General features: G+C 62.3%; 55 protein-coding genes and 2 pseudogenes (2 of these 57 cut by a window edge). 27 read left to right on the top strand and 30 right to left on the bottom strand.

Annotation, left to right across the window (positions count from 1 at the left end; genetic code table 11):
- Positions 1 to 222, top strand: the 3' portion of a protein-coding gene (locus tag J6524_RS11405) for a hypothetical protein (RefSeq protein WP_225670513.1). Its footprint begins 21 nt before the window's first position; the window shows 222 of its 243 coding nt (coding positions 22-243); its start codon lies beyond the left edge, outside the window; the stop codon is at positions 220 to 222.
- Positions 223 to 239: 17 nt separating this feature from the next.
- Here J6524_RS11405 and J6524_RS11400 read toward each other — a convergent pair whose 3' ends face one another.
- From J6524_RS11400 to J6524_RS11375, 6 genes are all read right to left on the bottom strand, one after another.
- Entirely contained in the window at positions 240 to 578 is a 339-nt protein-coding gene (locus J6524_RS11400; protein ID WP_225670512.1) for a hypothetical protein, read from the bottom strand.
- Positions 579 to 725: 147 nt separating this feature from the next.
- Positions 726 to 1055 (bottom strand): helix-turn-helix domain-containing protein, encoded by a 330-nt coding sequence (locus J6524_RS11395; RefSeq protein ID WP_225670511.1) that lies wholly within the window; start codon positions 1053 to 1055, stop codon positions 726 to 728.
- A gap of 301 nt (positions 1056 to 1356) precedes the next feature.
- On the bottom strand, positions 1357 to 1902 hold the full coding sequence (locus J6524_RS11390; protein ID WP_225670510.1) for a hypothetical protein: 546 nt from the start codon (positions 1900 to 1902) through the stop codon (positions 1357 to 1359).
- The gene (locus J6524_RS11385) at positions 1899 to 3155 is read right to left on the bottom strand and encodes a tyrosine-type recombinase/integrase (RefSeq protein WP_225670509.1); all 1257 of its coding nucleotides are present in this window, start codon (positions 3153 to 3155) and stop codon (positions 1899 to 1901) included. The genes J6524_RS11390 and J6524_RS11385 overlap by 4 nt, the downstream gene beginning before the upstream one ends.
- A 294-nt stretch (positions 3156 to 3449) precedes the next feature.
- A complete protein-coding gene (locus J6524_RS11380) occupies positions 3450 to 3806 on the bottom strand; it encodes a type II toxin-antitoxin system RelE/ParE family toxin (RefSeq protein ID WP_225670508.1) in 357 nt (118 codons plus the stop codon).
- A gap of 44 nt (positions 3807 to 3850) precedes the next feature.
- Positions 3851 to 4102 carry a type II toxin-antitoxin system ParD family antitoxin gene (locus tag J6524_RS11375; RefSeq protein WP_376712009.1) on the bottom strand — a complete coding sequence of 84 codons (252 nt, stop codon included), beginning with the start codon at positions 4100 to 4102 and terminating at the stop codon, positions 3851 to 3853.
- Between the two features lie 223 nt (positions 4103 to 4325).
- Between J6524_RS11375 and J6524_RS11370 the strand changes: the two genes are divergently transcribed.
- The 3 genes from J6524_RS11370 (at position 4326) to J6524_RS11360 (ending at position 6189) form a co-directional block, all read left to right on the top strand.
- The gene (locus J6524_RS11370) at positions 4326 to 4856 is read left to right on the top strand and encodes a dihydrofolate reductase family protein (protein ID WP_225670507.1); all 531 of its coding nucleotides are present in this window, start codon (positions 4326 to 4328) and stop codon (positions 4854 to 4856) included.
- A 32-nt stretch (positions 4857 to 4888) separates the two neighbouring features.
- On the top strand, positions 4889 to 5596 hold the full coding sequence (locus J6524_RS11365) for an alpha/beta hydrolase (RefSeq protein ID WP_225670505.1): 708 nt from the start codon (positions 4889 to 4891) through the stop codon (positions 5594 to 5596).
- A 119-nt stretch (positions 5597 to 5715) separates the two neighbouring features.
- Positions 5716 to 6189, top strand: coding sequence for a VOC family protein (locus J6524_RS11360; protein ID WP_225670503.1), 474 nt, complete (start codon positions 5716 to 5718; stop codon positions 6187 to 6189).
- A 10-nt stretch (positions 6190 to 6199) separates the two neighbouring features.
- Here the strand turns inward: J6524_RS11360 and J6524_RS11355 are convergent, their stop codons facing one another.
- From J6524_RS11355 to J6524_RS11340, 4 genes are all read right to left on the bottom strand, one after another.
- Positions 6200 to 7111: a hypothetical protein gene (locus J6524_RS11355; RefSeq protein WP_225670501.1), complete on the bottom strand. Its 912-nt coding sequence runs from the start codon at positions 7109 to 7111 to the stop codon at positions 6200 to 6202.
- Positions 7112 to 7125: 14 nt separating this feature from the next.
- Positions 7126 to 8454: an HlyD family type I secretion periplasmic adaptor subunit gene (locus J6524_RS11350; protein ID WP_225670499.1), complete on the bottom strand. Its 1329-nt coding sequence runs from the start codon at positions 8452 to 8454 to the stop codon at positions 7126 to 7128.
- Positions 8451 to 10184, bottom strand: coding sequence for a type I secretion system permease/ATPase (locus J6524_RS11345; protein WP_225670496.1), 1734 nt, complete (start codon positions 10182 to 10184; stop codon positions 8451 to 8453). The genes J6524_RS11350 and J6524_RS11345 overlap by 4 nt, the downstream gene beginning before the upstream one ends.
- Positions 10185 to 10309: 125 nt before the next feature.
- Positions 10310 to 10600 carry a hypothetical protein gene (locus J6524_RS11340; protein WP_225670494.1) on the bottom strand — a complete coding sequence of 97 codons (291 nt, stop codon included), beginning with the start codon at positions 10598 to 10600 and terminating at the stop codon, positions 10310 to 10312.
- A gap of 454 nt (positions 10601 to 11054) precedes the next feature.
- On the opposite strand from J6524_RS11340, the gene J6524_RS11335 reads away from it, so the two are divergent.
- From J6524_RS11335 to J6524_RS11305, 7 genes are all read left to right on the top strand, one after another.
- The gene (locus J6524_RS11335; protein ID WP_225670492.1) at positions 11055 to 12152 is read left to right on the top strand and encodes a sensor histidine kinase; all 1098 of its coding nucleotides are present in this window, start codon (positions 11055 to 11057) and stop codon (positions 12150 to 12152) included.
- A 166-nt stretch (positions 12153 to 12318) separates the two neighbouring features.
- Positions 12319 to 13563 carry an NAD(P)/FAD-dependent oxidoreductase gene (locus J6524_RS11330; RefSeq protein WP_225670491.1) on the top strand — a complete coding sequence of 415 codons (1245 nt, stop codon included), beginning with the start codon at positions 12319 to 12321 and terminating at the stop codon, positions 13561 to 13563.
- 335 nt (positions 13564 to 13898) lie between these two features.
- On the top strand, positions 13899 to 14816 hold the full coding sequence (locus J6524_RS11325) for an ABC transporter permease (protein ID WP_225670489.1): 918 nt from the start codon (positions 13899 to 13901) through the stop codon (positions 14814 to 14816).
- Entirely contained in the window at positions 14813 to 15694 is an 882-nt protein-coding gene (locus J6524_RS11320) for an ABC transporter permease (protein WP_225670487.1), read from the top strand. The genes J6524_RS11325 and J6524_RS11320 overlap by 4 nt, the downstream gene beginning before the upstream one ends.
- Positions 15691 to 16668 (top strand): ABC transporter ATP-binding protein, encoded by a 978-nt coding sequence (locus J6524_RS11315; RefSeq protein WP_225670485.1) that lies wholly within the window; start codon positions 15691 to 15693, stop codon positions 16666 to 16668. Before J6524_RS11320 ends, J6524_RS11315 begins: the two co-directional genes overlap by 4 nt.
- Positions 16665 to 17615, top strand: a complete 951-nt coding sequence (locus J6524_RS11310) for an ABC transporter ATP-binding protein (protein ID WP_225670483.1) — start codon at positions 16665 to 16667, stop codon at positions 17613 to 17615. The genes J6524_RS11315 and J6524_RS11310 overlap by 4 nt, the downstream gene beginning before the upstream one ends.
- A gap of 45 nt (positions 17616 to 17660) precedes the next feature.
- The gene (locus tag J6524_RS11305; protein WP_225670480.1) at positions 17661 to 19190 is read left to right on the top strand and encodes an ABC transporter substrate-binding protein; all 1530 of its coding nucleotides are present in this window, start codon (positions 17661 to 17663) and stop codon (positions 19188 to 19190) included.
- A 124-nt stretch (positions 19191 to 19314) separates the two neighbouring features.
- On the opposite strand, the gene J6524_RS11300 is transcribed toward J6524_RS11305, so the two are convergent.
- From J6524_RS11300 to J6524_RS11270, 7 genes and pseudogenes are all read right to left on the bottom strand, one after another.
- Positions 19315 to 20718: a DUF7986 domain-containing protein gene (locus tag J6524_RS11300; protein ID WP_225670478.1), complete on the bottom strand. Its 1404-nt coding sequence runs from the start codon at positions 20716 to 20718 to the stop codon at positions 19315 to 19317.
- Positions 20719 to 20808: 90 nt separating this feature from the next.
- Positions 20809 to 21129, bottom strand: a complete 321-nt coding sequence (locus tag J6524_RS11295; protein WP_225670476.1) for a UPF0158 family protein — start codon at positions 21127 to 21129, stop codon at positions 20809 to 20811.
- A 199-nt stretch (positions 21130 to 21328) separates the two neighbouring features.
- Entirely contained in the window at positions 21329 to 22804 is a 1476-nt protein-coding gene (locus J6524_RS11290) for an amidase (RefSeq protein WP_225670474.1), read from the bottom strand.
- 69 nt (positions 22805 to 22873) lie between these two features.
- Positions 22874 to 23839: a VOC family protein gene (locus tag J6524_RS11285; protein WP_225670472.1), complete on the bottom strand. Its 966-nt coding sequence runs from the start codon at positions 23837 to 23839 to the stop codon at positions 22874 to 22876.
- 29 nt (positions 23840 to 23868) lie between these two features.
- A pseudogene (locus J6524_RS11280) lies at positions 23869 to 24260 on the bottom strand (type II toxin-antitoxin system VapC family toxin).
- Between the two features lie 8 nt (positions 24261 to 24268).
- Positions 24269 to 24505 carry an antitoxin gene (locus tag J6524_RS11275; protein WP_225670470.1) on the bottom strand — a complete coding sequence of 79 codons (237 nt, stop codon included), beginning with the start codon at positions 24503 to 24505 and terminating at the stop codon, positions 24269 to 24271.
- Between the two features lie 167 nt (positions 24506 to 24672).
- Positions 24673 to 26391, bottom strand: a complete 1719-nt coding sequence (locus J6524_RS11270) for an ATP-dependent Clp protease adaptor ClpS (protein WP_225670468.1) — start codon at positions 26389 to 26391, stop codon at positions 24673 to 24675.
- Between the two features lie 539 nt (positions 26392 to 26930).
- On the opposite strand from J6524_RS11270, the gene J6524_RS11265 reads away from it, so the two are divergent.
- Both J6524_RS11265 and J6524_RS11260 read left to right on the top strand, forming a co-directional pair.
- Positions 26931 to 27497 (top strand): thiamine pyrophosphate-binding protein, encoded by a 567-nt coding sequence (locus tag J6524_RS11265; RefSeq protein WP_225670466.1) that lies wholly within the window; start codon positions 26931 to 26933, stop codon positions 27495 to 27497.
- On the top strand, positions 27494 to 28093 hold the full coding sequence (locus J6524_RS11260; protein ID WP_225670464.1) for a thiamine pyrophosphate-dependent enzyme: 600 nt from the start codon (positions 27494 to 27496) through the stop codon (positions 28091 to 28093). The genes J6524_RS11265 and J6524_RS11260 overlap by 4 nt, the downstream gene beginning before the upstream one ends.
- A gap of 14 nt (positions 28094 to 28107) precedes the next feature.
- Here the strand turns inward: J6524_RS11260 and J6524_RS11255 are convergent, their stop codons facing one another.
- Complete coding sequence (locus tag J6524_RS11255) at positions 28108 to 29031, bottom strand: LysR family transcriptional regulator (RefSeq protein WP_225670462.1); 924 nt, start codon at positions 29029 to 29031, stop codon at positions 28108 to 28110.
- A 164-nt stretch (positions 29032 to 29195) separates the two neighbouring features.
- Here J6524_RS11255 and J6524_RS11250 point away from each other — a divergent pair, with 164 nt between their 5' ends.
- Positions 29196 to 30428 (top strand): rhodanese-like domain-containing protein, encoded by a 1233-nt coding sequence (locus tag J6524_RS11250; protein WP_225670461.1) that lies wholly within the window; start codon positions 29196 to 29198, stop codon positions 30426 to 30428.
- A gap of 39 nt (positions 30429 to 30467) precedes the next feature.
- Here the strand turns inward: J6524_RS11250 and J6524_RS11245 are convergent, their stop codons facing one another.
- Entirely contained in the window at positions 30468 to 31169 is a 702-nt protein-coding gene (locus J6524_RS11245) for a DNA-3-methyladenine glycosylase I (protein ID WP_225670909.1), read from the bottom strand.
- Positions 31170 to 31413: 244 nt separating this feature from the next.
- On the opposite strand from J6524_RS11245, the gene J6524_RS11240 reads away from it, so the two are divergent.
- From J6524_RS11240 to J6524_RS11220, 5 genes are all read left to right on the top strand, one after another.
- Complete coding sequence (locus tag J6524_RS11240) at positions 31414 to 33150, top strand: DEAD/DEAH box helicase (protein ID WP_225670459.1); 1737 nt, start codon at positions 31414 to 31416, stop codon at positions 33148 to 33150.
- 103 nt (positions 33151 to 33253) lie between these two features.
- Positions 33254 to 33643: a RidA family protein gene (locus tag J6524_RS11235; protein ID WP_225670457.1), complete on the top strand. Its 390-nt coding sequence runs from the start codon at positions 33254 to 33256 to the stop codon at positions 33641 to 33643.
- Between the two features lie 6 nt (positions 33644 to 33649).
- Positions 33650 to 34981, top strand: coding sequence for a heterodisulfide reductase-related iron-sulfur binding cluster (locus J6524_RS11230; RefSeq protein WP_225670455.1), 1332 nt, complete (start codon positions 33650 to 33652; stop codon positions 34979 to 34981).
- The gene (locus J6524_RS11225; protein ID WP_225670453.1) at positions 34965 to 35684 is read left to right on the top strand and encodes a Crp/Fnr family transcriptional regulator; all 720 of its coding nucleotides are present in this window, start codon (positions 34965 to 34967) and stop codon (positions 35682 to 35684) included. The genes J6524_RS11230 and J6524_RS11225 overlap by 17 nt, the downstream gene beginning before the upstream one ends.
- Positions 35685 to 35731: 47 nt before the next feature.
- Entirely contained in the window at positions 35732 to 36022 is a 291-nt protein-coding gene (locus J6524_RS11220; protein ID WP_225670451.1) for a DUF1330 domain-containing protein, read from the top strand.
- A 45-nt stretch (positions 36023 to 36067) separates the two neighbouring features.
- Here the strand turns inward: J6524_RS11220 and J6524_RS11215 are convergent, their stop codons facing one another.
- The gene (locus J6524_RS11215) at positions 36068 to 36250 is read right to left on the bottom strand and encodes a hypothetical protein (protein ID WP_225670449.1); all 183 of its coding nucleotides are present in this window, start codon (positions 36248 to 36250) and stop codon (positions 36068 to 36070) included.
- 14 nt (positions 36251 to 36264) lie between these two features.
- Here J6524_RS11215 and J6524_RS11210 point away from each other — a divergent pair, with 14 nt between their 5' ends.
- Complete coding sequence (locus J6524_RS11210; RefSeq protein ID WP_225670447.1) at positions 36265 to 37521, top strand: aminopeptidase; 1257 nt, start codon at positions 36265 to 36267, stop codon at positions 37519 to 37521.
- Here J6524_RS11210 and J6524_RS11205 read toward each other — a convergent pair whose 3' ends face one another.
- The 3 genes from J6524_RS11205 to J6524_RS11195 all read right to left on the bottom strand — a co-directional run bounded on the left by J6524_RS11205 (position 37522) and on the right by J6524_RS11195 (position 40592).
- Positions 37522 to 38574 (bottom strand): amidohydrolase family protein, encoded by a 1053-nt coding sequence (locus J6524_RS11205; protein ID WP_225670445.1) that lies wholly within the window; start codon positions 38572 to 38574, stop codon positions 37522 to 37524.
- A gap of 149 nt (positions 38575 to 38723) precedes the next feature.
- Entirely contained in the window at positions 38724 to 39725 is a 1002-nt protein-coding gene (locus J6524_RS11200) for an alpha/beta fold hydrolase (RefSeq protein ID WP_225670443.1), read from the bottom strand.
- A 39-nt stretch (positions 39726 to 39764) separates the two neighbouring features.
- A complete protein-coding gene (locus J6524_RS11195) occupies positions 39765 to 40592 on the bottom strand; it encodes an MBL fold metallo-hydrolase (RefSeq protein WP_225670441.1) in 828 nt (275 codons plus the stop codon).
- Positions 40593 to 40743: 151 nt separating this feature from the next.
- Between J6524_RS11195 and J6524_RS11190 the strand changes: the two genes are divergently transcribed.
- Positions 40744 to 41685 (top strand): alpha/beta fold hydrolase, encoded by a 942-nt coding sequence (locus tag J6524_RS11190; RefSeq protein ID WP_225670440.1) that lies wholly within the window; start codon positions 40744 to 40746, stop codon positions 41683 to 41685.
- A 158-nt stretch (positions 41686 to 41843) separates the two neighbouring features.
- Here J6524_RS11190 and J6524_RS11185 read toward each other — a convergent pair whose 3' ends face one another.
- The 6 genes and pseudogenes from J6524_RS11185 to J6524_RS11160 form a co-directional block, all read right to left on the bottom strand.
- Positions 41844 to 42956 carry a hypothetical protein gene (locus J6524_RS11185; RefSeq protein ID WP_225670439.1) on the bottom strand — a complete coding sequence of 371 codons (1113 nt, stop codon included), beginning with the start codon at positions 42954 to 42956 and terminating at the stop codon, positions 41844 to 41846.
- On the bottom strand, positions 42956 to 43609 hold the full coding sequence (locus tag J6524_RS11180) for a 5-bromo-4-chloroindolyl phosphate hydrolysis family protein (RefSeq protein ID WP_225670438.1): 654 nt from the start codon (positions 43607 to 43609) through the stop codon (positions 42956 to 42958). Before J6524_RS11180 ends, J6524_RS11185 begins: the two co-directional genes overlap by 1 nt.
- Positions 43610 to 45184 (bottom strand): substrate-binding domain-containing protein, encoded by a 1575-nt coding sequence (locus J6524_RS11175; RefSeq protein WP_225670437.1) that lies wholly within the window; start codon positions 45182 to 45184, stop codon positions 43610 to 43612.
- Positions 45181 to 46239, bottom strand: a complete 1059-nt coding sequence (locus J6524_RS11170) for a toxic anion resistance protein (protein WP_225670436.1) — start codon at positions 46237 to 46239, stop codon at positions 45181 to 45183. Before J6524_RS11170 ends, J6524_RS11175 begins: the two co-directional genes overlap by 4 nt.
- A 131-nt stretch (positions 46240 to 46370) precedes the next feature.
- Positions 46371 to 47815, bottom strand: a pseudogene (locus tag J6524_RS11165) (permease).
- Positions 47812 to 48567 carry an ABC transporter ATP-binding protein gene (locus tag J6524_RS11160; RefSeq protein WP_225670435.1) on the bottom strand — a complete coding sequence of 252 codons (756 nt, stop codon included), beginning with the start codon at positions 48565 to 48567 and terminating at the stop codon, positions 47812 to 47814. The pseudogene J6524_RS11165 and the gene J6524_RS11160 overlap by 4 nt, the downstream one beginning before the upstream one ends.
- A gap of 286 nt (positions 48568 to 48853) precedes the next feature.
- Between J6524_RS11160 and J6524_RS11155 the strand changes: the two genes are divergently transcribed.
- The 6 genes from J6524_RS11155 (at position 48854) to J6524_RS11130 (ending at position 55737) form a co-directional block, all read left to right on the top strand.
- Positions 48854 to 49729 (top strand): branched-chain amino acid ABC transporter permease, encoded by an 876-nt coding sequence (locus tag J6524_RS11155; RefSeq protein WP_225670432.1) that lies wholly within the window; start codon positions 48854 to 48856, stop codon positions 49727 to 49729.
- Positions 49729 to 50880, top strand: coding sequence for a branched-chain amino acid ABC transporter permease (locus tag J6524_RS11150; protein ID WP_225670430.1), 1152 nt, complete (start codon positions 49729 to 49731; stop codon positions 50878 to 50880). The genes J6524_RS11155 and J6524_RS11150 overlap by 1 nt, the downstream gene beginning before the upstream one ends.
- Entirely contained in the window at positions 50877 to 51635 is a 759-nt protein-coding gene (locus J6524_RS11145) for an ABC transporter ATP-binding protein (RefSeq protein WP_225670428.1), read from the top strand. Before J6524_RS11150 ends, J6524_RS11145 begins: the two co-directional genes overlap by 4 nt.
- A 10-nt stretch (positions 51636 to 51645) precedes the next feature.
- Entirely contained in the window at positions 51646 to 52425 is a 780-nt protein-coding gene (locus J6524_RS11140; RefSeq protein WP_225670426.1) for an ABC transporter ATP-binding protein, read from the top strand.
- A 182-nt stretch (positions 52426 to 52607) separates the two neighbouring features.
- On the top strand, positions 52608 to 54446 hold the full coding sequence (locus tag J6524_RS11135; RefSeq protein ID WP_225670424.1) for an AMP-dependent synthetase/ligase: 1839 nt from the start codon (positions 52608 to 52610) through the stop codon (positions 54444 to 54446).
- Between the two features lie 91 nt (positions 54447 to 54537).
- Positions 54538 to 55737, top strand: coding sequence for an ABC transporter substrate-binding protein (locus J6524_RS11130; RefSeq protein ID WP_225670422.1), 1200 nt, complete (start codon positions 54538 to 54540; stop codon positions 55735 to 55737).
- A gap of 243 nt (positions 55738 to 55980) precedes the next feature.
- On the opposite strand, the gene J6524_RS11125 is transcribed toward J6524_RS11130, so the two are convergent.
- A protein-coding gene (locus J6524_RS11125; RefSeq protein ID WP_225670420.1) for a substrate-binding periplasmic protein crosses the window boundary here: on the bottom strand, positions 55981 to 56412 show its 3' end. Its footprint extends 489 nt past the window's final position; 432 of the gene's 921 nt are visible here — the last part of the coding sequence; its start codon lies off the right edge, out of view; its stop codon occupies positions 55981 to 55983.

Genomic DNA, 56412 nt, shown 5'->3' with positions numbered 1-56412 from the left:
AATGGCAAGTTGATTAGTTCAAATGATAGGGGGGCAGCATTGACGTTAGACGTACCGGTTAACAAGATTGCCATCAAAACCATAAAGCAATCATTAGTAGAAAGTTGCCTTGAGCGTCGATACGGGCATCATATGGAAGAAGTTTCGCTCGACGTGCATTGTCATGGCCGTAATTCTCACGGCCATGATGATGTTAGCACCACTGAAATTCATGGGACATAGACGTTGCTTCGATGAACTCAACGGGCGCTGTTGTGCCACCTCAGGTAGGCGGCGAAGTCAAACGACGCATCGTCGAATAACGCTTCAATCATCGATGGTGGCATGAAGCCCTGTCGTTTGCAGACCCTGCGGAGCAGGACTAATGCATTGGGCTTTGGTGGCCGAAGCTTCGCTGCCTCCCAGATGGTTCTGAACTGCGCTATGTCAGCCGGCGTGATGTAACTCCAGCTCTGTACTGCGCTCAAAAGTAAGCTAAGCGCTTCCGGATTGCCCTCGGTTGCGTCGTGAAGTGCCTTGATGAACGACACTTTTTCTTTCCCCTGAAGGATGTCCGGAAGCACAAGCATGTTGAGCATTACTTCCGCTCTACTGGGATCGAGCAGAGTGCATTTGATGCTGCAAGCCTTAGGCGATCGAAATTGGGGCCAGGGCTTCGTGGTGGATCTCTTGGATTTAGTTGTCATGAGAGTTCCCATTCCAAATGATAAGAGTGATTGACGATTTCAGACAGCCGCGGATGTCTCGTTTGCGTGACGGGCGCTGGTTTCTGTGGGCAGATTGCGGATCCATTCGACGACGACTTGACGCTCATAGCGGACCCACTTGCCCTCGCCCGACCAAGGCGGTCCTTGGCCTCGCGCGCGCATTCCGCACAAATGTTGAGGGGTCACGCCCAGGATCTGGGCGCACTCGCTGCTTCGAATGAAAGGCGAATTGACCGCGTCGGCGCCGAGCTGATCGACAACGGCCTTCGCTATTGTGCGAGCAAGAGCCTCGACCTGTTCCTGCCCATCAAAGGCCGGAAGCGGGAGACTAGTTTTGAACTTCGACATGCGCAGTTCCTTCGGTGTTAACCGAATGGGATGCGCCTGCGTTGTCTAAATGATTGGGAACTGATGAAACAGCGACAGCGACGAGCGCTCCCATTCGAGATGGGTTGCATTCGTCGGATCGCTTGATGGCCTCTGCTATTCCGATGTTCTTCAGCGTACTAGGAGCTCAATGGCTCCGGTAGCTTTACGTCACGGTGCAATTGCTTCCGATATGTTGACCACTGGCCATTAGGATGTGGTCAGCTAACGGAGTAACTTCTTTCCCGGGATCCATCAATGGGAAAATCTGGGTATCGTTAATTTACCGGAAGGAGTTGGGCAGTTCGGCGTGAAACCCTTCGGTCAGCTCGTCGACGATCCGGATCGTTCGCTCCACCCGAAATCCGAAATGACCAGAGGGAAGTTCATCGCCGTTCCGAAGAGCCTTCAGCACCTCAGCTCGCAGCCTCTTGCTGTTCTTCGTCCAGGTCTGGCCGCGTGCAGCCATCCATTCCTCAGCTTGTTTCAGCGAGGTATGAGACGGATTTCCTTTAACTTCGAAAACAATGAAAACGTATCTCCCATCATCCGTAGCGAAGCAGATTTCCCGAAGAGGCGATGGGTTGGCGTCAAGAACCTTTGCAAATTCTTGCGCGGCTTCGCTTCGTGCCTGGAGCTGCGTGCGTCGATGACCAATCCCGGCCGCTAACCGCCGATCGAGTTCATCAATCGCGTCGAGAAGTTTAGAGCAGCTGCGGTTTTGTCGCGACTGCACGACGAGAAACGATTCGAGATTCAAGCGACCGTCTTTCACAACCGGAGTCTGCTTATGCGAAATTTGTGCCTTCGATGCATCCAGGGAGCTCATTGGGTAGTTACCATGTTCTTCGTTATGAAAGCAGAGATCTGCTCCTGAGCGTCACGCAAGGACGCAAACAGCGCAGGCACGTTTGCATAAGCGTCGGTGACATCGTCATCGATGGCATGATTCATCAGGATCTTCAGACGAAGGCGATCGACACCGGCAGCTGCTGCAAGCGTCCGAAATGAGTGCCGCAGCGCATGTCCTGTATGCGACAGCTTCTGCCGGCCCTCTTCCTTGACTTCAGCGACGTGACCTCCAGTCGCCGGGAAGATCCAGATCCTACTCTCCTCGGGGTAGTAGGTCTGGCCGACTACTTTGACCCGCTCCAAGCAGCCTAGCATTGCTGTCGATAGCGGCAGCTCGAACGCTCTCTCCTCGCCGCCTTTTGGGGATGGCAGGCGCAGCGAGGGACGGGCGGCGTCGAAGTTTGCCCAGCGGGCGGTTAAAACGTCGGTGCGACGCAAACCAGAGAGGAGCATAAACAGATGAAGCTCGCGGCGAATGGGATTGGCCAGCGCCTCAAGCTGTTCCCACCACGCCGGCAGCTCGGCAACACCCATACCGGTGCTACGGGCCTTCTCCTTGTGGAACAGCTTTCCTGACCGGAATGGATTGCGCTCCGGAAGGCCCGGCGTCTCGAGTTCGTCCTTGACGTAGTTCCAGACGGCGCGGGCAAAGCGGAGGGTGCCGTTGGCGGCGTACTTGCCGCTTGCGTACTTCTGGCCGGCGCGGGCTTTTCGGGCCCGCTCGGTGATCGCGGCATGCTCCTGGACGACATCCTCGCGCTTGATGCTGGCAAGCGGCTTGTCGTGCCAGTCTTTCAGGTGGCGGTCGAACTTGTCCTGGTAATCGGCAATGGTGCGGATGCTCCGGTCTTGCTTCTCGAGAGCAGCCTTATAGGCGTCCCAGGCGGCCTTGAAGGTGAGGGCTGGGGTAGCGTCCGGGACGGTGGCAAAACCGCGTGGGATCGGCTCGCCGCGGGCGCGGAGCGCCACGATTTCGAGGGCCTTGGCCCGCGCCTCGTCGGCGCTGGCGTGCGGGTGTTCGCCGAGCCATTCCACCTTGGTGGAGCCACGCTGGCCGTCAACCCTGGGGGTTTCGTACTGAAAGCGGTAGGTCTTGGTGGACTTGCCGACCCAGAGATGAAAGCCGGCAATTTTGCTGTCGCGGATGATTTGCGGCTTGGCCGGGGCGAATGGCAGGCCCTTGACGGCCTTGTCAGTCAAAAGAATGCGGGTGGCTTGGGTGGACGGCATGGATCCTCCTGCACGGTTTTGCACGTAGAAAGAGGCCAAGTGCCGCGCATTTTAGTCTGGAGGTCTACGCCGGTTTTGACTAAGCGAGGTTAATTTACGCAGTCAAATCTTACGCTTAGCTCCCGCCCGCCGGTTCTTGCTTAATGACCCTTAACCAGGATTTGGCGCATGGCCAAAACTACGAATCTGGGGGTCAGAGGTTCGAATCCTTTCGGGCGCGCCACTTGCAATTCTACGCCGCAGCACGCTGGCGCATCCAGAGGCGCGCCCGACGCTCCCTGCGATGTTACAGCTCTATTCGATGCTCTTGTCGGAGGCGGATGGGACGTGGCGTTGAAGGTCCATTCTGTCGTGGAGGATGCGCACGATTTCGATCGTGCTGTTCGGCGCGGTCCGGTACATTAGGAAATAATTTCCGCGACGGCCGCGCCGCGCAACGTGGAGCGTGCGACGGCCTGCCATGATCTCGTCCCGGGCCCTGGAGCCCACAACATCGGGACCGTCGGCAAGCTCGCCAATCGCCTGAACAAGGGTGTCCCGATAGACGCGAGATTGTCGCGCGCCAAAATTCTCGATGGTCCATTTGAGGATGTTGGCAAAGTCGACTTCCGCGGCAGCGCCGAGACGAACGCGCCATCTCCGCTCCGCCATGACGGCTCTATTTGGCGGTTCGGGAGATGATCTTCTCCGAGAGGTCATTCAAACAGGTTTGCAGCTCTTCGATGTCTGCGAATGCTTTGAAGTCTCCTCGATCCAATGCCCCCGACACCGGCGCGAGCCGCTGTCCGCAGGGCCTTCAGCTTGCTTGCATCCTCCGCCTCGCGTTGCTCCACGAGCCGCAATCCATCGCGCGACACTTCGCTGGCATTCTGGTAGCGGCCAGACTTGACGCGTGCCTCAAGGAGCTCTTCCTGACGCTCCGTCAGCACGACATTTCTGGTGGGCATTGCATCCTCGATGGTTATTCGAAAGCGAGGTTCCCATTTATGGCATATGGTCATTTGATTGCCTCAACCGAATGTTGGCGCGTACCCTCGGCAACCGCCGCTGCGTTGCGTTCATGCACACTCCAAAAACCAATTGCGAAATAAAATCAGTCGATCTAGCTTTACAACCGCTTGCACAACGCAAGCAGAACCGCGCAGATGTGCCGCGTGAGAAGGAAGTGGTATGGCTAAGCTCGTGTTCGGAATGAATCAGTCCCTGGACGGCTACGTCGACCATATGGCGTTTGCGCCGAGCCCCACGCTCTTCCGCCACTTCATCGAGGAGACCCAGAGGCAGGCGGGCAGTATCTACGGCCGTCAGATGTATGAGATCATGCGTTACTGGGATGACGATCATCCTGAATGGGGTGCGGAGGAACACGCCTTCGCGGCGGCGTGGCGGAACCAGCCGAAATGGATCGTCTCGCGCTCGTTGAGGTCGGTCGGCCCCAACGCCAGGCTTGTTGAGGATGATCTTGAGGGCGCGATCCGCGCGCTGAAGGCCGAGCGCGACGGGGAGATCGAAGTTGCTGGCCCGGACTTGGCGCAAAGCCTCACCGAACTTGGCCTGATCGATGAGTATCGAATCTACCTGCACCCCGTCGTGCTTGGTCGTGGCAAGCCCTATTTCGCCGGACCCCGGCCGCCGCTCCGTCTTATGACTCACGATCGGATTGGCGAGGATGTGATCAGGTTGACCTACGTTCCTGCCTAATCTCGCAACTCGCTGGATGGAAGTCACCGCTGATGTCGCCAGATTTCGTCCTTGTCGCAGGACCGCTGGTCCGCGCATCAAGCTGGGAGCCAACGGCCAAGCATCTGCGCGAAGCCGGATACCGTGTCCAGGTACCTGACATCTTGGCCCATCACGCCTCGCCGCCGGCCTGGCGCGCATGGACTCGAAGTCTTCTCGACCACATCGCGCCCACCAGTCGAATGGTTGTTGTGGGGCATAGTTCGGCAAGCGTGTTGGCTGCTGATCTCGCGATCAAACTACCCGCGTCTGCCGTCATCATCGTGGATGGCGAAGTTCCTCCATCGCAAGGCGAGGCGTCACCCGTCAGGCCCGCGCTTCGCGATCACATCGGAAGCCTTGTCCAAGCCGACGGAAGTCTTCCGGTCTGGTCGAAATGGTTCTCCGGCGATCCGCAGCGCGCTTCTCTCGTCGGCCTTGACATTCTGGCCCGCGATCCTGTGGCTTTCGCGCAGTTCGAAAATGGATTGCCGAAAATGCACGTCGATTGGTTCGACGACACGATCGAACTCGTAAGCTGGGATCACGTCCCGGCCGGTCTCATCCAGACCTCGATCATTTATGATCATGCAGCCGTGGAAGCGCGACGACGCGGCTGGCCGCTGACGAGGCTGCAAGGCACGCATCTCCATCCGACGCTTCGTCCGGCAGAGATGGCGGACGCGATTCTTTCTATGTCGCGTCGGCTCGGGGCGATCTGATCGCTGCAGGATCGGCGCATTTGACCGCAGGCAAAGGACATCTAGGCTGGAGCACCAGGCCTGCCTATTTCGACAGAAGCGGCTGGGGCGCGATACGGTTGAAACTGAAAGGACTCGCAATGGCAAAGAACACGATCTGCCTCTGGTATGATAAGGACGCCGAGCCCGCTGCCCGCTTCTATGCCGAGATATTCCCCGATAGCGCAGTGCATGCCGTCCACCGTGCGCCCAGTGATTATCCAGCCGGCAAGGCGGGCGATGTGCTGACGGTCGAATTCACCGTCGCCGGCGTTCCCTGTCTCGGTCTCAACGGCGGTCCCGCATTTAAACACAACGAAGCCTTTTCGTTCCAGATTGCCACCGACGATCAGGAGGAGACCGACCGTTACTGGAACGCCATCGTCGGCAATGGCGGGCAGGAAAGCGCGTGCGGCTGGTGCAAAGACAAATGGGGGGTCTCCTGGCAAATCACGCCGCGCGTGCTGACGGAGGCGCTGGCCGCCGGCGGTGCTGAAGCAAAGCGCGCATTTGAAGCGATGATGACGATGACGAAGATCGACGTCGCTGCGATCGAGAAGGCCCGGCGCGGCTGACACTGCTGCTTCAGAAATGATGGATGCCCAGCGCCGAGAATGCGCCGTCATGCGGCTCATGGCCGTCCATCGTCGGTTGGCCGAGAAAGCCGAGCTGCAGCGGCATCGGATGTAGCAGCGCCGTCGGGATCGCACCCGCGGTGTCGAGCAGCGCGATGCCGTGCGAGGTGGCGTCCACCGGGCTGGGCGCCGGACCGAGAAGGTCCGCCACCACTGGTTCAAGCACGCCCGTCGACGGTGCGTCATGGCTGGCGCCGGTGATCGTGCCGAGCAGGCCGTCAGTCAGATGGCTCACGCTATCAGATACGGTCGAGGCCAGTTGCGTCACCGTGGCGCTCAGGCTCGCGACTGTGCTCGACACCGTCGCTAGCGTTGTGTCCACGATGCCGGTGACGGTGTCCGTGATCGTGTGAACGGCTGCTCCGAGGTCGAGCGATGTCGAGGCAACGCTGCCAGTGGGCGTGCCGTTCGCACCTGCCGATGTCGAATGGTCTATCGACGCGCTGAAACTCGACGGCGTAGGTGACGGTGTAAGAGCCCCCGTGACGACCACGCCGGCTGATGACGCATTATCGATAGCGACGCTTGCATCCGGCGGCGGGACCACAGCCGTGGCGTCGGCATGGATGGCGGGCGAGAGATCGGCTGTCGGAGCGTCCATCGTGCCGGCATGCTGATCCTCGTGGGCAAGCCCGCCATCGGCGGGGGGCGGCGCAATCGCGGTCTCGGCCGGGTGAACCTGCGGGGCGGCCGGCTCCGCCGCGCGCGCATCGCTTTCGTGCTCGAGGCGATGCAGTACGGCGTCGGAATCGTTGAGCTGGCCGAGCAGCATGGTGGCAAACGCCACCGACTCGGTTGCCGCGAGATGACGGCTGCGTTCGGCGGCGTCGGAGCGGCGGGCGTTCTTGTCGGATTCGGCCATGACCATCTCCTTCTTCAGCGCTCGCGGAACGCGCGGGTGATCTCGTCGCGCAACGGTCCGAGCAGATATTCGAACAGCGTGCGTGGACGCGTCGGCACGATCACTTCGGCCGGCATGCCGGCCTGCAGATCGATGCGCGACTTCTTGACGTCGTTCGGATCAAGCGCGACCTCGACGGCGTAGTATCCCTGGCCCGACTTGTCGTCGATCAGGCGGTCGGCGGAAACGGTGTGCACGGTGCCATAGAGCCGGGGGCGCTCGATATAGTTGATGCCGGTGAGTTGGACCTCGGCGCGGTGACCTACCGCGACATCGTTGATGTCGGATAGTTTCAGCTTCGCGCTAGCGATCAGCGGATTGTCGGTCGGCACGATGTCCATCAGCCGCGCCCCGGGCTGGATCACACCGCCCTCGGTGAAGACGTCGAGGCCGACCACCGAGCCGGTCGCGGGCGCGGTGATGCGGGTGCGCGCCATCACATCCGTGGCGGCGTCGATCTTGGGGGCGAGTTCTGCGAGCTTGTTTTCAGTCGCTCGCAACTGGTCGGTAATCTCGCTCATGCGCGCGCGCTCCACCCGGGCGATTTCGAGATCGTTCTGCGCGATCTGCTGCTGCATCCCGGCGATGCTGGCCTGCTGCGCGCCGATATCGGCCTGCAGTCTGGCGTCCTCGCGTTGCAAAGCGAGGATACGGGTCTTCGGCGTATAACCTTGCGCGAACAGATGCTGCGCGCCGTTCATCTCGTCGATCAGCAGTTCGCGCTGCTTCTCGGTGCCGGCGAGCTGCGCCTGCGTGCCCGCGATCTGCGATTCAAGTTCCTTGATCTTGCCGCGCAGCACCGCCGTCTCGGCCGCGAACTGATGCTTTCGCGCCGCCATCATCGCTGTCTCATTGGCCATCGCCTGTCGCACGGCGGAGAGATCGCTGCGCGCGCGCAGGCTTGCGTCGAAATCCGGCCAATCGCCTTTGTCGCGTTCAGCGACCAGCCGCGCGCGGGCGGCGAGCGCGGCATCGCGGTCGGCGATGAGCACGTCGAGCTTGGCGCGCGGGTCGCTATCGTCGAGCCGGATCAGGAGCTGGCCTTTTTCGACGCGCGCGCCGTCGCGCACGGCGAGCTGGCGCACAACCCCGCCATAAGGATGCTGCACGCTTTGCCGGCGTCCCTCGACCTGGAGATTGCCGCTGGCAATCGCCGCGCCGGAGATCGGCGCCAGCGTTCCCCACATCGTCATCGCCCCCGCGAATGCTGCGACCACGCCGGCACCAAGCAGCGCCGGCCGCGCGGGGCGCGAATAGCGAACACGGTCGCGTAGCGGGGCGTAGCCGTCGTCGATCGCGGTCATGATGCGCGCCCCGCGGCGGCCTGCTGCAAGGCGCGGTAGACCTCACCCGGCGGCCCGAGCATGTCGAGCATGCCGCCCCGCAGCACCATCATGACATCGACGATGTCGAGGATGGTGGTGCGGTGGGTGATCACGATGACGGTCGCGCCTTCGTTCTTGGCCTGCAGCAGCGCGATCTTGAGCGCCTCCTCGCCGGGCGCATCGAGATTGGCGTTGGGCTCGTCGAGCACCAGCAGCGGCGGCCGGCCGAGCAGTGCGCGCGCCAGCGCCAGTCGCTGGCGCTGCCCGCCGGACAGGCCGACGCCGCCGGGACCCAGCCTTGTGTCGTATTGCTTGGGAAGGTCGAGCACCATCTCATGAATGCCGGCGCGCTTGGCGGCGTCGATGATCTCTTCGGTCGAGGCATCGCCGAAGCGGGCGATATTCTCGCGCACGGTGCCGGCGAACAGGCCGACGTCCTGCGGCAGATAGCCGACATGGCGGCCGAACTCGAGCGGATCCCAATGGCTGTAGTCGAGCCCGCCGAAGCGCAGCCGTCCGTCAGCCGGTGCGATCGCCCCAACGAGAAGGCGGGCCAGCGTGCTCTTGCCGGAGCCGCTCGGGCCGACGATGCCGAGCGCCTGGCCGCCGCCAAGCTCGAACGTCAGGTCCTTGATCACCGGCTCCTTGCGCGTCGGCAGCAGGCAGCGCAGGTCACGCACTTCGATCGTATTGCGCGCCCGCGGCACGATGGTGTGCGGCGGCGTCAGGTCGATGGCTGCGAGCAACTCGCGCACCTCCGCATAGGCCTCGCGCGCGCCAATGAACTGCTTCCAGGTGCCGACCGCCTGCTCCACCGGGACCAGCGCCCGGCCCATCACGATGCTAGCGGCGAAGATGGTCGCCGGCGCGATGGCATGGTCGATGGCAAGCCATGCGCCGGTGCCGAGCATCAGCGATTGCAGCAGCAAGCGGAAGAAGCGGATGGAAGAAGTCATCACCGCATTCTTGTCGCTGGCGAGCGCCTGCTGCACCAGCATCGAGGAGCGCTGGCTCTGCCAGTTGCGCTCCACCGCCGGCTGCATGCCCATCGCGCGGATGACATCGGCGTGGCGCAGGATGTTTTCGGTGAACACGTAGGACTGGTTGCCCGAAGCCTCCGCCTGCTTCATCGGCTCGCGGGTCATCATCTCGTTGAGGCCGGCGAGGGCGAGCAGCAGCACCGCGCCGATGGTTGCGACGATGCCGAGCAGCGGATGGATGAAGAACAGCAGCATTAGATAAATCGGTATCCACGGAAAGTCGAACGCGAAATAGATGCCGGGGCCGGTCACGAAAGTGCGGAACTGATCGAGATTGCGTAGTTGCTGCGCTCCGCGCGAGGCGCCGCGCTGCGCCGAGTGCACTACCAGCGCCTCGAATACGCGCGCCGACAATTCCATATCGAGACGGATGCCGCAGCGGATCAGGATGTAGGAGCGTACCGCGTCCAGCGCCGCCATGGTGAGCAGCGCGATTGCGAGGATCAAGGTGAGCAGGACGAGCGTTGAGACGTTCTCGTTGAGCAGTACGCGGTTGTAGACCTGCATCAGATAGAGCGGCGAGCTCAGATAGAGCAGGTTGATGGCGCTGGAGAACAGCCCGGCCCAGAGGAAGTGCGGCCACAGCGCGATCAGCGCCTGGCGAACGTCGTCGATCCGGCGCGCAGGCGCGGCGGAGTCGTCGGAAACGGTCAGCGCGCCCGTAGGCATTCGGCGATCACCGTGGGCAAGATTGACGGGCTTCTGCGCGATCAACTCGTGCAGACGGTCGAGACACGGCGTGGAGATGCGCTCCCCACGCCGCGCACTTTGAAATGTTCTGGACTCAGCTGGAACTAGGCGAGGCCGTGGAGCAGGCCGCCGACTTCGAGATGACCGACATCCGCGCTGGCACCGATCAGGGTCGGTGCGGAAACCGAAGCGTCGACACCGTCGAGCCCGGCGGAGAGATCGATGCTCGGGCTTGTTTCGATGACTGCACCGAGATCGAGGGTGTGCGACAGATCCGCCGTGCCGCTGGCGCTAGCCGAGGCACTGCCGCTGGCACTTGCGCCACCAAGGACACCGGTAGCGGTTCCAAGCAGGCCATCGACGGTGCCAAGCAGGTTTCCGAGAAGAGCAGCCATGTAGTCAACTCCTATGATAGTTGGCTGAAATGCGACGAACGTCGCGCTGCACAAAGCCGCTGGAGTCGGAAAGGTTGCGGACTCACATGCGGCGTTTTGGTGATCATTTGTTGAGAAGGGAACTGGACAAATGCCGCGGCCGATACAGGCCGACGCGGGGCCAGGCCCTCGCCGCTCGTTTTTCGGCGGCTATCGGCCGATCGGCGCAAGGCTCTCAGGGCTGGAGCTGCTTGGGCCGGGACAGTTCCGGACCGAGAGCTGCCTAGACGAAAACTGCCCGGAAAGGGCCGGATAAATTGTCGCGCCGAACAGCTCCAGCCCATGACCTTTCTCCAGTCCCCCAAGGGCTGCGGTCGCGCGGCCGCAGCGGATTTGACTAGCGTGGCTGCGCCAGAGGCTTATCATCTCCTCTTAGCTCAGGGGCGAATCCCGGCTGGCAATCAGGACAGGTAAAATGGGTGACCCAGAACAGGGCTCCGCGTCTGTTTCGCAGCAGGTCAATGATCTATTCGACACGCTCGATATCACACACGCCATCAATTCCCACGAATTCAAGCTGTTCCTCGATCACTTACCGATAGCAGTCGTCATCTCCAAAATCGTCGGCGGAGACCAGCGCATCGTTTTTGCGAATAAATCCTATGAGAGGCTGACGGGACAAACCGCCTCAGAAATCAAGGGAAGAGGCTGGTCGGTTCTGGAGTCATTCACGCTGGAAGGACAGCCCGGTGTCACCTTCACCAAGTCGCTACTCGACTGTGATGATTTTATCGGAACATTTCAACGCGAGCAGCCGACGCATCTCTTGGTAGACGCATTTGCTGGCGTGATCCAAAACGAGGATGGAACGGAGGACTATCGCATTGTCGCGCTGATTGACATCACCGAGCGCGCAAAATCGCAACGTGACGAAATTGAGCGGCAACTGCGCGATAAGGATCTTTTGTTGAAGGAGTTACAGCATCGAGTAAAAAACAATTTGCAATTGATCGCGGCCCTCATTCGTCTCGATATTCGCAATCAAGATAGCGCTGACCGGGCGGCGCTCGATCGTCTGGCCGGACGCATCGAATCGTTGGCCATTCTCTATCGAGAACTCTCCGGCGATGGTCTTGGTCAAACCATCGACCTTGGTCAGTATCTTACACAAATTGCGTCTGCGGTGACGCGTACTCACGGTCTTGATGGCGTCAGACTCGACCTCAAAGCGGACCGAGCTCCGATTTCAATCAATGTGGCGATGCCGGTGGGACTCCTCGTCAATGAACTGCTGACGAACGCATTCAAGTACGCCTTTGATGGGCGAGAATCGGGCAGATTGACTGTCAGATGCCTGCAGGAGCGCGATGATTATTATCGGGTCGAGGTGGCAGACGACGGAAACGGGCTCCCTGAAGGCGCAACGTGGCCTGTGCCTGGAAAGCTTTCAGCGCTGATGCTCAGTACATTGACGGAGAATGCCAAAGCGAATTTCGATGTCGACAGCGCCCCGGGCAAGGGAATGCGCGTGAGCATCGGATTATTCAAAGACCTTGCAAGGACGAAAATGTAAGCTGAACCCCCTCACGCAAACATTGCCGCCTCCCTTGCTCGGGGCGGCCGTTTGATGACATCGTGACGTTGTGACGTTCGCTTCTTGTATGGCAGCGGACCTGAGCACGCGCGGCGCCGGGACGACCATGATGTGAAATCTTCAGGGGCAAGTATCGGGAAAGTGAATGTCGGAAGATAAAGCGGATGTCGTGGTGCTCGGTGCGGGCATTGTCGGCGTGTCGACGGCGTATGCCGCGCGGCTGCGCGGGATGTCGGTCGTTCTGATCGACCGGCGCGAGCCCGGCAGCGAAACCTCATACGGCAATGCCGGCATCATCAGCAGCGGCTCGATCACCCCGCTGAACAACCCCTCGCTGTGGAAGGCGCTGCCGAAGTATCTGACCAATCGCCATGCGGCATTGCGATGGAATCCGCTCTGGGCGATGCGGAACGCAGGCTGGGTCGCACGCTTTCTGGCCGACTCGTCTGCATCGCGTTTCAAGCCACGCGCGACGGCTCTGCACGGATTGATCGGCGCGTCGGCAAAACTGCATCGGGAATGGATCGTGAAGGCGGAAGCGGGCCATCGCATCCGCGAGACCGGCTGGCTGAAGGCGTGGCGCGGCGATGCGCTCGCGTCGGCGAAAGCGGAGCAGGCGCTGCTCGCCGAATATGGCATTGCGAGCGAACTGCTCGACCGCCAGGCCATCTCTGCGCTCGAGCCTGACATCCTACCTGTCTATAAAGTGGGCTTGCTGCACACCGAGACCGCCTCGGTCGACTCGCCGGGCGCAGTGGTCAAGGCCTATGCACGGATGTTCGCTGGCGCTGGCGGCGATGTCAGGCAGGCCGACGTCAAGGCGATCGAGCCTGACGGTGAGGGTTGGCGCGTCGTGCTGGCGAGTGGCGAGATATCGGCGCGCCATGTCGTAGTCGCGCTTGGGCCATGGTCGGCGGAAATCTTGCGTCCGCTCGGCTATCGCGTGCCGCTTGCCTTTGAGCGCGGCTACCACCGCGAATTCAGGTCGAACCCGGCGCGGTCGTTGCGGCGTCCGATCTATGACATCGACGGTGGTTTCATCATGACTCCGATGGAGCAGGGCATCCGCGTCACCTCGGGTGTCGAACTGACGGATCGCGACGCGCCTTCCTCGTTCGCCCAACTCGATCAGGTGGTTCCGCTCGCGCGCGGCGTGATGGAGTTCGGCGATGCCGTCGGAGACCCCTGGCGCGGCTCGCGTCCGACGCTGCCCGACAGCCTGCCGATGATCGGTCCGGCGTCTCGGCACGCCGGCCTGTGGCTTGCGTTCGGCAACCAGCACATCGGCTTCACGACCGGGCCCGCGACCGGCGCCGCGATCGCCGCCATGATCGACGGTGCGCCGCCGCCATATGACGTGACGCCGTTCGCGCCAAGCCGTTACGTTTGAGCTGATCGGAATCCGAACAGGCGCATCCCTTGCCCATAGAGCCGCAAAAACAGGCGCAGGCTTCAAGACTGTGGACAGCGATCGTTGAACGCGGTCCGCGACTGCCGCTATCATCGAGCAAAGCTGTTGAATTCGCTGGAATTTTTCTTGTCGCGAAAGCGTCGCCGCAGCTGGCGGCGGTGGCACGCGCATTGCAACCATCGCAGCCTGCGATTGTCACAGTGCGTAGTCGTTGCAATCGTCAACTCGCTCTTGCATGGGACGATAGTTTGATGACACCGTTGCGCGTGCTTCGCCGACCACGACGCGGGTGCGTCGGCTCTGGAGTTTTGTAGATGTTGCGTCTGATTGCCAGGCGTCTTGCTCTCGGGGTGCTGGTCGCGCTGACGGTCATGACGCTTGCGTTCCTGCTGACACGGCTGTCGGGCGACCTTGCCGTGTCAATCGCAGGCCCGCAGGCGACACAGGCCGACGTCGAAATTGTGCGCAAGGCCTATGGGCTCGATCGCCCGCTCTATGTCCAATTCTTCGCCTGGACAGGTCGCGCCATGGTGGGCGATTTCGGTCAGAGCTATTTCTTCAAGGATAGCGTTGCGAACCTGATCCAGAAGCGCCTGCCGGTCACGCTCACGCTCGGCCTGGTAGGATTAAGCCTTGCCCTGATCGTCTCGTTGCCGCTTGGCATCCTGGCGGCACTCCGCGAGAACAGCTGGATCGATCGCGGCGTCACGCTGTTCACCATGGTGGGGCAGGCGGTTCCGAGTTTCTGGCTGGCCTTGATCCTGATGATCGTGCTCGGCCTGCAGCTCGGCATCCTGCCGATTTCAGGCACCGGCACCTGGCAGCATTTCGTAATGCCCGGCATCGTGCTCGCCTTCACGGCGATCCCGGCGCTGACGCGGCTGACGCGCTCCGGCATGATCGAGGCGATGGCCTCCGATTACATCCGCACCGCGCGCGCCAAAGGGCTGTCTCGCGCCCGCATCATCTTCAAGCACGCGCTGCGTAACGCCGCGATTCCGGTTGTTTCGATCGCGGCGGTCCAGCTCGGGTTCATGCTCGGCGGCTCGATCGTCATCGAGACGGTGTTTGCACTTCACGGTGTTGGCTATCTCGGCTGGGAGAGCATTGCCAAGAACGATTTCCCAGTGGTGCAGGCGGTGGTGCTGGTGCTGGCGGTGTTCTATATCGGCCTCACTTTGCTCGCCGACATCCTCAATGCGCTGCTTGACCCGAGGCTGCGAACGGGATGAGCGAACCGATAGCCATTCAGGCCCCGCAGCCTTCGGGTATCGCCACGTCGCGGATCGGCACGACCGGCTTTGCGATCGGCATCGCCATTGTCGCACTGGTGCTGGCCGCCGCGCTCGTCGGCAATTGGCTGGTGCCGGCGGACCCGTTCACCCAGGATCTCGGCAACCGTCTCAAGCCGCCGTTCTGGATGGAGGGCAGCCAGGCCGGCCACCTCCTCGGCACCGATCAGCTTGGGCGGGACTATCTGGCGCGGCTGGTCTATGGCGCGCGCATCTCGCTCCTGATCGGCATCATGACGGTGATCACGTCGGGTGTGATCGGCACCACGCTCGGCGTGCTCGGTGGTTTCTTCGGCGGCCGCGTCGACGACGTCGTGCTGTTTGCGATCACGACGCGATTGTCGATCCCCGTCGTGCTGGTTGCGCTTGCCGTTGTCGGGCTGATGGGGTCGGGCCTCGGGCTTGTCGTCGCGACGCTAGGGCTGCTGCTGTGGGATCGCTTCGCCGTCGTAGCGCGCGCCACCACCATGCAGGTCCGCAACCACGACTATGTCAGCGCCGCCTGGTGCGCCGGCGCGTCTATGCCGCATATCCTGATCAAGGAAATTTTGCCGAACATTGCGAGCCATCTCGCGGTCGTGGCCACGCTGGAGATGGCGCTCGCGATCCTGCTCGAGGCAGCCCTGTCGTTCCTCGGCCTCGGCGTTCCGCCGCCACTGCCGTCCTGGGGGCTGATGATCGCCGAGGGCAAGGACTACATGTTCTTTTCGCCCTGGGTGATCATGATCCCCGGCGTAGCGCTAGCCGTCCTGGTGCTCGGCATCAATCTGGTCGGCGATGGATTGCGCAACCTCCTCGGCGCGGAGCGGCTGCGATGAGTGCGCTGTTGGAAGTGGAGGAGCTCCAGGTCTCGTTCGGCCGCACCGCGGCAGTGCGCGGCGCCTCGTTCCGGGTGGCGAAGGGCGAGACCCATTGCCTGGTCGGCGAATCCGGCTGCGGCAAGTCGGTCTCGGCGCTGGCGGTCATGAACCTGCTTGCGCGCGGCGGTCAGCGTTCGGCGAAACGCATGAGCTTTGCCGGCACGGACCTCACGTCGCTGTCGGATCGCGAGATGGCGCGGCTGCGCGGCAACCGCATGGCGATGATCTTTCAGGAGCCGATGACGAGCCTCAACCCCGCCTTCACGATCGGCTCGCAGATGGCCGAGGTGCTGACGCGCCACAAGGGAGGCTCGCGTGCAGCGGCGCTCGACCGTGCCGCCGAACTGATGGGCCGCGTCGGCATCACCGCGCCCGGCATGCGGCTCGGCCAATTTCCGCACCAGCTCTCGGGAGGCCTGCGCCAGCGCGTCATGATCGCGATGGCGCTGATGTGCGACCCCGAATTGTTGATCGCCGACGAGCCGACCACTGCGCTCGATGTTACCGTGCAGGCGCAGATCCTGCGGCTGCTCGCGAGCCTCAAGCGCGAGTTCGGCCTCTCGATCCTCTTAATCACCCACGACCTCGGCATCGTGGCGCGCGTCGCCGACCATGTCTCGGTGATGTATGCCGGCGAGGTGGTGGAGCGCGCGCCGACCGCGGAACTGTTCCGCGCGCCGCAGCATCCCTATACGCGTGGGCTTCTGTCCTGCGTGCCGGTGCCGGGCCGCGTGCAGCGCGACAAGCCGCTCGGCTCGATCCCGGGCATCGTGCCGGCGATCGGCGCCGGTTTTGCCGGCTGTGCCTTTCGCTCGCGCTGTGCCCATGCAAACGAGACCTGCACGCGCGCGATTCCGCGGCGGCCGATGGGCGACGCGCACGATTACCTGTGCCGGCTCGAGCCGGGCTGGGCGGAGCTGCAACCTGCATGACCGCTGCGATCGAGGTAAAGAACCTACGATGTGAATTCCGCGTCCGCACCGGACTGATGGCGGCGGAAAAGCGCGTGATTGCGGTCGACGACGTGACCTTCAGCGTGCCCGCCGGCAGCGTGCTCGGCGTGGTCGGCGAGTCCGGCTGCGGCAAGTCCACGCTCGCGCGGATGATCCTGGGGCTGCTCAAGCCAACCGCAGGGACCGTGCTGGTCGACGGCAAACGCCTGTTCGACCTCGATCGCAAGGCGCGCGCCCGGCTGATCCAGCCGGTGTTCCAGGATCCTTTTGCCTCGCTTAACCCGCGCCGGCGCATCAAGGACATCGTGGCGCTGCCGCTGGAAGCCCAGGGCGCATTCTCGCGCGCCGAGATCGATCGTCGGGTCGGCGGCATTCTCGAACGCGTCGGCCTCTCGGCCGCGATGGGCGAGCGCATGCCGGCGCAACTCTCCGGCGGGCAACGGCAGCGCGCGGCGATCGCGCGGGCGCTGGTGCTGGAGCCGCGGATCGTGATCTGCGACGAGCCGACCAGCGCGCTCGACGTCTCGGTACAGGCGCAGATCCTCAATCTGCTCGCCGATCTGCGCCGCGACCTCGGGCTGACCTATCTCTTCATCAGCCACAATCTCGCTGTCGTCGAGCACGTGGCGAGCGAAGTCGCCGTGATGTATCTCGGCCGGATCGTCGAGCGCAATGAGACCGACGCGCTGTTTCGCGCGCCTGCGCATCCCTACACCCAGGCGCTTTTGGAAAGCGTGCTGACGCCGGAACCGGGCCGTGGGGTGCCCGACATCGGGCTTGGCGACATCATGCCGGACCCCTCCAATATTCCGCCGGGCTGCCGGTTCAACCCGCGCTGTCGCATCGCGGTCGAGCGCTGCCGCCATGAGGCACCAGCGCGCATGGTCCGGCCACCCCAGGGAATGGTAGAATGTCATCTGGCATAGGGCGTGCTTCACGCGGTCTGTAATAGAACAATAATGGAGAGCGATATGCGCATGCAAAAGAGGCTCGGCGTTGCAGTTCTGGCAATGGTTCTATCGGGCGCCGGTGCACTGCCGGCAGTCGCGCAAAAATCCGCTGACACGTTGCGCATCGTGATGCGCGACGCGCTGCCCAACATCGATCCCTTCTACAACAACCTGCGCACCGGCGTGGTCATGCATCACCAGGGCTGGGACGGGCTGGTCTACCGCAATCCCGATACGTTCAAGTTGGAGCCGCTGCTCGCCACCGAGTGGAAGCTGCCGGATCCGACCACGATCGAGTTCACGTTGCGCCCCGGCGTCAAGTTCCATGACGGCAGCGAGCTTACCGCCGCTGATGTAGTTTACACGATCAACCTCGTGGCCGATCCGGCGAGCCGGGTGTCGACGCCGGCGAACTACAACTGGATCGACAAGGCCGAGAAGATCGGCGATCTGTCGGTGCGCGTCACGCTGAAGCGGCCGAATCCGGCTGCGCTGGAATATTTCGCGCTGGTGCTGCCGATCTATCCCAAGGCGTATCGCGAGAAGGTCGGTGCGGAAGGCTACGCCAAGGCGCCGGTCGGCGCAGGTCCCTACAAGATCACCAAGGTCGAGCCTGGTGTTTCCATCGACTTCGAGCGTTTCGACGATTACTGGGCCGGCAGTCCCAAGGGCAAGCCTGCGATCAAGAAGATGAGCGTGCGCTTCGTGCCTGATGCCGCGACCGAGATGACCGAATTGCTCGCCGGCCGCGCCGACTGGATCTGGAATATGAATCCGGACCAGCTCGAGTCCGTGAACCGGATGCCGCATCTGCAGGCGGTGCGCAAGGAATCGATGCGGATTGGCTATCTCTCGCTCGACGCCGCCGGCCGCACCGGGGCCGACAATCCCCTGACCAAGCAGAAGGTGCGTCAGGCGATCTGGCATGCGATCGACCGCAAGGCGATCGCCGACAAGCTCGTCACCGGTGGCAGCCGCGTTCCCGCCGCGCCCTGCTTCCCGTCACAGTTCGGCTGCGATGCCGAGGCCGCGGTGGCCTACGACTACAATCCGGCAAAGGCCAAGCAGCTGCTCGCCGAGGCAGGCTATCCCGACGGCTTTGATGTGGAGCTTGCAAGCTACGTGCTGCCGCAATGGGGATCATCCGTTCAGAACTACCTGCATGCGGTCGGCATCCGCGCCAAGCTCAACCAGCTGCAGGTGGCGGCCTTGATCCAGCGCGCCAAGGCAGGCGAACTGCGCGCCTATCTCGGAAGCTGGGGCAGCTACTCTATCAATGACGTCTCGGCCATCATGCCGAATTTCTTCGATGGCGGCGCGGACGACTATGCGCGCGATCCCGAGGTGCAGAAGTTGCTGTTGCAGGGCGGATCAACCATCAATCCGGAGGCACGCAAGGAGGCTTATTCGGCGGCGATCAAGAAGATCACCGAGCAGGCCTACTGGGCGCCGCTGCACACCTATGTGACGACCTACGGCCATTCCAAGCAGCTCGACTTTACGCCATACCCGGACGAACTGCCGCGCTTCTATCTGGCGAAGTGGAAGTAGGCGACAGAGCGAACGGCAGCCGCTCAAACGAGCAGGGGCGCACTGGGAGGTGAGAAGGTGGCTTTGGCCTTCCACTCCCCTGGCGTCGTGGGCTGCCAATGCAACAGCATGGCGCACGACATGACTATCGTCTCAATTCGGCAACGCCCAATTCCACCCATATCCAGTCGAAGCTGTAGCTCGCCATCGCAGGATTGGATTCGCCGGCTTTGGCGGTACGGTTTTCCATCATCTTGAGCCAGTCGACGACCTTGGCGCGCCCGCTTTTGGTTTTGACTGCAGCGCGCGGCGACTTGTTGCCGAGCGCCGGGACTGGCTCATCGAGCGTCTCGCGATAATGCCGGTCCATGGTTTGGTGGATGATGGCGCGGTGCTCCTCCTCCGAAAGATCGAGTTCTTGAGGTGCATGGGCATCGCGCGACGCGAGCATTTGCTCGACGGTTTTGGTCTCGACCGAGGGTTGCCCGAGCCGCTCGCCCAGCATCGCCGAAAGCATTGCGCATCCGCGTTCCGCGCGCTGCCGGGAATTGACCGATAGCACCAGCGTTCTGCCGTCCAACTCAAGATGGCCGAGCGAGAGCGCGCCATCATCGAGCGTCGTCTCCACGGTCAGGGCTTCCGATGACTGGGCCCGAGCGGCCGACGTCTTAGTGTTCTTGCCGACCCAGTTCCACTGCGTCACGGTGCGCGGCCGCAGATCGGCACATGAATCCAGCACCGTCCGGATGTCGTCCTCCGTCGTGCCCGCTGCGAGCGGATAGCAGACCGTGCACATGACAAGTTCATCGCCGTCGAAGTTCCGCAAATCGGGAAGGTCCCGCTCGGCCTGGTCGATCGCGTCAAGGAGCCAGATGTTCGTGAACGTCGGGCTGCTCGCACGCAGCCGTTCGGTCTCCGAAAGCCTGGCAATAACGGCCGCGTCGAACTCCTCTCCGATCGTCTTGGCAAGCGCCTGCTTATCCTTCCTGCTGAGTTTCCCCAATCTGCGAAAACCGTCGATGATATCTTCCGACGACTGATGCTCATACGGCAACAGGGCCCCGCTGATCTGCGTCCGCCCTTCCACCTGCAACACGCGTCCGGCGAAGCGGTCCCATTGTTTGAGGAAGCGGGTTGCCAACCGTTCGCTGATCAGGACCGGCTCCCCGCCGCGCACGAGGTCGCGCGCACGAAACGATTTGTCGAGGACGACATCGCTCACTTCATAGAGGCTCATCGCGGAATCTCGCAAGGCGGCGATATAGGCGCGAACGGATGCTGTTTCCTTCGATCCCCGGTGCGCCAGATAGTCGTCGACGATGTTGCTGCCGTCTTCGAACGTCCGCGTCAGCATATCCTCGAACGCGCAAGCCCAGACCGTGCGCATGAAGTAATCTTCGCCGAGCGTTGAGACGATCTCATCGGGCTCGAGGCCGGTCTCGTCGCAGGTTGGCAACACATGGTCATCGAGGACCTCTTCAAACCGGTCGCGCCATTCCTCGCGCCTTGTCCATTCCATCAGTCCGTCGAGCAAATGCTTGCGCGCCATGTTCCGGCTCCACCACGCTTTTGGTCCGGGGCGTACTCTAGCGTTCCGAAGGCAAGCTGCAATCGCTTGCAGCGAAATCAACAGGTGAGATCAACGCTGGGCCGATTTCTGTTTCGGCGCCGGTGGATCGCTTTCCCGGATTGTCAGCCCATTAGCTTCACACCATTCCCTCAGGGCTTTTTCGGTCGCGTTGTTTTCGAACTCATACCATCGGTCGAGCGCGCTTTTTCGTAGCAGCAGGTCCTTGAAACGCGCATAGGCACGCTTCTTACTGAATATCCGCTGGATTTCACCGTATTCGTCCGGAAGAAATTGCCTGACGAACTCGAAGACCAGCGCCGTGCCGAGATCGAGTTGGTTCTTGTGAGGGATCTGGAGATATCTCTCCCTGTCGTCAGCATCGTCCGCCACTCATCCAGGTTGTCGCCAAATTCGGAATGCAATAGAATTTGCCGGATTCTCGGCAAAGGATTGCCTCGTTTATACCCGGTTGGCCGGAGCTGACGAACTCGAACGCAAGCTCTAAATCATACCAATCGACACGCATCGGTATCGCCTCCGGCGGCATTCCCTCGTCTGTGTCCTAAAGGGCACCTTTGATCCTTGCCCTTCACTCCGCCGTCACATGCACGCGTGGCTTCTGCCCCGCGTTCCACTTGCCGTCGATCGCGCGCTCGATCTGTGCGGCGAGCTGCAGCAGGAGCCCATCATTGGCTTGCTTGGCGATGGCCTGGATGCCGAGCGGCAGGCCGTGCTCGTGGGTGGCGAGCGGCAGCGAGATCGCGGGGATGCCGCAGAGATTGGCGAGCGGCGTAAAGGCGAAATTGCGCCAGAGATTGCCGAACCAGTCGAGCACATCAGGGTTGTCGCTGATCGTGAGAAACTCGGTCGTGCCGACTTTCGGTGTCGGCAGCGCCGTGATTGGCGTCAGGATGATGTCCCAATCCTCGAAGAACGCGCCGAAGCCGCGCGAGGTCGTGTTGAACACCGCCTGCATCCGCGCCCGGTCGGCGTAGCTCGTGTTCCGACCGTGCTGCCAGATCCGGATATTGATCGGCTCGATCAGACCTTCCGGTGGCTGCTCTAACCCGCGCGCCGCCAGCATGTTGCCAATCACGACGGCAAAATTGCTGATGTAGCAGGTGGTCTGCGCCGCGAAGGCTTCGCGATAATCGATATCGGGCAGGGCGTAGTCGACGTGATGGCCGAGACCTTCGAGGAAGCGTCCGGCCTTCTGCAGTTCGGCTGCGATGTGCGGCGTTGCCCGGTAATCGCCCCATTGGTACGATAGCGCGATTTTCAATCGTCCCGGATCGCGCGCGATCATCCGCGTATAGGGCTCCGGCGAACTCCAGAACGGCATGAACTCCCCGGGCGCCGGGCCGCGGCAGGCATCGACGAAGGCTGCGGTATCGCGCACGGTGCGCGACTGACAGCCCTGAATCGAGACCAGCCCGCTGAGATCGGAGAGAAGCGGCGACAACGAGAACACGCCGCGCGAAACCTTCAGCCCAATATTGCCGTTGACGCCGGCAGGAATCCGGATCGAGCCGCCGCCGTCGGTCGCATGCGCGATCGGAACTGCGCCGGCCGCGACCATCGCCGCGCTACCGGCCGACGATCCGCAGGTGGTGTAGTCGGTGTGCCATGGGTTGCGCGTGACATAGACGGCGGGATTTTCCGCTGAGCTGCAGACGCCGAACTCCGGCGTGGTGGTGCGACCGATCAGATTGAGCCCGGCCGCGCGCATCTTCTTGGTCAGGAACGTGTCGGCGGTTGCGCGATTGCCGCGCATATAGAGCGAGCCCATTTCCTGGAGGCGGCCCTTCAAGGTTGGGCCGAGATCCTTCATCAGGAAGGGAAGGCCGGCAAATGGACCGTCGAGCGCGGTGCCGTCGGTCGCGGGGTCGGCGACCGCATCCTCGAATATCTCGACGACGGCCGAAAGCGGCGGATCGACCTTGGCGATCGCGGCAGCGGCCTGCGCCGCCAATTCGGCAGCCGTCAGCTCACCCTTCGCGACACGCGTGGCCAGCGCAACGCCGTCATGTTGCGCCCATTCGTCCCAGCTCATCGGCAAGTTCATTCGATCATCCTCTCGGCACAGCTTTGACCCCGGCGCGGGAGATGCTGTCGCTCATTCGTTGCCGCGCCGTCAAACCTTGATGAGCCGCACCTTGGTGCCCCAGGGGTCAGATGTCTCGATGCCGTTATTGATCGCTGCGGCCGGCGCGCCGGCCTGCAGCAGGCGCTGCTCCTGGGCCTGCACAATGTCCTGCGATGCGATTTCCAGCGAGAACCAGGCGAGGCCGGTGGCTGCATCGTCCCGCCGGCTGGCGCCCGCGCTCTGCCAGACATTGATGCCGAGATGGTGGTGATAGCGGCCGGAGGAGAGGAACGCGGCGCCGGTCCGCTTGCGCGTCGGGTCGAAGCCGATGACGCCGCCATAGAAGCGGCTGGCCTGTTCGAGATCGCCGACGCGCAAATGCATGTGGCCGATGCGAAGGCCCTCAGGCGCTCCGGCATAGTTGGAGATGCGCGGATTCGTCAGCGCCAGCAGATTGTCGAAATCGAGCGGGTCGGTCGCCATCGCCACCGTGCCGCCATCCCATTTCCAGCTTTCCGGCGCGCGGTCGGCATAGACCTCGATGCCATTGCCTTCGGGGTCGTCGAGATAGACGGACTCGCTGACAAGGTGGTCGGCAAAACCGGAGAGCGGCACTTTGTTCGTCGCGGCATGCACCAGCCAGCGCGCGAGATCCTTGCGCGTCGGCATCAGGAAGGCGGTGTGGTAAAGGCCCGCGGCGTTCCGCGCTTCGGCCGCGGCGCCGGCGCGCAAGGTGAGATCGAGCAGCGGCACGCCGCCCGCACCGAGACGGGCACCCGTTGCCGTGCGCTGCATGACGATGAGCCCGATGGTATCGCGATAATAGTCGGCGACGAGATCGAGGTTGCGCACTCGTAAGGTCACCATGCCGACCCGCATCGGCGTTTGGTTGGCGAAGGTCGGCCCCCCGCTGCCCGACGCGCCCTCGGCCCGCGCTGCTGCGGCGGCCGCGGCTGACAGTGAGGAGGCACCGGCGAGGTGAAGCAGGGTGCGGCGGGTCAAGTCGATGGTCATCCGAGTTTCTCTCTTATCGCTCTTCGCTCTTACTCAAGCCAATTCTCTACCTTCAATCCGCGAATGCGTTTGAACTCATCGATGTTGGCAGTCACGATCGTGGCGCCGATCGCACATGCATGTGCGGCGATCAGCAAATCATTTCCCCCAACGGGTTTGCCGGCCACTTCGAGCTCGGCGCGGATCCCCGCCGTATTCAGCGTCCGCCGCCTCGTCGAACGGAAGCACATCGATTTCGCCGAGCAGATCTTCAACTACTTTGAGCAACCGATCTGAACCGCTCTTTGCGCATCCATAGCGCAGCTCTGCTGCGACAATGATGCTTGTACATACGTTGTTCTCTCCTACTTTGACGATCTGTTTTGCTGCTTTGCCTTGCGGATTTTCTGATCAGGTCGGAGAGTATATTTGTATCCAGCATGTAGCGGGTCAAAATACCTTCTCCGGCTTAACCAACGGATCGTCGATCTCGGGGATGCCAGGTTCGATCGGCTTCATTGTCTTGAGTAGGGCGACAAGGCCGCGCTTGCGTAGCGGCTCGATCACCAGCCGATCGCCGTCGCGATGCATGATCGCCTCATTACCCGGAAGTTCGAATTCGACGGGAATGCGGACGGCCTGGTTCCGGCCGTTGCGAAACAGTCTGACATGCCGCTGCTCGGTCATCTGGTACATCTCACTAGATTGGCATATGCTATAGACATCTGCCAAGAAGCCGCCGTCTACAAGGGGGCGCCTGCGACGCCCTCCTTCCGGGCCTGCATTCCAGGCCGAAGTAGCGGCAGCAACTTGACCCGGTCAGGACCGACGCCTCAGCCCCATTCATCCATCGATCATACCTTTCCTCCAAGCAGTTTGACGTTGAGCTTGCCGCTCGCGAAAAGCATGTCATCGAGTGCTTCGCCGAGATCGATGGGCCGGATCGTTGTCCCGCCATCCCGGTCGATACTCGCCTGTGCGGTGCGTCGCATCAATTCCTTGATGAAGGCGGCGCTGACGCCCTTGGTGCGATGCGTTGCCTCGCTGACAAGAGTTTCATCGAGGGCTAGCCCCTTGCCGTAGAGCTGGATCAGCTTCCTGCGGCCGACCTCGTCGGGGAGCGGGATCTCGATTGCCTGGTCGATCCGGCCCGGTCGATTGGCCAGCGCGCCCTCGAGTTGTTCGGGCCGATTGGTGGTGAGGACAAAGAGGATATCGGCATCCTCCTTGAGGCCGTCCATTTCGTTGAGCAGCCTGTTCAGCAAGGTCTCCTCGCAGGGTCCCATCGTCTCGCGATTGCGCGCAATGAGATCCGCGTCTTCGATCACGACCATTGTCGGCTGCAGCAGACGAGCAAGGTTCATGTAGGCTCCGAGCAAGCCGATCTGACCCGCCGTGATGATCAATGTCGTGTGGCCGGCCAAGTTGCTGGCGAGGTAACGGATGGTATGCGTCTTACCGGTGCCGGGCGGCCCATACAGCAAGATGCCTTTGCGGGTGGACTGTCCGAGCCGGCGTAGTTGTGCGCGGCCTTCCACAAAGTTAAGGACGTTGCGGTCAAGCAGCTTCAAGGTCGCCTCCGGCAGGATCACGCTTGCGCGTTCAATGCGCGGCAGCTTGTGGACCATGAGGCCTCGCGATCTTCCGCGGTAACTAGCGTCGGCGTCAAATGAGAGAACCTTGCCGCGATAGCAACGCGCGGTGTCGACCGCTTTCTCGATCTCGGAAAACGAGCGCTTCACAAGCTCGGCGCTTGCCGGTCCGGCAGGAGCGAGGATTTCGATGCGAACGCCTGTTTCTTCTCCGTGCTCGCGATGAGCCGACAGCAGTACCGCGTAGTGCAAATCGCCATCGGTGGCACACAGCCATAATCCATTTTCGAGGCACTTCACTGGCTTGGCCTCGCCGATCTCCACCTCCTGATATTGCGCCGGCGCGATAGCATGCGCCGTTTCACCAAACCTGTTCAGGGACGCGAATGTAAGCGTCTCGTAGCGGTAGCGCTCGTGAATGCCAAAGAAACGGATCGGTGAGGCCGAAAACAGCTTGTCCACCGCAGCTTGAACTTCCGGGCGCATATGCCCGGGAAACTGCCGCGACGTTGCGATCAACTGGTCCCGAGGAATGCCGGCGAAGTGCCACTCGAGGGCCGCACTGGCAAAATTGAACTGCTTTGTTCGCGTGAGTTCACCTATATTGTTCGCAACGGCCAATGTGCAATCGTCACAGATCGGCGCCACGTTGCTCAGCAGGCAGATTTGGTCACCCGCAAAACTCCCGCACAATCTGCATCGGTCAGGTTCTCCGTCCTCGCTAACCTCGGCCGTCATCACCAGCCGGTGGCCCGCTGCCTGAATACGTTCCTGCGAGGCCTGCAAGAGCGCATCAGCAACGGCGCGCGGATACGTTCCGCAAACCGCTTTACCGGTCATTTCAATTGTCGCCATCAGCTCGATCGCATCGCTCAGCGATTGACTGAAGACAGTGCGGAGAAGACTGATGACAAAATCCTGGGGCGTATCCTTATCGTCGTGAATGACAAGCCGAGCATAGCCAATCTGAATGCTGTTCATCGAAAACCTCTGACATTTGACACGAGGTAATCTGCTTGGCGATCTCGAACAAATCAAGAACAAAATTTCGATACTCGCTGAAATTGTGCCAATGCCTATCGGTGACACCGCTCAAGAACCTCCCGACAATGTTAGGTTTCCAGCCATTTCAAGAGCGATCGCTTCCGGCTCGAGCCGCTTGCATGGATGCTCCAGGCGATCCCGGGTCGCTCGTTGCAACTTAAGCGAGAGGGATGGCGCGGACGTGGGCCGCGGCAGCCGCGAGTGCTACATGCGTGATCTTTCCCGCCGCAGGTCGAGAGTGCAGGTCGACGTAGTCGTTGCCCCGTCATGCGCGATGGTTTGCTGCCTCGTCCAAGATTCATCGCGAGGAGAGCCACGCAAGGCGGTGCCTCCAACCCTGAGGTCGATATCGCGCGCCAAACAGCCTTTCAATTTTGCGATAGAAGCCATGTCCACATTCAAATTCCTTGAATTCCGGCCGCGATCTATTCTCCCGCGCAACTCAACTTTAGGAATCGCAGAGGAAACCGAGCCCGATGGCGGAACCAGCAAAATCACGGAGTGAGGCGGCACCCGCGCCGCCGACATGGCCGGACGAGATCTATCGCGTGCTCAAGGACGCCGGCATCCGCCAGGTCGCAATGGTGCCGGACGCCGGCCACAGCCGCCTGATCCGCGCCTTCGAGGCCGATCCGGAAACCCGCGTCGTGACGCTGACGACAGAGGAAGAGGGCGTGGCGATGCTGGCTGGCGCCTGGCTCGGCGGTGAGCGCGGCGTGCTGTTGTTGCAGTCGAGCGGCGTCGGCAACTGCATCAACATGCTTTCGCTGCCGGTGATTTGCCACATGCCCCTACTCATGATCGTCACCATGCGCGGTGACTGGGGCGAGTTCAATCCGTGGCAGATTCCGATGGGGCAGGGCACGCGTCCTTCGCTCGAAGCCATGGGCGTGATCGTCAACAAGGTCGATGAGCCCCACCTCGTCGCCTCGGCCGTGCAGGGCGCGGCCAACCTTGCCTTCAACACCTGGAAACCGGTGGCAGTTCTGATCGGCCAGCGCGTGCTCGGCGCCAAGAACTTCAAGGAGCTCGCCGGCAAATGAACAATCCGAACGCGCTTCTGCATCGCCGCGACGTCGTCAACGAATTGTTGCGCGACCGCGCCGATCTCCTCGTCATCGCCGGGCTCGGCGCGCCGAACTGGGACGTTTCGGCCGCCGGCGATCATCCCAACAATTTTCCGCTCTGGGGCGCCATGGGCGGCGCCTCCATGATAGGCCTTGGGCTGGCACTGGCGCAGCCCAAGCGCAAGGTGCTGGTGATCACCGGCGATGGCGAGATGCTGATGAATGTCGGCTCGCTCGCCACGATCGCGGTGGAGGCGCCGAAGAATCTCGCGATCGCCGTGCTCGACAACGAGCGCTTCGGCGAGACCGGCATGCAGAAAACTCCGACGGCTTCCGGCGTCGATCTTTCCGCCATCGCCACCGCCTGCGGCATCCGCACCTCGCGTATTGTCCGCACGATGGCCGAAGTCACGGAGCTCCGCGAGCTTGCGCATGCGGGACGAGGAACGGTCTTCGCGCAGATCAAGGTCGATCCGGAGGCGCTGGTGTTCGTGATGCCACCGGCCGACGGCGTGATCCTGACGACGCGATTCCGGCAGTCGGTTCTGGGAGACGAGGCGCTGTTCAATTGACGCGCGCCGCCTCACTACGCAGTCATGTTGATCTTCCAGCGCCCTTGCCGGGAGAGCTCCTGAATCTCTGATACGATCAGCGTCGCAATGGTCGTCGTCGCGACCGACGGCGGATGGGCGATCGGCGAGGCCAGGATCAGTTCGCGCGACACCGATGGGCTGACGGCAGCCATCTCCAGGCGTTTCGCAGCGACCTCGGCGCGGATCGCCGACGGCGGTAAGAGCGTATAGCCGAGCCCTTCTTCCATCAGGCTGATCTGGGCGCGATAGGAATCGACCTCGATCATGGCGTCGAGTTTCAGCTTTTCGCGCGCCAATGCCTTCTCCAACAGCGCACGCAAGCCGTGCGAGATGCTAGGCAGGATCAGTTTCTGCTTCACCAGCCACTTCAGATCGACCTGCTTCCTCCGGTTCAGGCCCGATCCCGGCGGCCCGACCGCAACGATATCCTCGCGTCCAATCGACTGGACCTGAAGATGAAGATCGACCGCGGGCCCGTAGATGATCGCGAGATCCATTTCGCCGCGGTGCAGCCATTCGACCAGATGTCCGCCATAGCTCTCCACGAGGCGTAGCGAGATGTCAGGAAATTCGTCAAGGACGCACCGGGCAAACCGCCCGGACAATACTGCGCTCACGGTCGGCACCAGCCCGAGAATGACGCGACCCGACGGATTGCCGTTGGCGGATTTGAGGTCGTCGCTGACCTGCTCGATCTGGCGGATCAGGCCGGTGGTGCGGTCGAGCAGCATGCGCCCCGCGCTGGTTAGCAGCATACCGCGCCCGTTGCGAACGAACAGCTCGGCGCGAAGCTCGTGCTCCAGCAGCTTGATATGCCGGCTGAGCGCGGGCTGCGCGGCACGCAGCCGGTCGGCCGCCTTGCTCAGGCTGCCGAGCTCGGCTACGGCGCGGAAAGTGCGCAATTGTTTGAGGTCCATCGGATGCCCGGCTGCTCGCTTGGTGGCATCATATGCCGTTTCGCGCAGGTCGGTGCAATCGGTTCAATGTTCGACGGCAAGAGAGTTAATGCCTTGCTTGGCGTGACGCGCGTCTAGCGATGCTGTTAAAGGAGGAACAAATCCTCATCTGGAACTCACGCTTCATGACCATCCCGTCCGTAAGTCCTTCGCAAGTCCGCACCGCGCTGCTGCTGCGCGAGGAAATCGCGCTGCTCGATGTCAGGCACGAGGCCGTCTTCGCTACTGGCCATCCGCTGTTTGCCGCCAACATGGCGGCCGATCGCATCGCGCTGGAGGCGAAAGCGCGGCTGCCGCGCAAGGGTGTTCCGATCGTGCTCTATGATGACGGCGAAGGCCTCGTCGCCGCGGCTGCGGACCAGCTGACGGCGCTGGGCTACAGCAATGTTCGCCAGCTCGATGGTGGGCTACAGGGCTGGAAGTTGGCCGGCTATGAACTTTTCCAGGACGTCAATTCCTATGCGAAAGCGTTCGGCGAACTGGTGGAGGCGCGGCGGCACACGCCTTCGCTTGCCGCCGAGGAGGTCAGTGCGCTGATCGCGAGCGGCGCCAATATCCAAATTCTCGACGTCCGCCGCTTCGACGAATACGCAACCATGAATATCCCGGGCTCGATCAGCGTGCCCGGCGCGGAGCTGGTCTTGCGCGCGGGCCGCGCCGCGCCTGATCCGGAAACCACCATCATCGTCAATTGCGCCGGCCGCACCCGTTCGATCATCGGTACGCAGTCGCTGATCAATGCCGGCGTCACCAACAAGGTATGGGCGCTGCGCAATGGGACGATCGGCTGGACGCTAGCCAAACAGAAGCTCGAACATGGCGCCGACAGGCGCGGCGAGATCGGCGTGATCTCCGGCGGCGAAGCCGGTGCGCGCGACGTCGCCTATCGCGCCGGCGTCCGGCACATCGGCCTTACCGAAATGGCAGCGCTGCAGGCACAGGCCGGTCGCACGCTGTACCGCTTCGACGTACGTTCGGAGGAGGAATACACCGCGGGCCATCTTGTCGGCTTCCGCCATTATGCCGGCGGGCAACTGGTGCAGGAGATCGACATGGCCGCGCCGGTGCGCGGCGCGCGCATCGTGCTGACAGATGACAGAAGCGTCCGCGCCGACATGACCGCATCCTGGCTCGCGCAGATGGGGTGGGAGGTTTACGTGCTCGAAGGCGGCTATGACGGCGCGCTGGAGGTCGGGCCGCCGCAGGCGATTCCCAAGCCTGATCCGTCACATCGCTACCGCCGTCCCTACGAAGGCACCGATGTCAAGGAAAGCGCAATGCAGGCCTATCTCGACTGGGAATACGGCCTCGTCGAACAGCTTCGCCGCGACGGCACGCATGGGTTCTTCGTTATTTGATCGGACTTGTCCCGCCGAAGCTCGAAGAGCGAAGGCGGATCATTCGTCGCCGCCCATCATGCTCTCGAGCTTCTCCGCCGAATAATTCTCGCCGATCGACAGCGCACAAATCCGCGAGAGCTGCACATAAGAAAGCCCGGTCTCCTCGGCCCATGCGTTGAACTGCGCCTGCACTTTGGCGAGGTCGCGCTTGGAGGTAACGGTCTCGGCGAGGTCGAGCCCGGCATCGCGCAGGCACAGCACGACGTCTTTGGAGGTGACGAAGCCATCCCAGCCGAGGAAGCGCAGCATCATCTGCCCGGTATTGCCGCCGAGCCGGCTGCCGCGCTTGGCGAGCAGTTCGAGCAGCCCGGCCTCGTCGGACGACGGCCAGTTCGCCAGGAACCTGCCGAAGCTGCCGTGCTCCTTGGCAATGTCGCGGACGAAAGCGGCGTTGGCGCGCACCGACGTGATCTTGGCGCCGTTGCGGACGATGCGCGTGTCCTTCATCAGATCGTCCCAGAATTCGTCCGGCTTCAGCGATAGCGGGCCTGGCTTGAAGCCAAGAAACGCCTTTTCGAAGCCCGGCCATTTGTTCTCGATCACGCTCCAGGCAAAGCCCGCCGAGAACACCCGCTTGGTCATTTCGGCAAGGATGCGGTCGTCGCTGAGCTTGGCGAGCGCCTTCGGGTCGGGCTTGGGCGGCAGCAGTTTGGCGAGCGCCTTGGGGCCGCCCTTGCGCTTCTCGGCGCGGGCGCGAATGGTCTTGAACGCGGTTACGGTGGCGGCCCCTCCGTTGAATTTCCTGAAACCAGTTTAGAAGTGATCGGCTGATCTGCAAAGAATGAGTGGCGTGCGGGATGGATATCGCCTAAAGCATCCCCACCTCACTCACATCCGTCGGGCCGTGCCGCCGCGCTTGTTTGCGCTAGCGTCGAGCCGTTTCGGTTCGGAGCGATATTCACCATTTTTCCGGCTGATACAGCCAACTAAGGTCTGATTTCTCGTGACAATCCTGACCACTTATCCGCCGCTCGCGCGAGCCTTGGCGGAGCGTAATTTCGAACGGCTGACGCCGGTGCAGACGGCGGTGCTGGCCGAGGATGCGGATGGCCGCGACCTCCTGGTTTCGGCGCAGACCGGCTCGGGTAAGACGGTTGCCTACGGTCTGGCTGTCGCCAGTAACCTTTTGGCCGGCACCGAGCGGTTCGAGCGGGCCGCCGCGCCGCTGGCGCTGATTGTCGCGCCGACCCGTGAACTAGCGCTTCAGGTGCACCGCGAACTCGCCTGGCTCTACCGGCATGCGGACGCACGCGTGGTTTCCTGCGTCGGCGGCATGGACCCGCGCCGCGAGCAGCGGGAGCTGGCCATAGGCGCGCACATCGTGGTCGGCACGCCGGGGCGGCTCTGTGATCACCTGCGGCGTGGCCGGCTCGACGTTTCGGAACTGAAGGCGATCGTGCTCGACGAGGCCGACGAAATGCTCGATCTCGGCTTTCGCGAGGACATCGAATTCATCCTTCAGGCGACTCCCGAAAGCCGGCGCACGCTGCTGTTCTCGGCCACTCTGCCGCCCGGCATCGTCGATCTGGCGAAGGAATATCAGGAGCACGCCTTCCGCATCGAAGTCGCGGGCGATGAGGGCGGCCATGCCGACATTGAGTATCGCGCGATCCGCATCGCCGCTGGTGATGCCGAGCACGCCATCGTCAATCTCCTGCGCTTTTTCGATTCTCCTGGCGCGCTGGTATTCTGCAACACGCGCGAGGCGGTGCGGCATCTGCAGGCAACGCTTCTGGAGCGCGGCTTCTCGGTCGTGGCGCTATCGGGCGAACTGACCCAGAACGAGCGGACGCAGGCGCTGCAGGCGCTGCGCGACGGACGAGTCCGGATCTGCGTCGCGACCGACGTCGCCGCGCGCGGCATTGATCTGCCAAAACTCGATCTTGTCATCCACGCCGATCTGCCGAACGATCCGGAAGTCATGCAGCATCGTTCCGGGCGCACCGGGCGAGCAGGCCGCAAGGGTGTCAGCATCTTGCTGGTGCCGTCAGCCCGCCGCCGCCGCGCGGACATGTTGCTCAAGCTCGCCGGCATCGATGCGGCCTGGGGTATCGCGCCGCAGCCCGATGATATCAGAAAACTCGATCAGGAGCGGCTGCTGCGGGACGATATCTTCGCGGCGGAGGCAGCAGCCGACGATCAGGCGCTCGCGCAGGCTCTGCTTGCCGAACGGTCGGCGGAAGAAATTGCCATCGCGCTGGCGCGGCTCTACCGCGCGCGGTTGCCTTCGCCCGAGGACATTGCCGATCCCGGCGAGGACCGCGTCAAGTCGCGTGCTGAACGTGCACGGGAGAGGGCGGATCGCGCGGCCGAACGCGAGTCTAAGCCAAGAAAATCCTCGGCTCGTCATCGCATGGCAGAGGACAGCGTATGGTTCACCGCCGCGATTGGCCGCCGCAAGAACGCCGAAGCACGCTGGCTCTTGCCGATGCTGTGCCGCCGCGGCAGCATCAAGAAGGAAGACGTCGGCACCATCCGCATCCTCGATAGCGTCACCGAGTTCGAGGTTGCCGCGCGCGTTGCCCGGCGCTTTGCCGCGCGCATCCGCCGTCCCGACAAGGAAGACAGCATCCGCATCGAGGCGATGAAGAGCAGCCCGCCGCGCGAGGAGATTCGCGAACGGGTCGAGAACCCGAAGCCACCCTCCGGCAAGAAGAAAAAGAAAAAATCTCGCGGCTGACCGGCCGCCGATTTTCCGTGGCGCGAATGCCTACTACTTAACACAGGATTCCGCAGGCCTGCGCTAGCCTCGCATCGACTTTGAATGGAAGCGAGGAGGGCGCATGGCCAGGACAGTCCTGACGCTGGGAAAGCATTTTGAGACGACGGTGCCGTTTTCGCTCGGCGTAATTTCGTCCGGTCGGCTGTTGCACACCGCCGGGATTACCGCGCGCGACGCGGACGGAAACGTTGTGGGCGACGGCGATATGCGGGCGCAAGTGGCGCAATGTTTTGCCAATCTGGCAGACATTCTCGAACACGCAGAAACCTCGTTCGATAAGCTCGTCAAGTTCACCATCTTCACGACCGACATCGATCGATTTAACCGCGATACGCGCGACATCCGTTTTCCCTATTTCAGCGGCCGGCCGGCAGCAACGCTTGTCGAGGTCAGCAAGCTCATTGATCCGCGGATGCTGGTTGAGATCGAAGCTGTCGTTTGCCTGGATTGACGCACGATGGATCGCGCGACACCGGTCTCGCTGGAAGAGTTCCTCTCGACTGAGGCGCAGGCCATCGTAGCTGCCTGCACAAGATGCGAAGAATGCGTGCGCATCTGTCCAGTCATCCCATACGGCGCCGCCGCGAATGCTCCGGCCGGGCAGACCGTCGGCGGAATCATCGGCTTCCTCGGCGGACAGGCAAAACTCGATCCGGCGTCGGATGCGTGGGCGTCGACCTGTAACGGCTGCGGCCTGTGCATCCCCGTCTGCCCTGAGGAGATCAATCCGCGCAAGATGCTCGCCCTCGCCAACGCGAAATCGGCATCACGCGGCTCGAGAACCCCCGAACTGTTCCGCCGCATGTCCCGCGCCATCAAGATTATGGCCGCCATGCAGCTAATCCCGGAAGAATTCCGGCGGGTGTTCGTGCCGCCGCGGCCAAGACCGGCAGCGATGGTCTTCTATCTCGGCTGCAACGCGCTCCGCACGCCGCATCTGCTGTTCAACTCGATGGCGGTGCTCGACGCGCTGGGAGTGGACTATGAAGTCGTCGGCGGTCCCTCCTCCTGTTGCGGCGTCATCGCCACCAAATGGGAAGGCGAGATGCGGACCGGCGAGCGCGTGACCGCCAATGCCATCGATCGCTTCGAAGGGTTTAGCCCGGAAAGGGTACTGAACTGGTGCCCGACCTGCCAGCTGCACCTTGGCGAAACACTCGAAGGATACCGCAAGACCTCTTACGAGTTCGACCATCTGACCGAATATCTCGTCAGCCGCATCGACGCATTACGGGACAAGTTCGTTATCCCGATTCCACGCCGCGTCATCGTCCATGCGCATGTCGGCCGCGCCGATATCTGCCGCAACGTCGACCTTCTGTTGCGCGCCATTCCCGGACTGAAGATCATCGAAACCGTCTCTGAATCCGGCTATACCTGCGGTGGCTCGGGTTGCAGCAAGGCGCCGGAACTGGCCGCGCGCGAACATGCCGAACTACTTGCTCGCGCGGACGCGACGGGCGCCGACATCCTGGTTACGCTCTACCACGGCTGCCACGCCGCCTTCATAGGCGCCGAAGCCCATGGCAAATTCCGCGTGTTGAATTACACGGACTTACTGGTCCAGGCGCTGGGCGGCGTGCCTCACGCCGATCGGTTGAAGGAGTTTCGCCTGTTGGACGACTGGCAGATGATCGCCGATGAAGGGCGCCCCTATCTCCAGGCAAACGGCCTGGATGTGAACGCGGAATGGCTGAAGCAGCATGGTCCTGCCATCTTCGCCTCGCTGGAATTTAGGGGACAGCTTGACTGTTTCGAGAAAGGAGACGGGCATGCACGCCCTGCCTGACATTCATGCTTCAGACCGAATGCTGTCGCCGAAATGGAGCATTGCGACCGAAGGCTTGAGCGCGGCGCAGCGGCAAATGATCCTGGATCGAATGAAGGCCGTATCCTTCGATCCAAAGGACATCCTGTTCGATCAGGGCGAGCCGAGCGACACGCTGTTGCTCGTCACCGAGGGCCGGGTCCGCCTGTTCCAGACGATCGAGAACGGCGAGGAATTCACCTTTGGCATCTGCCTGCCAGGCACGATCCTGGGTCTCGCGGCGACGGTTACCGGCCAGCCCCGGATATTGTCGGCCGAAGCGCTGGAGGCGGCTACAGCATCGGTCATGACACGCCCTGACTTCCTGCGTTGCCTATCGGAATTTCCGCCGTTTCACTGGAACATCACGCGGCTGCTCGCCATCCTCTCGATCGAAAGCATCGAACGCAGCGGGCCGATGGCGCTGGACCGTGCATCGGTGCGGCTCGGCACGATCCTCAAGTCGCTCGCACGGCCGGAGCAGGGCGATGCGACGCAATCTCTCTCGGTGGTTGGCCTGAGCCAGCAGGAGCTCGCCAGGATGATCGGCGTCAGCCGGAGTTGGGTCGCGATCGCTCTGGCCGAGTTCGAGCGGCTCGGGCTGATCTCCAAGAGCCGCGGCAAGATCGTCATTCGTAATGCGCGACGGCTCGACGGCTTCATCGCCGAGGAGCGAAATCACTAGCGCCGCCTTGCGGTGAGCCCAAGCATAAGTCCAGTACAGGATCGATCATGACGGTTTACATTATTGCCCAGCTGAAATTCACCCGCCGCGAACTCTACGACCGCTACCAGGCGCGCTTCATGGGCGTGTTCAGCAAGTTCAAGGGCAGGCTGCTCGTAGCGGACGAGCATCCGGTCGTGCTGGAGGGCGATTGGCCGCGCGACAAGATCGTGATCATGGAATTCCCGGATGACGCCGCGGCAAAGGAATTTCAGAATTCGGCGGAGTACCGGGAGATATCGGTCGACCGCAAGGCAGGTGCGGATGCCATCGTGCTGACGGCGAGGGGCTTACGGTGACCGGCTCGGTAGGCCGCATCATTCGGGATGAGGAAAAAGCACGGCTCATGCGCCGATGACATCGGCTTTGCGGGTTCCGTTCTCGGCATTGTTGCATGCCGGAATATCAGGGAGATTGGTTTCACCGGGTCGTTCTTGTGCTATTGCTGTTGTCAGGCGCTTCGCTCGCTTGGGTTTGATGGTCTGATCAGGGGCCGAAGTCTGCGAAGCCAGGAGATCCAGCAGCATTGGCCGAAAGAATCATGACCGCAGATCAGCGTAACGTTTCCGCCTTGATTGATCCCGTGAAGCTCGACCGTCTCGCCGAAGTCGCGGTCAAGGTCGGCTTGCGGCTGCAGCCGGGGCAGGACCTGCTGCTCACCGCGCCCTCTGTCGCGCTGCCGCTGGTGCGCCGGATCGCCGAGCACGCCTACAAGGCCGGCGCGGGTCTGGTGACCCCGCTCCTGTCGGACGAGGAGATTACGCTGGCGCGTTATCGCTTCGGCCATAATGAAAGTTTTGATCGGGCCGCCAACTGGCTTTATGAGGGCATGGCAAAGGCGTTCTCGGCCAACACCGCGCGCCTTGCCATCGTCGGCGACAATCCGATGCTGCTGTCGGGCGAGGATCCGACCAAGGTGGCGCGCGCCAGCAAGGCCAATTCGATGGCCTATCAGCCGGCGCTGGAGAAGATCGTCAACTTCGAGACCAACTGGAACATCATCGCCTATCCGAGTCCGTCCTGGGCGAAGCAGGTGTTCCCCGATGTTCCGGAAGACGTTGCGGTGACCCAGCTCGCGGATGCGATCTTTGCGGCGTCCCGCGTCGATCAGGATGGCGCCGTCGCTGCCTGGGAAAAGCATAACGCCGTGCTCCGCGAACGCACCGAATGGCTCAATGGCCAGCGTTTCCATGCACTGAAATATACCGGACCGGGTACCGATCTGGAGATCGGGCTAGCCGACGGTCATGAATGGGAGGGTGGCGCTTCCACCGCCAAGAACGGCATCACCTGCAACGCCAACATCCCGACCGAGGAAGTCTTCACCACGCCGCATTGCCGGCGCGTCACTGGCCACGTCGTCTCCTCCAAGCCGCTGTCCTATCAGGGCACGCTGATCGACGGGATCGCGGTTAAGTTCGAGGAGGGCCGCATCGTAGATGCAAAGGCCTCGCGCGGCGAGGAGGTGCTGAAGAAGGTGCTCGACACCGACGAAGGCGCCGCCCGTCTCGGCGAAGTGGCGCTGGTGCCGCATTCCTCGCCGATCTCCAAGAGCGGGCTGTTGTTCTTCAACACGCTGTTCGACGAGAACGCCGCGTCCCACATCGCGCTCGGGCAGTGCTATTCGAAGTGCTTCGTTAATGGCGACAAGCTGACGCCGGAGCAGATTGCGGCCCAAGGCGGCAACAAGAGCCTCATTCATATCGACTGGATGATCGGCACAGCCGAAACCGATATCGATGGCATTCACGCCGACGGAAGCCGCGTTCCGGTTATGCGCAAGGGCGAGTGGGCGTGATCAATCGAGCTTGAGCCTGTAGAAATCTGTCGCCGTCTTAGAGAACAGCGCCGTCTTCTCCGCCTCGCTGTACTGCGCGGCCAGCCGCTTGAAAGCGTTGAAGATCACCTGATAGCTGCACTGTCCCTTATCGGGAGGAAAATTGCTTTCGAACATGCACCGGTCAGGCCCGAACGCCTCAATGCAGGTTTCGATATAGGGGCGCCACGCGGCAGCGGCCTCTTCCGATGAAGGCGGCTTCGCCCGCAGATGAAAGTCATAACCGAGCAGACACATCGCAAGTCCGCCTAGTTTGATCACGACATTCGGGCAGCGCGCGATTTCCTGGATCGAAGCCTTCCACTCCGGGAAAACTTCTTCGCGCCGTCCCGCAAAGCGGCCGATTCCGATCGGACCGCCGCAATGATCGAGCACGATCCTGGTGTCGGGAAAGGCACGGGCGAGGTCGGTGAGCTCGCCGATCTGCGGATGAAACAGCCAGGCGTCAAAGCTCAGGCCGAGTGGCGCGAGGCAGGCAAACCCCTTGCGGAAGGTATCGTCGAGCAACAAGCCTTTCGGCCGTGTCGCATACATGCCGGCCACATTTGGGTCGGCGTCCCAGGCAGAGGAATGGCGGATGCCGCGGAAGCGGCCGTTGCCAGCGGCGATCTCCGCCTCCAGCACGGCTTGCGCGCCTTCGCCGAGCAGCAGATTGACGTGGCTGACGATGCCGGCGCAGATCGCGGCCTTGCCGTAGCCGCCGCTGGCCGCCATCGCCGCAACCCCGTTCGCGAACTCGACCTCGCCGACCGGGCGGAACGCCTCGGGGCCGTGCGCGCGGTACATCGAACGGCAATCGACATAGACGGTGGCGATGATGTTGTGGCCTGAGGCGATGTCCGAAGACATTTCCTCGATCATGTAGCGCAGGCCGCCGCGGTCCCAGAGATGGTGATGCGGATCGACGATCGGGCGCGCAGGATCGATAATCTCCTCGGTGTGCTGCGCCAGCCAGTGTTCGCGCGGATCGGCATAGAGCCCGCTTCGGGAGGCGGGTGCAGTGCTGGCGGACATCGTTTCGCTCCCTTCATTGTTCTTCGTATCGTTGTTGTCCGTCATTGCGAGCGCAGCGAAGCAATCCATTTCTGCGCTTGCTGCACCATGGATTGGTTCGCTTCGTTCACATTTCGTACCTTGGACCTTATACCCCGTTCCAAGTGCATTCAGCCCGGCAGGCCACGAATGAAATCGATGATCGCGGCGCTGACCTCGCTTGGCCGTTCCTGCTGAGTCCAATGTCCGCAGCCGGGTAGAATTTTCACGTCGCGCACCGTCGGGACAAATTGCCTGAGGTTGGCGATATGCTGGTCCATGCCCGGAGGAGCGGCCATCACCATGTCGTGGTCGCCAGCGATAAAGAGCGCGGGGACCTTTACCGTGACACCCACAAAAGCAGCCAACAATTCCCAATTGCGGTCGACGTTGCGATAGTAATTGAGCGGGCCGCGGAAGCCGGCGCGCCTGAATTCATCGGCATAGAAATCGATATCCGTGTCGGTGAGCCACTCGGGCAATTTCGGCGGCGCCGCCGCTTCCCGCAGCCAACTGCCGTCGCGCGGGACCATGCCGGGAGTTCCCACTTTATCACCGCGGGCGACGGCCGCGCGAAACGCTGCGGCGCCTTCGCCGGACGCGCCATAAAGCAAGTTGAGCGCGGTAAGCCGTGGGTCCCGTTCCATCTCCGCCTCGGCCACGCCAGGCTGCTGGAAGTACAGCTGGTAGAATTGCGCATCCGCTGTCTGCGGCATCACGCTGGTCGGACGCACCGGACCGCGTGGCCGGAGAGGTACGCTGAGGCTTGCCACAGCTCGAAAGCGGTCGGGGCGCAAGCGCGCCGCTTGCCAGGCGACATTCGCGCCCCAGTCGTGGCCGACGAGAACAGCGGTCGGCGCTTCGAGGGCGTCGAGCAGCCCCACCAGGTCACCGACCAGATGGAAGATCGTATATTGATCGATCGCCTCCGGCCGGTCGCTTTTGCCATAGCCTCGCATGTCGGGAGCAACGGCATGGAAGCCTGCCTCCGCAAGTGCAGCGATTTGATGTCGCCAGGAATACCAGGATTCAGGGAAGCCATGGCACAGCAGCACCAATGGTCCATTGCCCTGCTCTGCAATATTGAGATGGATGCCGTTGCTCTCGATCAGTCGCTGCGAAGGTCTGCTCAAGCCTATCTCCTCGATTATCACGGCTGAAAGCGCGGAGCCTCACACCCCATCCAGAATGATCACCGTCGGTGTGCCCGGCAGCGTTTCGCGTGAGATCTTCAGGGTCCGCTCCGTCCGATGGTCGATGGTGAACTGCTGGCCGATCAGGCGCATGAATTCGTCGAGCGGGGTGGCGAAGCGGTGCATCGGCAGCACGACGGAGGAGCGCAGCCGCCGCGTAATCTCGGAGACGCCGTCGAGCGACATCGTGTAGGTGCCGTCGATCGGAACCATGACGATGTCGAGCCGGCCGATCGCGGCGAAGTGAGTCTCATCCAACTTGTGATGCAGATGCCCGAGATGGCCGATGCAGAGGCCTGCGACCTCGAAGATGAAGATCGAGTTGCCGTCCTTGATCATCGCGCCGGAACTCTCGCCATAGTAACGGCGGATGTCGGTGGGCACGTTGCGGATATAAACGTCGCCGACGCGGGTCGAGATCTGCGCCGCCTGTCCATTCTCGCCCCAGCCGTGGAGCACATGCGCAATCTTGGGGTCGGGAAACAGCGTGTAGTGCGTCGAGTGCGCGCGGTTCATGGTGACCACATCAGGCAACCGTCCCGTCCGATAGACGCCGTTGAAGTCTGTCCCGATCCGAACGCCCTCGGGCGTGTCAATATAATAGGTGGAGTGCCCGACATAGGTGATGGCAACTTCCTGCGACTTGGCGGCGATGCGCTGGAAGTTGACCGGTATCGCTCGGGGCGGCGCGTTTGCCATGGCCAGGCACTCGCTGCGCAGTGGCTGCTGCTGGGCGGTTGCCGGGACAATCAGCGAACCGAGGAACGCAAGGGCGACGGCAAGAGATTCGTTAAGCGATCGCAACATGGCATGACCCATCCGCGGTAAAAGCCGTAGCCGATACTGTATCGCCGAATTGCGCGGACGTCATGGTGGTAGTGGCGCACGGCAGCGTGCCGGATTTGCTTCATTGGGGGCAGGCCATGCCATATTGTAGGCAACACCCAAGGAGTTTGCCGTGACCGAAAAGACAGCCCCGTCTCCGCGCGCCCCCTCATCGAAGCGGCTGGAGCCGTTGCGCCAGATCGACGCCGGCGTTCTCAGCATCGCTTATTATGAGGCGGGCCCCGCCGATGGGCCGGCCGTGATGCTGATGCACGGATTCCCTTACGACATCCATTCCTATGTCGATGTCGCGCCGGAACTGGCCGCCCAAGGCTGTCGCGTCATCGTCCCCTATCTGCGCGGCTACGGGCCGACCCGGTTTCGCGATGTGCATGCGCCGCGCTCCGGCGAGCAGGCGGCGGTTGGCGCCGACATGATGGCACTGATGGACGCGCTTGGCATCGAGCGCGCCGTGTTTGCAGGTTATGACTGGGGCGGCCGCGCGGCCTGCGTCGGCGCGGCGCTGTGGCCGGAGCGCTGCATCGGGCTCGTCTGCGTCAACTCCTACCTGATCCAGGATATCGCCAATGCCATGGTGCCGATGCGTCCCGAACGCGAGCTGGCGCTGTGGTACCAGTATTACTTTAACCTCGAGCGCGGCCGCGCCGGGCTCGCCGCCAACCGGCGCGAGATCGCGAGGATCTTGTGGAAACAATGGTCGCCGAGCTGGGCGTTCGACGATGCTTGCTTCGAGCGCACCGCAGTGGCCCACGACAATCCCGATTACGTCGATGTTGTGGTCCACAGCTATCGTCACCGCTTCGGTCTTGCCGAGGGTGATCCGCAATACGCTGGAATCCAGAAGAGGCTGGCGACGCTGCCTCCGATCACCGTGCCGTCAATCACGCTGGATGGCGCCGATGATGGGGTTGCGCCCGCGACCGATGGCGCCGCCAGCGCGCCGAAATTCACCGGACGTCGCGTCCACCGCGTCGTGCCGGGGGCCGGGCACAATCTGCCGCAGGAGGCACCTGAGGCGTTTGCGGCGGCGGTGATGGAGCTGCTTCGCGAATAAGGCGACCTTGCCGCATAGCAAGCTGCATCGAAAGCGATCATCCTCCCTGCCAAGTCCTCAAGGACAAGATCGAGCGGGCGGGATTGGAGAAGCAGTAAGACCTGATCTCGCCACCAGCAGACAAAGTCACGAAGGCGTGGCTATTTACAGCGTGAAGGTTAGGCCGTCGCCAGCCGATCTAGCAGGGCCATCATGACCGGTGCGTCGGGCATTGGGAGCACCGCATCGACCCGTTCGACCAGCCGGGATTGCAGCAGCGCATTGCGCGCCTTGCCGATCGTCCCGAGCGGCCCGCGGAAGCCGTGCTCCTCCCAGGCCAGTTCGAGCAGGCTTTCGCTGACCAGCGCATCGATCAATTCGTCGGCGGTGCGGTCGGTGCTGATCAGCGGATGCGCGGAGAACGCGGTCGGGCGCGGATAGAGGATGACCGGTTTGGAAGGCGCGCTCGCCTCGACCCGTTTCCAGCGGTCGGCGTCCTGCAGCACCCACTCGATCAACTGGTTTTCGTAGCCGACGATCAATGGCTGCGCACCGGCGCCGCCGGCCACGTAATCGTCGAATAACTTGCCCGAGGACGGCGGCTTATAGCCCATCCGGCGGAACACGGTCGCGACGTCGCCGTCGATGCGACCGAGCGAATCCAGCGCGATCACGTCGCCGCTGAGCAGGCTTGCGGCGAGCCCTGCGAACATGAAGCCGGAATTGGACTTGTTGGGGTCGGTCGAGACGACACGCGCGCGCCCGAACAGGCCGCTCACGCCCATCGCCTCCCAGGTCTCGCCGGCAATGACGGCCTTGAGCACCTTCAGCAGGTCGACCGTGTAGCGCGGGCCTCCGGCCGGTTCGGCGAAGCCGCCTTTGACCAGGCCGTCGGCGATGCGATCCCAGGAGTAGAGCACGATCGGCGAATTGAAGATGACCTGATCGCGTGAAATCTTGACGCCGGAGTTGCGCGCCAGTTCGACCAGCACGGACGATGAGGGCCACAGGAACTGCGGCTTCTGGTCGAGCAGCGTGCGCTCCCTCACCATCTCGACCGAGCCGGCGCGCCGAGCGTCGAGGATCAGCCCGAAGCGGCGCTCAAGCAAACTGCGGACACGGGCATTGGCCAAAAATCCTTCCTTCTCGCCGCCGGCGAACCCGGAAAGCCGTTTCGCCTCGCCGAACCGGCCGGCGATCTCGGGGTGTTGACGCAGATAGATATATCCACCCGTGCCGGCCGCGCTGGCAGCGAGCAGTCCAATGCCAAAAGCCCGACGGGAAATGGCCATCAGGCTCTCCTCTTGCTTGGATCAGAAACGGGAAGCTGCGCCGCTCCGAGATCCTCGTCGAGCGAACTTTTCAGGAGCTTGAGTTCGATATCGAGATTGCCGAGATCGGCCTCCTGCAGATTTGTCGCGTAGTGGCTGAAAGCGGTATCGAGCCGTTCGATCAGATCGCCGGTCTCAACCAGCCGCCTCGTGTCGCGATTGCCGCTCTTTTCGAGCACGGCATAGGCCTCGGCGAGGTCGGCGGCACGCGGCAGATAATATGTCAGGAAACGGCGCACCCGATCGACGCGCAGCGGATCTTCCTCAACACCGGCAAAAATCTCGCGGGAAATCCGCGCCAGATTGCGAACACGCTCGGCGACCGCCTGGGTGCGGATCGTGCTCACCGCGACCTCGAGCCGTATCGCCAGCGGCTCGGCACTGGTTAGAAGCTCACGCGCAAATGCGATCTTGCCGCGCGCCGCGCCGCTGGCGTCCAGTCCCTCGAACAATTTGCGTGGCGAGAGCAGGAAAACGAGACCCCCGCCTGTTGCGACGCTGATGATACCGGCAATCCAGAACGGCATCCCGATGCCGATGGCGAGCACGGGCAGCAGGATGGCGGCGACGGCTCCGCCCGCGATCCAGTTCATGCCTGACCATGCCGATGGCATTCAGTTGTACCCTCGCACTGCGCGAAAAGCCTGGGCCAAACTCTTGGTGCCGTCAAACACCCGGCCGCCGGTCAGGGTGGCGAGGTTGTTCAGCTGACTGCGATCGGCATCGTCACCGAATGTGACGCCGAACACTGGCACGCGCCGTCCGTCGGCGCGCCACGCGGTCTCGAATGTCGTCATGAAACCCTGGCTCTTGCCATCGGTCATGATGACGATGGCCGGCAGGTGCTGGCCGGCGTCGAGAGCCGGCTTCATCGCGGCCAGCGCGCGTGCCCCGCAGGTGTAAAAATCGGTGCCGCCTTCTGCGCGCAGTTCGAGCGCCTTGGTCAGGAGGCCGGCCTGGTCGGTGTCTTCCCCGCTCCCGGTTGCTGTCCACAGCACGCGATCGCTAAAGGGCAGCACGATGATCCGGTCTTCCTTTGACCATTGCACCAGCACCTCGCGGGTACGCGCGGGCGTCAGCAGGAATCGCATTGCTTCGAGCAGTTGCGTCTCGCCATGCCCCTTCATGCTCCCAGACACATCGATGCACAGTGCGGTCAGCGAGGGGCGGCGCAGCGCTTCCTGGTAGAGGGCCAGCGCCTTCTGGATGACGGCGGGCTCCGGCGGCCGGACCACGTTAAGCGCGTGGCTCGGGTTGAGATTGGTGGTCGCGTCGGCCTTGATCGGGGCAGCACGGCCGAGTTCGACCCGCCGGCCCGTCGCCGCGATCTGCGCCTGTGTTTCGTCCTTGAGCAGAAAGGCCTGCAGATCGGCGAAAAAGCTCTCGACCTCCTTGCCACGTCCGCGATCGACAAAACCGAGCGGCGAGTCGCCCACCGAGACGCCGTCTTCGGGATAGATCGCGTAGAGCGGCTCCTTCCTGTCGGCGAACAGCTTGTCGTTGGTCTCCTTGATCACGGCCTCGTAGTTCCACATCGCCTCGTAATGCGCACCGGCGCGCGCGTCTTCGCGATAGAGATCGGCGAGCCAGCCGCTCGATCCCGATGAGCGCTCGACGCCGCGCAACAGGCTACGCACGGTGGCGAGCACCTCAGGCTTGTCGAGATCGCCGGATTCGATGAGATCGGGTTTTCCGATCCCAGTCGCCAGCATGGCGAGATAGGCCGAAGCGCCGGAATTCGACTGTGTCGCAGAGGTCATGAGAAATTTTAGCCGGCCACCTTCGACCGCCGTGAGGATATCCTTCGTCGTCACCTTGGCGCTGATCCAGCCCAGCGCCTGCGCCTTGGAGCGCTTGACGCCGAGGATGACAGGCATTTGCGCGATCGACTTCACCGACTTGACGCGCCGAGCAGTGTCGAACATGTCGATCCAGATCGAGGCGGCAGGCCACACCGCGTCGGCCTGCGGGTCGTTACCGGCCTTGAGCGCCAACGCAATGTCCAGTGAGCCCTGGTATTTCACCGTGCAGACAGCGCGGCGCGACTTACAGAATTCCTGGACCATTGGCTCGAGGACGTCGTTCTCCGAGCCCGACAGGATGGTGAACTCCGGGCCCGGTCCCGCGCAGGCGCCGAGGAACGACGCCAGGACCAAGCCGGCAGCTAGCCTTAGCGCAGCGATGTTCATGCCGGAGACTTGGACAGCGCTGATTTCAACTGGTCGGTCAACTGCGCCATCTGCTGCTCGATTTCAGCGCGCTTCCGGCGGCCTTGTTCCTGCACGTTGAGCACGCCCGAAATGGTATCGACCAGGTCGTTGTTGGTCTTTTGCAGCGTCTCGATATCGACGATGCCGCGCTGCGACTGCTTTTCGATCTCGATCGCCTGCGTCTTCATCATCTCGGACGCCTGCTTCATCATTTCGTTGGTGGCGTCGGTCACGGTCTTCTGCAGATCGAGCGCCGATTGCTGCCGGCTGAGGCCAAGCAGTAGAATCATCTTCTGCTTCCAGACCGGTATCGTGAGCTCGGTCGTAGCCTGCAGGTTCTCGATCAGCGTCTCGTCGCCGGACTGAACGATGCGAATCTGCGGCAATTGCTGGATGCCGATCTGCCGCGCCTGCTGCAGGTAGAAGATGCGTTTTTCGAGGCGGTCGAGCGCCTGCGCGGCGTCCTGATAGGTCTGAGCCGCCAGCATCGCGTCACTGCCCGGGCTGGTTGCTTTCGCGGCCTGCTCGAGTTCGGCCAGCTTGCCGCGGCGAAATTCTTCTGCAAACGCCTTGCCGGCGGCGATATGCGAATCGAGGTCAGCGAGTGAGGCCTTGGTCTGTTCGTGCAGCTCATCCAGGACTGCGATGTCGCGTCGCAGCGTCTCTTTGTTGCGATCGAGCTCGACGCAAACGCGGTCGATCTGCGAGGCGACGTCGCCGAACTGTTCGGAGAACCGCCGTAGTCGCGCTTCCATGGAAGAGAACAGGCGCGTCAGAAAGTTGCCGTCCTTGAGCGCGGCGGGGTCAAGACCGCGTGCCTTGGCCAGGATGTCCGACAACAATTTGCCTGTTGTCCCGAGCTCCCGGTTCTGAGTCTGGGCGAGGATGCGATCGGCGAACTCGACGACCGAGCGCTGCGCGCGGTCGCCGAAGGTGACGATGCGTGAGCGGTCGGAGATGTCGATCTCGGATTTGATGCGCGTAACCGCGGAGGCGTCCACCATGACCGCCGGGACATTGATGGTTTCGCTCATCGCGTTCGCTCTCCTCTGAGGTTCCTTGCCGGCAACATGGTGCCGCACTAGAGGTCTGGCAAGATAGGCTTGCGGTTCGAAACAAAAGTCGATGAGGAATGCGCCGTTGTCATTCAACTGTCATTTTATTGTCATGTATGCCGCGGGCTGATCTTCCACGTCGCAGCGAGGATCGCCGCAGTCAACGCGCCGCTGATTATTGCGGCGATCGGAATCGTGACGGCTAACGCTGCCGTCGCGGCCCAACCGATTGAGCAGAAGGCTTCCGCGAAGGTTGCCAGCCGCGAGGAAGTCTGACGCCGGCGGAATTGGCTGCGCTTGGCTTGCACGCGAAACCAGAGCTGTATCGCGGTGGCGGAGACGGTCGCGACGAGAACGCCGAGCGCGGTAACGATCGCCTGCGTCAGGGACGCGAACGCAAGTGCTGCGATCAGTGGCGCGAAGATGGTGCCGATCGATATCAGCACTACCTCGATCTTGGCGCGGATCACGCGTGACGGAGGCAGTGGCGCGGTCGCGACGAGGTCGGCGGCGTCTTCGCCTGAAATCGTCAGCCAGGCGAGGCCGCCGGCGAGTTGGCCTGCCGCCATCACGATGACGGGCGTGATCAGCACGATCGCCGTGGAGCTTTCGGAAAAGCTCCGCCACAGCATCAGGGCCGGCGGCACCAGATACAGGAGCTGCATCAGGCTTTGCGACAACAGCCACGGGTCGCGCCGCAGCAGCAGGAATTCCTTGGCGCGCAGCGCCTGTTGCCGCGAGCCGCCGCGAAACGCGGTCGCGCGCGGTCCGCGGCGGACGGTCCGGGTCGTTGCGGCGACGCTGACGACGGTGTCGGCAAATCTCGGCGAGAAGGTCGCCATCACGATGCCGAGCAGCAGCAGCCCGCCGGCCAATAGCCATGACAGCACCGTGCCGTCGCCGACTGCCGCGCGCGCCGGCCACCATAGCGGACTGCGGCCACTTGAAGCGCGATCACGAAGCCGGCGCCGATGACGGCCGCCACGATTTGTGCGACAAGACGAGTGTGGCTCGGGCCGATCAGCCTGAACAGCAGCACCGTGATTGCAATCGCAACGGCGGCGGCCGAAAGGCCGATGGCGACAACGAGGCCGAACGCAGAGAGCCACCGCACGCCGCCGCCGATCACCAGCACATCGACAAAGGGCGTCGACAGTAGCAGCGCCATTCCGGTGACCGCGAGCGCAATCGCCGCGATACGCACCGAGAATACATTGGCGAGGTTCGCGGGCGAGGACATGATGAGATCGAGATCGGCGCGGGCGTAAAATACCCGCGTCACCGATTCGATGGCCTGCGATAACATCAATGCCCAGGCGAGAAAGATCGTCGCCGTGATCACGATCAATTCAGGCTTACCGAGCGGAAACTGCAGATCGGCGAAGCGGCCGATCACCGCGTAAGCCGGCAAGTGCATGATGGCGGCGAACGCGATGAGTGCGATGATTGCACGCTTTCGCTTGCCGCGGCTGCCGGTCATCATTGCCAGCCATTCGCGCCAGGCGAGGCGAATTTCGTGGCGGGCAAACCAGGAGAGTGCCGCGGCCGAGCTCATGCGGCTGCTGCCGCGTTGGTGTCGACGAGCGCGATGAACATGTCTTCGAGGCTGCTGTCGCCGCGGCCGTTCTGCTGGCGCAGCTCGGTGAGCGTGCCCTCGGCCACCAGCCGGCCCGCCGCGATGACGCCGATCCGGTCGGCCATGCGTTCGGCGACTTCGAGAATATGCGTCGTCATGATCACGGTGCAGCCGGAACGGACACGCTCCTGGAGCAGCCCCTTGACGTGACGTGCCGACAGCGCATCCAGCCCGGTGAGCGGCTCGTCCAGAATGATCAGGCGAGGATCGTGAACCAGCGCGCCCGCCAAAGCCACTTTCTGGCGCATGCCCTTGGAAAATCTCTCGCAGCGTTCATGCAGATGCGGCTCCAGCCCGAGCGACAGCAAAAGCTTGTGTGCGGAAGCAGAGGAAATTGCGGGATCGATACCCCACAGCCCGGCGACGAATTCGAGATATTCCAGCGGCGTCAGCTTGTCGTAGATCATCGGCTCGTCGGAAACCCAGGCCATGATCTGCTTGGCGGCGACGGGGTGGGCGAGCGCATCGATGCCCAGGATAGAGACCGAGCCGGCGTCGGGCTTGAGCAGACCGGCGACCATGCGCAAGGTCGTGGTCTTGCCAGCGCCGTTGGGGCCGAGCAGGGCATAGAACTCGCCGGTGCGGACGGTGAGGTCGAGCGCGTCCACCGCCGGGCGGTCAAAACGCTTCGTTAACCCTCGCACCTCGAGCGCCGATACATCCGCTTTCATGATTTCGGGACGATCCAGTTGTTCATTGCGGACCATGAACCGAAGAACTTTCGGCGCGGTGAATCTTGCACGCCAAATCACAGCGAACCCCGCAACTTCCCGGGGCTGCGGCATTTCTCCGCAATTGTTAACGGCGTCGCACGCAGCGCTTTGTTGACAGGGATCGAGCCTTTAGGCTCAATGCAGCGGGACATGTGCGGCTGCTTCGTGGAATGCCACGCAGCGTGTAGACACAAGATGCGGAAAAGGCGGTCGACAGAATCGCCTGGCATCGGGGAGGGAAATGATGCTGGACTTCGTTCAGCAGCTGGTGAGTGGCATCGCGCTCGGCTGCGTCTATGGCCTGATCGCGCTCGGTTTTGTGCTCATTTACAAGGCAACCGAGGTCGTCAATTTCGCCCAAGGCGATTTGATGATGCTGGGCGGATTCTTCGCCTTCACTTTCATCGGCATGCTCGGTCTTAATTACTGGCTTGGATTCGCCGGCGCGGTCGCGGCGATGGCGCTGTTCGGCATGCTGGCTGAACGTGTGGTGGTGCGTCCGATCCTCGGCTATCCGCAGTTTTCCATCATCATGGCGACGATCGGGCTCGGATACTTCCTGCGGTCCGTGGTCGGAATGATCTGGGGCACCGACGATTTCAAGATCGAGACGCCGTTCAGCGAGGGCGTATTGCGGATCGGCTCGTTGGTGCTGGCATACGACAAGCTCTCGGTGATCGCAGCCACCATCATTCTTTGTGCGCTGCTATACCTGTTCTTCAACCGCACCACGCTCGGCACCGCGATGCGCGCCACTTCGGAGAACATGCTCGCTGCCTACTACATGGGCATTCCGGTCAAGCGCGTGGTCTCGATCGTGTGGGCGATCGCTGCGGCGGTCGCGACCGCAGCCGGCGTGCTGCTGGCGCCGATCACCTTCATTCATTCCAATGTCGGTCTCGTGCTGGGATTGAAGGCGTTTCCTGCCGCGGTCCTTGGCGGTTTCGGCTCCATCCCCGGCGCCGTGGTCGGCGGCGTGCTGATCGGCGTGATCGAGAGCATGGCCGGCTTCTACCTGCCGCAGGGCTGGAAGGATGTCGCGCCCTACATCGTCCTTCTGGTGGTGCTGTTGCTCAAGCCCGAAGGCCTGTTCGGTATTCATATGCGGAAGAAGGTCTAATGCGGTTTCTCTTCAAAACGGATTACGAAGACGACATCAGGCTGTTTCCGCATAGTGGCTACGTCTTCTCCTACGGCATCCTGATCGCGTTTCTTCTTATCGCGCCGTTCGTGCTGTCGAGCTATCTGGTCAGCCAGCTGGTGTTCGTCTGCATTTACGCGACGGTGGGCGTAGGCCTGATGATCCTCACCGGCTTCACCGGGCAGGCCTCGCTCGGCCACGCCGCGTTTCTGGCGATCGGCGCCTACACGGCGGCCTATCTGCAGCAATATGACGTACCCTTTCCGGTCTACTTCCTGGCCGGCGGCCTGCTTACTGGCGTGGTCGGTGCGCTGGTCGGCTTTCCGGCGCTACGGCTAACGGGCATCTACCTCGTCATCGCCACGATCTCCTTTGCTTTCATCGTCGAGGAAGTGCTGGCGCGCTGGGAAAGCGTGACCCACGGCAATGAGGGCATGCGCGTCAAGACGCTGAGCCTGTTTGGCGTCGCCGTGCCGCGCGACGGCCCGACATTCTACTATCTGTGCCTCGCCGTCCTCGTCCTCACCATCGTCGGCACGCTCAACCTGCTGCGCTCGCCGACCGGCCGCGCCTTTGTCGCGATCCGCGACAGCGAGACGGCGGCGCGCAGCATGGGCGTCAACGTCTCGCTCTACAAGGTGAAGTCGTTCGCGATCAGCGCAGCGATCACCGGCCTTGCCGGTGTGCTGTTCGCGCACAAGCTTTCCTTCATCAGCCCGGAAATGTTCACGCTGCAGCTCTCGATCGAGTTCATCATCGTGATCCTGATCGGCGGCACCTTCAGCCTGCACGGCGCGGTGCTGGGCGCGATCTTCCTGGTGATGATCGATCCGTTCCTCACCTATCTGAAGGACGACCTGCCCGGCATCATCGCCGGCATTGCCGCGGCGTTCGGCGCCGACAGCGTTACGGCCGGCAAAGTTCACAGCAACGTCGCCGCCATTGCATCCGCGAACGGCCTGAAGGGCGCGATCTACGGCGTGATCATCGTGCTGTTCGTGCTGTTCGAGCCGCTCGGTCTGTACGGGCGCTGGCTGAAGATAAAGCTCTTCTTCCAGCTCTTCCCGCTCTACAAGCGCGCCACGTTCAAGCGTCAGAAGATCTACGTGAAATCGGAGCGGAACCGATGAGCTATTTCCGTGCGGAAAACCTGTCTTTGCATTTCGGCGGCCTGAAAGCGGTCGATTCCGTCAGCTTCGCGGTGGAGAAGGGCGAGATTCTCTCGATCATCGGTCCGAACGGCGCCGGCAAGAGTTCGATCTTCAACCTGATCTCGCGGATCTATCCGCCGACCTCGGGCAAGATATTTTTCGAGGATCAGGACATCACCGAGCAGCCGGCCTACGACATTGCCGGCCTTGGTATTGCGCGAACCTTCCAGAACATCGAACTGTTCGAGAACGCGACCATGTTGAGCAATCTCCTGGTCGGCCGTCACAGGCACTCGACGACGCAGCTCTGGCAGGAACTCTTGTTCCTGCCGAGCGTCCGCGCCGGAGAAAAGGTCCATCGCCGCCGCGTCGAGCAGGTGATCGAATTCCTCGATCTCGAGGCCTATCGCGACAAGCTGATCTCGGGACTGCCCTACGGCGTTCGCAAGGTGATCGAATTGGCGCGCGCACTGTGCTCGGAGCCCAAGCTGATCCTCTTGGACGAGCCGTCGTCCGGGCTCAACGTCGAAGAGACCGAGGACATGTCGTTCTGGATCCGCGACATGAAGAGCGAGCTCGGCATCACCGTCCTGATGGTCGAGCACGACATGACGCTGGTCAATCGCGTCTCCGACCGCGTGATCGCGCTGAACTACGGTCGCGTGCTCGCGATGGGCTCGCCGTCGGAGGTGCAGCGCCATCCCGACGTCGTCGCCGCCTATCTGGGCGCATGAGGATGATGCCATGAGCACTTCCGATATCATCCTCAAGCTCAGCAATATCGAAAGCTATTACGGGCCGATCATGGCTATCCGCGGCATCAGCCTCGAGGTGCCGCGTGGCCGTATCGTCACGCTGCTCGGCGCCAACGGCGCCGGCAAGACCACGGTGCTCAAGACCATCTCCGGCATTCTCGATCCCCAGAAGGGCTCGATCGAATTCTTGGGCAAGCCGATCCAGCGCATGGAGGCCGACAAGATCGTGCGGCTGGGTCTCAGCCACGTACCCGAGGGACGCGAGGTATTCCCGTTCCTGTCGGTGCGGGAAAACCTGATGATGGGCGCCTATCCGCGCAGCGATCGCGACGGCATCGCCAAGGATCTCGAGCGCGTCTACGGCTATTTTCCGCGGCTGAAAGAGCGCATCAATCAGCCGGCCGGACAGCTTTCCGGCGGCGAGCAGCAAATGCTGGCGATCGGGCGGGCGCTGATGAACCGGCCGACCCTACTACTTTTGGATGAGCCGTCGCTCGGCCTTTCGCCGATCCTGGTGAAGGAAATCTTTACCATCATCAAACGCGTTAACGAGGAGCAGGGCATGTCCATCCTCCTGGTCGAGCAGAACGCTAAAGTGGCGCTGGAGACGGCGCACTATGGTTATGTGCTGGAAATCGGCCGCGTCGTGATGAACGACACCTGCGAGCGGCTGATGAATTCAAAGGACATCCAGGAATTCTATCTCGGCGCCAAGGAAGAGGGGGCCCGCGGCGAGCGGCGCTGGAAAAAGAAGAAAACCTGGCGCTAGAGCATGATCCGGAAAAGTGGGTACCGGTTTTCCGGCAAGATCATGCTCAAATCCAAAAGATGACGCATGTAAGGCCTTGGCGTTACGAACGAATTCGAGCTAAATTCAAGCCCTGCCTTGAGAAAAAGACCGGCTCTCGAGACTGGTAGCTGAGGCAGGCGACAGAGGGAGGAAGGGAGCGCATGGCCAGACCGGCAGTGCTGACAGTCGCCGACACGATCGCGAGAAGTTTTCTGAAGTCCGTGGAGACCCGCGGTGACCGCCCGGCAATCCGCGAAAAGAAGTTCGGCATCTGGCAGGCGACCAGCTGGCGCGAATGGCTGCAGATCTCCAGGGATATCGCCTTCGGCCTGCATGCCTGCGGCTTCCGGCCCGGCGACATCGCCTCGATCATCGCCAACGCGGTGCCGGAATGGGTTTATGCCGACATGGGCATTCTCTGCGCCGGCGGTGTTTCTTCCGGAATCTATCCGACCGACTCTTCGTCGCAGGCCGAATATCTGATCAACGACTCCTCGACCAAGGTGATCTTCGCCGAAGACGAAGAGCAGCTCGACAAGATCCTGACCTGTCGTTCGCGCTGTCCGACGCTGCAGAAGATCGTCGTGTTCGACATGGAAGGCCTTCATGGCTTCAGCGATCCGATGGTGTTGTCGCTCGCCGAGTTCATGGCGCTCGGCCGCAACCACGCGCAGGGCAACGAGGCGCTGTGGGATGAGATGATCGGAAGCCGCTCGGCCGGCGATCTCGCCATCCTCGTCTACACATCGGGCACCACGGGTCCGCCTAAGGGCGCCATGCATTCCAACCGCAGCGTGACGCACCAGATGCGCCACGCCAACGATCTGTTCCCGTCGACCGATTCCGAGGAGCGGCTGGTGTTCCTGCCGCTCTGCCACGTCGCCGAGCGGGTCGGCGGCTACTACGTCTCGCTCGCGCTGGGATCGGTGATGAATTTCGCCGAAAGCCCGGAAACCGTGCCGGACAATCTGCGCGAAGTGCAGCCGACAGCTTTCCTTGCTGTACCCAGGATCTGGGAAAAATTCTATTCGGGAATCACGATCGCGTTGAAGGACGCGACCACATTCCAGAACTGGATGTACCGCAACGCGCTCGCCATCGGCAACCGCATGACCGATTACAAGCTGCAGGGTGATACGCCGCCGCTGTCGCTGCGGATCGCCAACCGTTTCGCCTACTGGCTGGTGTTCCGCAACATCCGCCGCATGCTCGGGCTCGACCGCTGCCGGCTCGCATTCACCGGTGCAGCGCCGATCGCCCCCGATCTGATCCGCTGGTATCTCGCGCTCGGCCTCGACATGCGCGAGGTCTACGGCCAGACCGAGAATTGCGGCGTCGCGACCATCATGCCGCCCGATCGCATCAAGCTCGGTTCGGTCGGCAAGGCCGCACCCTGGGGCGAGGTCGCGATCTCACCGCAGGGCGAGATCCTGATCCGCGGCGATTTCTTGTTCATGGGCTACCTGAACCAACCGGAAAAGACCGCCGAGACCATCGACGCCAAGGGATGGCTGCACACCGGCGATGTCGGCTCGATCGACAATGAAGGCTTCGTCCGGATCACCGACCGGATGAAGGACATCATCATCACGTCGGGCGGCAAGAACATCACGCCGTCGGAGATCGAGAACCAACTAAAGTTCTCGCCTTACGTCTCCGACGCCGTGGTGATCGGCGACAAGCGGCCGTATCTGACCTGCCTGGTCATGATCGACCAGGAGAATGTCGAGAAATATGCGCAAGACCACGACATTCCGTTCACCAACTATGCGAGCCTGTGCCGCGCACAGGAAATCCAGGATCTGATCCAGCGCGAGATCGAGGCGGTCAACGCCAACTTCGCGCGCGTCGAAACCATCAAGAAGTTCTACCTGATCGAACGTCAGCTCACGCCGGAGGACGAGGAGCTGACGCCGACCATGAAGCTGAAGCGCAGCTTCGTGAACAAGCGCTATGCGGCCGAAATCGAGGCGATGTATCGCGAGAAGGCGGTAGCGTAGGTGCCATTTGGCACCAAGTTACTTGAAAACGGCGAAGGATTGAGAAGGCCCCGCCCTTCGCGCAACACGGGCCAAGGAAGAGGAGACTGCAATGTCGAAATCGTTCAAGGTGCTGGGCCTTGCGGTGAGCGCCCTTGCGCTGACCCAATTGCCGGCCGCAGCCCAGACCAAGGTTACCGATCAAGGCATCTCGGCGAGCGAGATCGTCATCGGCACCCATCAGGACTTGTCCGGCCCGATCAAGGTCTGGGGTGTTCCGGTTTCCAACGGCATGAAGATGGCGGTGGAGGAGATCAACGCTGCCGGCGGCATCCATGGCCGCAAGATCAAGTTGATCATTGAGGACAGCGGCTACGATCCGAAGCGCGCCGTGCTGGCGTCGCAGAAGATGGTGGAGCGCGACAAGGTCTTCGCCATGGTCGGCCCGATGGGCTCGCCCACTGTGCTCGCATCGCAGGACATCCTCTTTGATGCAGGCGTGCTGCAGCTCTTTCCGCTGACGGCGGCCGAATTCACCTTCAAGTTCGACCCCGCCAAGCCGCAGGAGCGGCTGAAGTTCAGCAACCTCTTGCCTTACGTCGAGAGCACGCGCGCCGCCGTCAAATACATGATGGAGGCCAAGGGCTTCAAGAAGCCCTGCATCCTGTATCAGGACGACGAGTACGGTAAGAACGTGCTTGACGGCTTCACGCAGCAGGTCAAGGCGATGAAGGTAGAACCGGCCTCGGTCACGAGCTACAAGCGCGGTGCTTCCGACTTCAGCGCACAGGTCGCCAAGATGAAAGCCGACGGCTGCGACATGGTCGTGCTCGGCACGGTCATCCGCGAGACCATCGGTGCGATGAGCGAAGCCAAGAAGCTCGGCTGGGACGTCACCTTCCTCGGCGCTACCCCCACCAACGTGCTGGAAGTGCCGGCGCTCGGTAAGGATGCCGTTGAAGGTCTCTATGCCGCGTCCGGCTTCGAAATTCCCTACGAAGACACGGCGAAGGGCAAGGTCAAGGACTGGCTGACCAACTACAAGAAGATGTTCGGCTCGGATGCGAACACGCAGGCGATCATCGGCTACAACGCCATGATGACCTTTGCGTTCTACGCCGACAAGGCAGGCAAGGACCTGACCGGCCAGAAGATGTTGGCCTCGCTAGAATCAGGCGAGCAGTTCCGCGACATCTTCAACTCGCCGCCGACCAAGTTCTCCAAGACCGACCATCTCGCCAACACCATCACCCAGGTTCAGCAGATCAAGAACGGCCGCTGGGTGCTGGTCAAGGAAGGCCTGATGTTCTGAGGAGGTATCGCCTCTGCCATCAGGGCCTCAACGACAGGGCTGCGCGAGACGATCGCGCAGCCTTTTTTCTTTGTGCCTTTAGCTCGGAGAGCAAACGCCGTCATGGCGAGGCGCGAAGCGACGAAACAATCCATCTCTCCGCTCGTGGCGCTATGGATTGCTTCGCGGAGCCTGTCATCGGGCGCGCATTCGCGCGACCCGGTGGCTCGCAATGACAGAGCAAGCGGCATCGTGAGTCCACCGTTATTGCTGCAGTACCTTCTGCAACTGATCGCCGAGAATAGCCGGCTCCACCGGCGGCAGATAGGTGAGGCCGGCTGCCTTGGCGAGGTCGGCGATGGTGCCTGCCGCCTGTAGATCGGAGAGCGCCTTGTTGACGGCGGCGATGAGAGCCGGATCGCTGGCAAGGCCGACATAGCCGCGGTTAACACCGATCGGATAATAGTAACCGGATGCTGTGAGCTTGGTGTCCGGATGGGTGGCGCGGTGGGCATCGAAACGGCGAAGGTCGAGCAGCGTCGCGTCAAAGTCGCCGCGATTGAGTGCTCCGAGCAGGTCGTCCCGCCCCGGAACCAGATGCGTGATATCGTCGATCAGCCGTCCTTTGTCGAACGTCATCAGGATGGCATCCCCCAGCGTGCCGCTTTCGATCACGATCCGTAGACCGGCGAGGTC

It is taken from the genome of Bradyrhizobium hereditatis, assembly GCF_020329435.1.
Taxonomy (GTDB): domain Bacteria; phylum Pseudomonadota; class Alphaproteobacteria; order Rhizobiales; family Xanthobacteraceae; genus Bradyrhizobium; species Bradyrhizobium hereditatis.
The sequence above is the reverse complement of the archived record's forward strand: the minus strand, read 5'-3'. Positions and strand labels throughout refer to the sequence as shown.

Coding starts and splice junctions, on each gene's coding strand:
- J6524_RS11345 (WP_225670496.1), bottom strand. CDS start 10,184: ATGCCTACGGGCGCGCTGACCGTTTCCGACGACTCCGCCGCGCCTGCG.
- J6524_RS11250 (WP_225670461.1), top strand. CDS start 29,196: ATGACCATCCCGTCCGTAAGTCCTTCGCAAGTCCGCACCGCGCTGCTG.
- J6524_RS11300 (WP_225670478.1), bottom strand. CDS start 20,718: ATGGCGCGCAAGCATTTGCTCGACGGACTGATGGAATGGACAAGGCGC.
- J6524_RS11400 (WP_225670512.1), bottom strand. CDS start 578: ATGCTCAACATGCTTGTGCTTCCGGACATCCTTCAGGGGAAAGAAAAA.
- J6524_RS11305 (WP_225670480.1), top strand. CDS start 17,661: ATGCGCATGCAAAAGAGGCTCGGCGTTGCAGTTCTGGCAATGGTTCTA.
- J6524_RS11365 (WP_225670505.1), top strand. CDS start 4,889: ATGTCGCCAGATTTCGTCCTTGTCGCAGGACCGCTGGTCCGCGCATCA.
- J6524_RS11195 (WP_225670441.1), bottom strand. CDS start 40,592: ATGTTGCGATCGCTTAACGAATCTCTTGCCGTCGCCCTTGCGTTCCTC.
- J6524_RS11355 (WP_225670501.1), bottom strand. CDS start 7,111: ATGGCCGAATCCGACAAGAACGCCCGCCGCTCCGACGCCGCCGAACGC.
- J6524_RS11255 (WP_225670462.1), bottom strand. CDS start 29,031: ATGGACCTCAAACAATTGCGCACTTTCCGCGCCGTAGCCGAGCTCGGC.
- J6524_RS11330 (WP_225670491.1), top strand. CDS start 12,319: ATGTCGGAAGATAAAGCGGATGTCGTGGTGCTCGGTGCGGGCATTGTC.
- J6524_RS11320 (WP_225670487.1), top strand. CDS start 14,813: ATGAGCGAACCGATAGCCATTCAGGCCCCGCAGCCTTCGGGTATCGCC.
- J6524_RS11130 (WP_225670422.1), top strand. CDS start 54,538: ATGTCGAAATCGTTCAAGGTGCTGGGCCTTGCGGTGAGCGCCCTTGCG.
- J6524_RS11370 (WP_225670507.1), top strand. CDS start 4,326: ATGGCTAAGCTCGTGTTCGGAATGAATCAGTCCCTGGACGGCTACGTC.
- J6524_RS11310 (WP_225670483.1), top strand. CDS start 16,665: ATGACCGCTGCGATCGAGGTAAAGAACCTACGATGTGAATTCCGCGTC.
- J6524_RS11290 (WP_225670474.1), bottom strand. CDS start 22,804: ATGAACTTGCCGATGAGCTGGGACGAATGGGCGCAACATGACGGCGTT.
- J6524_RS11150 (WP_225670430.1), top strand. CDS start 49,729: ATGCGGTTTCTCTTCAAAACGGATTACGAAGACGACATCAGGCTGTTT.
- J6524_RS11185 (WP_225670439.1), bottom strand. CDS start 42,956: ATGGCCATTTCCCGTCGGGCTTTTGGCATTGGACTGCTCGCTGCCAGC.
- J6524_RS11340 (WP_225670494.1), bottom strand. CDS start 10,600: ATGGCTGCTCTTCTCGGAAACCTGCTTGGCACCGTCGATGGCCTGCTT.
- J6524_RS11390 (WP_225670510.1), bottom strand. CDS start 1,902: ATGAGCTCCCTGGATGCATCGAAGGCACAAATTTCGCATAAGCAGACT.
- J6524_RS11315 (WP_225670485.1), top strand. CDS start 15,691: ATGAGTGCGCTGTTGGAAGTGGAGGAGCTCCAGGTCTCGTTCGGCCGC.
- J6524_RS11260 (WP_225670464.1), top strand. CDS start 27,494: ATGAACAATCCGAACGCGCTTCTGCATCGCCGCGACGTCGTCAACGAA.
- J6524_RS11135 (WP_225670424.1), top strand. CDS start 52,608: ATGGCCAGACCGGCAGTGCTGACAGTCGCCGACACGATCGCGAGAAGT.
- J6524_RS11375 (WP_376712009.1), bottom strand. CDS start 4,102: ATGCCCACCAGAAATGTCGTGCTGACGGAGCGTCAGGAAGAGCTCCTT.
- J6524_RS11325 (WP_225670489.1), top strand. CDS start 13,899: ATGTTGCGTCTGATTGCCAGGCGTCTTGCTCTCGGGGTGCTGGTCGCG.
- J6524_RS11395 (WP_225670511.1), bottom strand. CDS start 1,055: ATGTCGAAGTTCAAAACTAGTCTCCCGCTTCCGGCCTTTGATGGGCAG.
- J6524_RS11380 (WP_225670508.1), bottom strand. CDS start 3,806: ATGGCGGAGCGGAGATGGCGCGTTCGTCTCGGCGCTGCCGCGGAAGTC.
- J6524_RS11275 (WP_225670470.1), bottom strand. CDS start 24,505: ATGACCGAGCAGCGGCATGTCAGACTGTTTCGCAACGGCCGGAACCAG.
- J6524_RS11235 (WP_225670457.1), top strand. CDS start 33,254: ATGGCCAGGACAGTCCTGACGCTGGGAAAGCATTTTGAGACGACGGTG.
- J6524_RS11265 (WP_225670466.1), top strand. CDS start 26,931: ATGGCGGAACCAGCAAAATCACGGAGTGAGGCGGCACCCGCGCCGCCG.
- J6524_RS11360 (WP_225670503.1), top strand. CDS start 5,716: ATGGCAAAGAACACGATCTGCCTCTGGTATGATAAGGACGCCGAGCCC.
- J6524_RS11170 (WP_225670436.1), bottom strand. CDS start 46,239: ATGAGCGAAACCATCAATGTCCCGGCGGTCATGGTGGACGCCTCCGCG.
- J6524_RS11220 (WP_225670451.1), top strand. CDS start 35,732: ATGACGGTTTACATTATTGCCCAGCTGAAATTCACCCGCCGCGAACTC.
- J6524_RS11335 (WP_225670492.1), top strand. CDS start 11,055: ATGGGTGACCCAGAACAGGGCTCCGCGTCTGTTTCGCAGCAGGTCAAT.
- J6524_RS11180 (WP_225670438.1), bottom strand. CDS start 43,609: ATGCCATCGGCATGGTCAGGCATGAACTGGATCGCGGGCGGAGCCGTC.
- J6524_RS11145 (WP_225670428.1), top strand. CDS start 50,877: ATGAGCTATTTCCGTGCGGAAAACCTGTCTTTGCATTTCGGCGGCCTG.
- J6524_RS11205 (WP_225670445.1), bottom strand. CDS start 38,574: ATGTCCGCCAGCACTGCACCCGCCTCCCGAAGCGGGCTCTATGCCGAT.
- J6524_RS11270 (WP_225670468.1), bottom strand. CDS start 26,391: ATGAACAGCATTCAGATTGGCTATGCTCGGCTTGTCATTCACGACGAT.
- J6524_RS11350 (WP_225670499.1), bottom strand. CDS start 8,454: ATGACCGCGATCGACGACGGCTACGCCCCGCTACGCGACCGTGTTCGC.
- J6524_RS11175 (WP_225670437.1), bottom strand. CDS start 45,184: ATGAACATCGCTGCGCTAAGGCTAGCTGCCGGCTTGGTCCTGGCGTCG.
- J6524_RS11160 (WP_225670435.1), bottom strand. CDS start 48,567: ATGAAAGCGGATGTATCGGCGCTCGAGGTGCGAGGGTTAACGAAGCGT.
- J6524_RS11285 (WP_225670472.1), bottom strand. CDS start 23,839: ATGACCATCGACTTGACCCGCCGCACCCTGCTTCACCTCGCCGGTGCC.
- J6524_RS11230 (WP_225670455.1), top strand. CDS start 33,650: ATGGATCGCGCGACACCGGTCTCGCTGGAAGAGTTCCTCTCGACTGAG.
- J6524_RS11215 (WP_225670449.1), bottom strand. CDS start 36,250: ATGCTGCTGGATCTCCTGGCTTCGCAGACTTCGGCCCCTGATCAGACC.
- J6524_RS11210 (WP_225670447.1), top strand. CDS start 36,265: ATGACCGCAGATCAGCGTAACGTTTCCGCCTTGATTGATCCCGTGAAG.
- J6524_RS11225 (WP_225670453.1), top strand. CDS start 34,965: ATGCACGCCCTGCCTGACATTCATGCTTCAGACCGAATGCTGTCGCCG.
- J6524_RS11385 (WP_225670509.1), bottom strand. CDS start 3,155: ATGCCGTCCACCCAAGCCACCCGCATTCTTTTGACTGACAAGGCCGTC.
- J6524_RS11140 (WP_225670426.1), top strand. CDS start 51,646: ATGAGCACTTCCGATATCATCCTCAAGCTCAGCAATATCGAAAGCTAT.
- J6524_RS11155 (WP_225670432.1), top strand. CDS start 48,854: ATGCTGGACTTCGTTCAGCAGCTGGTGAGTGGCATCGCGCTCGGCTGC.